The sequence below is a fragment of the Streptomyces sp. RPT161 genome (assembly GCF_027533845.1).
Taxonomy (GTDB): Bacteria; Actinomycetota; Actinomycetes; order Streptomycetales; family Streptomycetaceae; genus Streptantibioticus_A; species Streptantibioticus_A silvisoli_A.
This window is the reverse complement of the sequence record NZ_JAPZVN010000005.1, coordinates 1-56,519: the sequence shown is the minus strand read 5'-3', so window position 1 is coordinate 56,519 and position 56,519 is coordinate 1. Positions and strand designations below refer to the sequence as shown.

General features: G+C 72.3%; 49 protein-coding genes (1 of these 49 running past the window's edge). 24 read left to right on the top strand and 25 right to left on the bottom strand.

The genetic code is table 11. The features are described from left to right. On the bottom strand, positions 1–338 hold the 5' portion of the coding sequence (locus tag O5O46_RS13480; protein WP_269855625.1) for an O-acetyl-ADP-ribose deacetylase. 172 nt of this gene lie to the left of the window's left edge; the window shows 338 of its 510 coding nt (coding positions 1–338); its start codon is at positions 336–338; its stop codon lies beyond the left edge, outside the window. 50 nt (positions 339–388) lie between these two features. On the opposite strand from O5O46_RS13480, the gene O5O46_RS13475 reads away from it, so the two are divergent. Continuing rightward, on the top strand, positions 389–940 hold the full coding sequence (locus O5O46_RS13475; RefSeq protein WP_269855624.1) for a hypothetical protein: 552 nt from the start codon (positions 389–391) through the stop codon (positions 938–940). Positions 941–952: 12 nt separating this feature from the next. On the opposite strand, the gene O5O46_RS13470 is transcribed toward O5O46_RS13475, so the two are convergent. Continuing rightward, entirely contained in the window at positions 953–1,327 is a 375-nt protein-coding gene (locus O5O46_RS13470; protein ID WP_269855623.1) for an STAS domain-containing protein, read from the bottom strand. 292 nt (positions 1,328–1,619) lie between these two features. Between O5O46_RS13470 and O5O46_RS13465 the strand changes: the two genes are divergently transcribed. Both O5O46_RS13465 and O5O46_RS13460 read left to right on the top strand, forming a co-directional pair. Beyond that, positions 1,620–2,207, top strand: a complete 588-nt coding sequence (locus tag O5O46_RS13465) for a sigma-70 family RNA polymerase sigma factor (RefSeq protein WP_269855622.1) — start codon at positions 1,620–1,622, stop codon at positions 2,205–2,207. Next, positions 2,204–3,430: a maleylpyruvate isomerase family mycothiol-dependent enzyme gene (locus O5O46_RS13460; protein ID WP_269855621.1), complete on the top strand. Its 1,227-nt coding sequence runs from the start codon at positions 2,204–2,206 to the stop codon at positions 3,428–3,430. Before O5O46_RS13465 ends, O5O46_RS13460 begins: the two co-directional genes overlap by 4 nt. A gap of 56 nt (positions 3,431–3,486) precedes the next feature. Here O5O46_RS13460 and purU read toward each other — a convergent pair whose 3' ends face one another. After that, positions 3,487–4,374, bottom strand: coding sequence for a formyltetrahydrofolate deformylase (gene purU / locus O5O46_RS13455; RefSeq protein ID WP_269855620.1), 888 nt, complete (start codon positions 4,372–4,374; stop codon positions 3,487–3,489). A gap of 41 nt (positions 4,375–4,415) precedes the next feature. After that, on the bottom strand, positions 4,416–4,916 hold the full coding sequence (locus O5O46_RS13450; protein WP_443072535.1) for an SCO4402 family protein: 501 nt from the start codon (positions 4,914–4,916) through the stop codon (positions 4,416–4,418). A gap of 154 nt (positions 4,917–5,070) precedes the next feature. Between O5O46_RS13450 and O5O46_RS13445 the strand changes: the two genes are divergently transcribed. After that, entirely contained in the window at positions 5,071–6,321 is a 1,251-nt protein-coding gene (locus O5O46_RS13445; protein ID WP_269855619.1) for an ABC transporter substrate-binding protein, read from the top strand. A gap of 9 nt (positions 6,322–6,330) precedes the next feature. Here the strand turns inward: O5O46_RS13445 and O5O46_RS13440 are convergent, their stop codons facing one another. Together O5O46_RS13440 and O5O46_RS13435 are read right to left on the bottom strand one after the other, a co-directional pair. Beyond that, the gene (locus O5O46_RS13440) at positions 6,331–8,037 is read right to left on the bottom strand and encodes a hypothetical protein (protein WP_269855618.1); all 1,707 of its coding nucleotides are present in this window, start codon (positions 8,035–8,037) and stop codon (positions 6,331–6,333) included. Positions 8,038–8,362: 325 nt separating this feature from the next. Then, positions 8,363–9,745 (bottom strand): transcriptional regulator, encoded by a 1,383-nt coding sequence (locus tag O5O46_RS13435; RefSeq protein ID WP_269855617.1) that lies wholly within the window; start codon positions 9,743–9,745, stop codon positions 8,363–8,365. Positions 9,746–10,020: 275 nt separating this feature from the next. Between O5O46_RS13435 and O5O46_RS13430 the strand changes: the two genes are divergently transcribed. Continuing rightward, positions 10,021–10,677: a bifunctional DNA primase/polymerase gene (locus O5O46_RS13430; protein WP_269855616.1), complete on the top strand. Its 657-nt coding sequence runs from the start codon at positions 10,021–10,023 to the stop codon at positions 10,675–10,677. A gap of 37 nt (positions 10,678–10,714) precedes the next feature. On the opposite strand, the gene O5O46_RS13425 is transcribed toward O5O46_RS13430, so the two are convergent. Together O5O46_RS13425 and O5O46_RS13420 are read right to left on the bottom strand one after the other, a co-directional pair. Next, positions 10,715–11,593, bottom strand: a complete 879-nt coding sequence (locus tag O5O46_RS13425) for an alpha/beta fold hydrolase (protein WP_269855615.1) — start codon at positions 11,591–11,593, stop codon at positions 10,715–10,717. Positions 11,594–12,065: 472 nt separating this feature from the next. Continuing rightward, positions 12,066–12,761: a metal-dependent transcriptional regulator gene (locus O5O46_RS13420; protein WP_269855614.1), complete on the bottom strand. Its 696-nt coding sequence runs from the start codon at positions 12,759–12,761 to the stop codon at positions 12,066–12,068. Between the two features lie 139 nt (positions 12,762–12,900). Between O5O46_RS13420 and O5O46_RS13415 the strand changes: the two genes are divergently transcribed. After that, positions 12,901–13,656 (top strand): SIS domain-containing protein, encoded by a 756-nt coding sequence (locus O5O46_RS13415; RefSeq protein WP_269855613.1) that lies wholly within the window; start codon positions 12,901–12,903, stop codon positions 13,654–13,656. 5 nt (positions 13,657–13,661) lie between these two features. On the opposite strand, the gene O5O46_RS13410 is transcribed toward O5O46_RS13415, so the two are convergent. Beyond that, the gene (locus O5O46_RS13410; RefSeq protein ID WP_443072534.1) at positions 13,662–14,954 is read right to left on the bottom strand and encodes a PAS domain-containing protein; all 1,293 of its coding nucleotides are present in this window, start codon (positions 14,952–14,954) and stop codon (positions 13,662–13,664) included. A gap of 342 nt (positions 14,955–15,296) precedes the next feature. After that, complete coding sequence (gene pdxH / locus O5O46_RS13405) at positions 15,297–15,920, bottom strand: pyridoxamine 5'-phosphate oxidase (protein ID WP_269855826.1); 624 nt, start codon at positions 15,918–15,920, stop codon at positions 15,297–15,299. A 338-nt stretch (positions 15,921–16,258) separates the two neighbouring features. Between pdxH and O5O46_RS13400 the strand changes: the two genes are divergently transcribed. Continuing rightward, a complete protein-coding gene (locus O5O46_RS13400) occupies positions 16,259–17,359 on the top strand; it encodes a citrate synthase 2 (protein WP_269855611.1) in 1,101 nt (366 codons plus the stop codon). 71 nt (positions 17,360–17,430) lie between these two features. Here O5O46_RS13400 and O5O46_RS13395 read toward each other — a convergent pair whose 3' ends face one another. Beyond that, a complete protein-coding gene (locus O5O46_RS13395) occupies positions 17,431–20,244 on the bottom strand; it encodes an FAD-binding and (Fe-S)-binding domain-containing protein (RefSeq protein ID WP_269855610.1) in 2,814 nt (937 codons plus the stop codon). A gap of 138 nt (positions 20,245–20,382) precedes the next feature. On the opposite strand from O5O46_RS13395, the gene serC reads away from it, so the two are divergent. Together serC and O5O46_RS13385 are read left to right on the top strand one after the other, a co-directional pair. Further along, entirely contained in the window at positions 20,383–21,501 is a 1,119-nt protein-coding gene (gene serC / locus O5O46_RS13390; protein ID WP_269855609.1) for a phosphoserine transaminase, read from the top strand. An 87-nt stretch (positions 21,502–21,588) separates the two neighbouring features. Beyond that, positions 21,589–22,572 carry an aldo/keto reductase gene (locus tag O5O46_RS13385; protein ID WP_269855608.1) on the top strand — a complete coding sequence of 328 codons (984 nt, stop codon included), beginning with the start codon at positions 21,589–21,591 and terminating at the stop codon, positions 22,570–22,572. Positions 22,573–22,774: 202 nt separating this feature from the next. Here the strand turns inward: O5O46_RS13385 and thpR are convergent, their stop codons facing one another. From thpR to O5O46_RS13370, 3 genes are all read right to left on the bottom strand, one after another. Then, positions 22,775–23,341, bottom strand: a complete 567-nt coding sequence (gene thpR / locus O5O46_RS13380) for an RNA 2',3'-cyclic phosphodiesterase (protein WP_269855607.1) — start codon at positions 23,339–23,341, stop codon at positions 22,775–22,777. Positions 23,342–23,485: 144 nt separating this feature from the next. Then, on the bottom strand, positions 23,486–24,799 hold the full coding sequence (locus tag O5O46_RS13375; protein WP_269855606.1) for an MFS transporter: 1,314 nt from the start codon (positions 24,797–24,799) through the stop codon (positions 23,486–23,488). 46 nt (positions 24,800–24,845) lie between these two features. After that, positions 24,846–25,223, bottom strand: a complete 378-nt coding sequence (locus tag O5O46_RS13370; RefSeq protein WP_255932890.1) for a MarR family winged helix-turn-helix transcriptional regulator — start codon at positions 25,221–25,223, stop codon at positions 24,846–24,848. Between the two features lie 200 nt (positions 25,224–25,423). Between O5O46_RS13370 and O5O46_RS13365 the strand changes: the two genes are divergently transcribed. After that, complete coding sequence (locus tag O5O46_RS13365) at positions 25,424–25,612, top strand: ribbon-helix-helix protein, CopG family (protein ID WP_269855605.1); 189 nt, start codon at positions 25,424–25,426, stop codon at positions 25,610–25,612. 7 nt (positions 25,613–25,619) lie between these two features. Here the strand turns inward: O5O46_RS13365 and O5O46_RS13360 are convergent, their stop codons facing one another. Continuing rightward, positions 25,620–27,077, bottom strand: a complete 1,458-nt coding sequence (locus O5O46_RS13360) for an NCS2 family permease (RefSeq protein WP_269855604.1) — start codon at positions 27,075–27,077, stop codon at positions 25,620–25,622. Between the two features lie 204 nt (positions 27,078–27,281). Here O5O46_RS13360 and O5O46_RS13355 point away from each other — a divergent pair, with 204 nt between their 5' ends. Beyond that, positions 27,282–27,545, top strand: a complete 264-nt coding sequence (locus O5O46_RS13355; RefSeq protein WP_269855603.1) for a DUF2530 domain-containing protein — start codon at positions 27,282–27,284, stop codon at positions 27,543–27,545. 159 nt (positions 27,546–27,704) lie between these two features. Then, entirely contained in the window at positions 27,705–30,077 is a 2,373-nt protein-coding gene (locus tag O5O46_RS13350) for a cation-translocating P-type ATPase (RefSeq protein ID WP_269855602.1), read from the top strand. A 171-nt stretch (positions 30,078–30,248) separates the two neighbouring features. Here O5O46_RS13350 and O5O46_RS13345 read toward each other — a convergent pair whose 3' ends face one another. Both O5O46_RS13345 and O5O46_RS13340 read right to left on the bottom strand, forming a co-directional pair. Further along, the gene (locus tag O5O46_RS13345; RefSeq protein ID WP_269855601.1) at positions 30,249–33,374 is read right to left on the bottom strand and encodes a sacsin N-terminal ATP-binding-like domain-containing protein; all 3,126 of its coding nucleotides are present in this window, start codon (positions 33,372–33,374) and stop codon (positions 30,249–30,251) included. Positions 33,375–33,668: 294 nt separating this feature from the next. Continuing rightward, complete coding sequence (locus O5O46_RS13340) at positions 33,669–34,583, bottom strand: DUF3027 domain-containing protein (protein WP_269855600.1); 915 nt, start codon at positions 34,581–34,583, stop codon at positions 33,669–33,671. 367 nt (positions 34,584–34,950) lie between these two features. On the opposite strand from O5O46_RS13340, the gene O5O46_RS13335 reads away from it, so the two are divergent. The 4 genes from O5O46_RS13335 to O5O46_RS13320 are packed head-to-tail and all read left to right on the top strand — an operon-like array spanning position 34,951 to position 38,432. Continuing rightward, on the top strand, positions 34,951–36,321 hold the full coding sequence (locus O5O46_RS13335) for an MFS transporter (protein WP_269855599.1): 1,371 nt from the start codon (positions 34,951–34,953) through the stop codon (positions 36,319–36,321). A 27-nt stretch (positions 36,322–36,348) separates the two neighbouring features. Further along, on the top strand, positions 36,349–36,810 hold the full coding sequence (locus O5O46_RS13330) for a hypothetical protein (protein WP_269855598.1): 462 nt from the start codon (positions 36,349–36,351) through the stop codon (positions 36,808–36,810). 4 nt (positions 36,811–36,814) lie between these two features. Then, the gene (locus O5O46_RS13325) at positions 36,815–37,585 is read left to right on the top strand and encodes a futalosine hydrolase (RefSeq protein WP_269855597.1); all 771 of its coding nucleotides are present in this window, start codon (positions 36,815–36,817) and stop codon (positions 37,583–37,585) included. Beyond that, the gene (locus O5O46_RS13320) at positions 37,578–38,432 is read left to right on the top strand and encodes a 1,4-dihydroxy-6-naphthoate synthase (RefSeq protein WP_269855596.1); all 855 of its coding nucleotides are present in this window, start codon (positions 37,578–37,580) and stop codon (positions 38,430–38,432) included. Before O5O46_RS13325 ends, O5O46_RS13320 begins: the two co-directional genes overlap by 8 nt. Before the next feature lie 62 nt (positions 38,433–38,494). Here the strand turns inward: O5O46_RS13320 and O5O46_RS13315 are convergent, their stop codons facing one another. After that, complete coding sequence (locus O5O46_RS13315) at positions 38,495–38,878, bottom strand: cold-shock protein (RefSeq protein WP_269855595.1); 384 nt, start codon at positions 38,876–38,878, stop codon at positions 38,495–38,497. Between the two features lie 225 nt (positions 38,879–39,103). Between O5O46_RS13315 and O5O46_RS13310 the strand changes: the two genes are divergently transcribed. Next, positions 39,104–39,337 carry a hypothetical protein gene (locus O5O46_RS13310; RefSeq protein ID WP_269855825.1) on the top strand — a complete coding sequence of 78 codons (234 nt, stop codon included), beginning with the start codon at positions 39,104–39,106 and terminating at the stop codon, positions 39,335–39,337. A gap of 19 nt (positions 39,338–39,356) precedes the next feature. Here O5O46_RS13310 and O5O46_RS13305 read toward each other — a convergent pair whose 3' ends face one another. Both O5O46_RS13305 and O5O46_RS13300 read right to left on the bottom strand, forming a co-directional pair. Then, positions 39,357–39,992 carry an HAD family hydrolase gene (locus O5O46_RS13305; protein ID WP_391858359.1) on the bottom strand — a complete coding sequence of 212 codons (636 nt, stop codon included), beginning with the start codon at positions 39,990–39,992 and terminating at the stop codon, positions 39,357–39,359. Between the two features lie 141 nt (positions 39,993–40,133). Then, on the bottom strand, positions 40,134–41,051 hold the full coding sequence (locus O5O46_RS13300; protein WP_269855593.1) for a hypothetical protein: 918 nt from the start codon (positions 41,049–41,051) through the stop codon (positions 40,134–40,136). A 199-nt stretch (positions 41,052–41,250) separates the two neighbouring features. Between O5O46_RS13300 and O5O46_RS13295 the strand changes: the two genes are divergently transcribed. Both O5O46_RS13295 and O5O46_RS13290 read left to right on the top strand, forming a co-directional pair. Continuing rightward, positions 41,251–43,737 (top strand): helicase C-terminal domain-containing protein, encoded by a 2,487-nt coding sequence (locus O5O46_RS13295; protein ID WP_269855824.1) that lies wholly within the window; start codon positions 41,251–41,253, stop codon positions 43,735–43,737. A 78-nt stretch (positions 43,738–43,815) separates the two neighbouring features. Beyond that, entirely contained in the window at positions 43,816–45,465 is a 1,650-nt protein-coding gene (locus tag O5O46_RS13290; RefSeq protein ID WP_269855592.1) for a DNA repair helicase XPB, read from the top strand. Here the strand turns inward: O5O46_RS13290 and O5O46_RS13285 are convergent. Together O5O46_RS13285 and O5O46_RS13280 are read right to left on the bottom strand one after the other, a co-directional pair. After that, positions 45,462–46,691 carry a glycosyltransferase 87 family protein gene (locus tag O5O46_RS13285; RefSeq protein ID WP_443072503.1) on the bottom strand — a complete coding sequence of 410 codons (1,230 nt, stop codon included), beginning with the start codon at positions 46,689–46,691 and terminating at the stop codon, positions 45,462–45,464. The genes O5O46_RS13290 and O5O46_RS13285 overlap by 4 nt on opposite strands. A gap of 93 nt (positions 46,692–46,784) precedes the next feature. Beyond that, a complete protein-coding gene (locus O5O46_RS13280; RefSeq protein ID WP_269855591.1) occupies positions 46,785–47,015 on the bottom strand; it encodes a hypothetical protein in 231 nt (76 codons plus the stop codon). A 320-nt stretch (positions 47,016–47,335) separates the two neighbouring features. Here O5O46_RS13280 and O5O46_RS13275 point away from each other — a divergent pair, with 320 nt between their 5' ends. Beyond that, entirely contained in the window at positions 47,336–49,387 is a 2,052-nt protein-coding gene (locus tag O5O46_RS13275; RefSeq protein WP_269855590.1) for a HelD family protein, read from the top strand. Between the two features lie 136 nt (positions 49,388–49,523). Here O5O46_RS13275 and O5O46_RS13270 read toward each other — a convergent pair whose 3' ends face one another. Then, the gene (locus O5O46_RS13270) at positions 49,524–50,240 is read right to left on the bottom strand and encodes a copper homeostasis protein CutC (protein WP_269855589.1); all 717 of its coding nucleotides are present in this window, start codon (positions 50,238–50,240) and stop codon (positions 49,524–49,526) included. Between the two features lie 59 nt (positions 50,241–50,299). Between O5O46_RS13270 and O5O46_RS13265 the strand changes: the two genes are divergently transcribed. After that, positions 50,300–50,968: an HD domain-containing protein gene (locus O5O46_RS13265; protein WP_269855588.1), complete on the top strand. Its 669-nt coding sequence runs from the start codon at positions 50,300–50,302 to the stop codon at positions 50,966–50,968. Positions 50,969–51,092: 124 nt separating this feature from the next. Further along, positions 51,093–52,232 (top strand): Cmx/CmrA family chloramphenicol efflux MFS transporter, encoded by a 1,140-nt coding sequence (locus tag O5O46_RS13260; RefSeq protein ID WP_269855822.1) that lies wholly within the window; start codon positions 51,093–51,095, stop codon positions 52,230–52,232. Between the two features lie 30 nt (positions 52,233–52,262). Here O5O46_RS13260 and O5O46_RS13255 read toward each other — a convergent pair whose 3' ends face one another. Continuing rightward, on the bottom strand, positions 52,263–52,613 hold the full coding sequence (locus tag O5O46_RS13255) for a hypothetical protein (protein ID WP_269855587.1): 351 nt from the start codon (positions 52,611–52,613) through the stop codon (positions 52,263–52,265). Between the two features lie 81 nt (positions 52,614–52,694). Here O5O46_RS13255 and O5O46_RS13250 point away from each other — a divergent pair, with 81 nt between their 5' ends. Beyond that, the gene (locus O5O46_RS13250; protein WP_269855586.1) at positions 52,695–53,615 is read left to right on the top strand and encodes a MurR/RpiR family transcriptional regulator; all 921 of its coding nucleotides are present in this window, start codon (positions 52,695–52,697) and stop codon (positions 53,613–53,615) included. Between the two features lie 13 nt (positions 53,616–53,628). Beyond that, the gene (gene murQ, locus O5O46_RS13245) at positions 53,629–54,564 is read left to right on the top strand and encodes an N-acetylmuramic acid 6-phosphate etherase (protein ID WP_269855585.1); all 936 of its coding nucleotides are present in this window, start codon (positions 53,629–53,631) and stop codon (positions 54,562–54,564) included. An 85-nt stretch (positions 54,565–54,649) separates the two neighbouring features. Here the strand turns inward: murQ and groL are convergent, their stop codons facing one another. Continuing rightward, on the bottom strand, positions 54,650–56,278 hold the full coding sequence (gene groL, locus O5O46_RS13240; RefSeq protein WP_269855584.1) for a chaperonin GroEL: 1,629 nt from the start codon (positions 56,276–56,278) through the stop codon (positions 54,650–54,652). Positions 56,279–56,519: the final 241 nt, after the last annotated feature.

Here is a 56,519-nt window from a genome sequence, read left to right as displayed (position 1 = left end):
GCCCCCAACTCGTCCGCCGCGCGCAGGGATTCGCGGTAGCAGGAGGCCAGCGCGGCGGAGCGGTCCTCGCTCGCCGACCAGACCGGCCCCACCGTGTGGATCACCCAGCGCGCGGGCAGCCGGCCGGCGGTGGTCGCCACAGCCTGGCCGGTGGGCAGCCCCTTGCCGTACCTCGAAGCCCGCAGCGCACGGCACGCCGCGAGGATCTGCGGGCCGCCCCCGCGGTGGATCGCCCCGTCCACACCGCCCCCGCCCAGCAGCGAGGAGTTGGCGGCGTTCACGATGGCGTCGACATGTTGGGTGGTGATGTCGCCCTTTGCGAACGTGATGTGTGTCATGCCGCGATCGTGCCATCGCGCAGGGCGCGAGCGTGTGGTCGACTGCGGTCATGGGTGCGGTTCTGCCGAGCGTCATCGCCGTGTTGGGCACACTGCTGGGGTCCACCGTCACGCACGCCTTCCAGCGCCGTACGGCGGAGCGCGCCGCGCGGCTCACCCGGGACGAGAAGCTGCGCCAGGAGCGGATCGACGCCTACTGCGGCTACGCCGGGGCGCTCCTTGAGTACCGTCGGGTGCTGGTGCAGCGCTGGTTCGTAGTCAACAGGCCGTCGCGCACCGTCGCGGAACGTGCCCCCGGGGAGTCGGCGCTCGCCGCACTTCGCCGCAGGTACCTGGCCGACTGCGAGGCGCACGCCGCGCTGCTCGGCCGCGTCGGGCCCGGCTTCGCGCGATTGGCCGTGGAGAGCCCGGCGCTACGGGCACGGCTGCGGGAGATCTACGACCAGCAGGAGCAGGCGCTGGCGCGGGTGTTGTTCCACGAGGCGCGACGGCGCTCCGAGGCCGGGCAGGACGAGGAGGAGTTCTTCGCCGGGCTCGCCGACGCGGCCCGGGAGGCGTTCGGGTTGCTGGAGCCCGCGTTGCGGGACTACGCCGTCAGGTGAGCCCTCGGCGGCTCAGGCCGACAGCGGGCGGGCCGTCTCGTCTACGGCGGCGTCCAGGTCCTGGAAGACCTCGAACAGGCGGCGTACCCCCAGCGCGGCCAGCACCCGGTTGACGTGGGAGCCGTCCACCGCGCCCTTGGCGGGCAGTATCAGCCGCAGACGGCCGGTGCACGAGCGCATCAGGCGGCGCGCCGCGATCAGCACGCCCACCCCGCTGGAGTCGCAGAAGCGCACGTCGGACAGGTCGAGCACCACCCTGCGCCGCCCGTCGGCGACCGCGTCGTGGACGTGCTGCCGCACCGCGGGGGAGGTCACCAGGTCCATCTCGCCCGACACCCGCAGCACGGTCCAGCCGTCCCGCTGCTCCGCCTTGACTCTCAACGCCACCGCTCGCTGCCCCTTCGTCGGCAGGTCGTTCCGTTCCGGTCATCCCGACCCTATGCCCAGCGGCGATGCCTTCCCCCTTCAGCCGTGGTCACACCCCCATAACAGCTCGTCTTCACCAGGCCTCTACTTGTGGCGGGTTGGGTACCCGTTCCGTACTCACCGGTTACCCATCGGGTGTTCGTTGTGGCAAAACGGGGCGCGTTGTCAGACCCTGCGGATACATTCGTTGGTGACGGATGAGTGATGAGCGATGGACGTTGAGCGATGAGGTGAGCCGAGAGGGGGCGGCCGGATGGCGACACCCGCACCACCGCGCTGGGACCGCAAGATGCAGCAGCGGCTGGCCCGAGGGGAGGAGGCGGCACTGTGCGAGCTGTACGACCGCTTCGCCTCGCTGGTGCACGGTCTCGCGTACCGGGTGATGGGCGAGGAGGACGCCGCCGACCAGATCACCCGCGAGGTCTTCGGGTACATCTGGGAGAACCCGGACGCGTACGACCCCAAGGAAGGCAACTTGCGCTCCTGGATAGCCACGCTCACCCAGCGGCAGGCGGTGCACCGGCTGCGGCGGTGTGAGGCGGAGCGGATCAGGGAGGGCGGTGAGCGCACCGCCGAGCAGTTCGAACGGAAGGTCTGCGAGGCGAACACCGCCGCCCGCGCCGACTTCATCAAAAGCTCGATGCCCGCCTCGATACGCGCCACCTTGGACCTGGCGTATCTGCACCGCCGCGACTACCGGCAGACGGCCGCCGAGCTGGGCCTCACCGAGGACGAGGCACGGCGGCGGCTCCGGCTCGGCCTGCAGATGCTCTCCACCGCCATGCAGGCCGGTCCACCGGCGGACTCCGCCTCCCCGTCGGGACGGGGCAGTTCGCGATGACAGGGCCCATCGGAGATGGTCCGCGAGGCATCGGCCCCGAGCAGAACGGCGGCCCGCCACTGCCGCGGGTGCCGCTGCCCCGGGGCGCGGCGGAGGACGGGCCACCGCTTCCGTCGCCGCTCCCCGCGACGGCACCCACGCTGGACCATCTGACGCTGAAGTCGCTGCTCGGCGCGTGGGCGTTGTCCGCCTGTTCCGCCGAGGAGACGGCGGCGGTGGAGACGCACCTGACCGACTGCGCCACCTGCGCGGAGGAGGCCGTACGGCTGCGGGACGCGGTCGGGCTGCTGCGATCGGAGGACTCGCTCGACCTCGATCCGCTGCTGCGCGCCCGGGTGCTGGAGAACTGCCTGGGCCGTCGACCGGCCCGGATACCCGTGCCCGAGTGGGCGGGACCCTACGACGCGGAGACCGCGCGGCTCGACGCGCTGCTGCGGGACCTCGGGCCTGGCGACTGGGCCGCACCGGTCGTCCTGGAGTGGCACTCCGGTGCGCGGCGTGCCTCCGTCGCCGACGTCATCGGTCATCTGACCGCGGTCGACGGGCTGATAGGGGCCGCGCTCGGGGAGAACGCGGCACTTGACGCGGACGCGCCGCGGGATCCGACCGAGCGGACGATCGAGTACTGGCGGCGGACCGGCAGCCGAAGCGGCGGCGAGGTGCGTGAGGAGTGGCGGGAGCAGGGCCACACCCTGCTGCGCACGGTGTCCTTCGCCGGGCGGAGCGCGGGTGGACTCGACGTCAGCTACGGGGACTTCAAGCTGCCGTTGCGGGACGCGTTCGTGGACCGGGCGTTCGAGTGCTGGATCCATGCCGGAGACATCGCGGAGGCGGTCGACTACCCGTACGAGCCGCCCGCGCCGCGGCACCTGAACGCGATGCTCGACCTGACGGCACGGCTGTTGCCGATCGCCCTGGCCGGGCGGCGCAGAGCCGGGCTCGCCACCTCGCCGGCACGGTGGGTGGAGGCGGGCACGCCGGGACGTTCCGTCCATCTGGAGTTGGAGGGCGACGGCGGCGGCAACTGGTTCATCCCGTTGGACTCACCGGCGGCGGTGGGCTCGAAGGCGGGGAGCGTCGCGCAGGTCGCCCTGGAGGCGACGGAGTTCTGCCAGTTGGCGGCCGGGCACCGGGAGCCGGAGGAACTGGCGGTCGGGCAGGCGGGGGATCGCCAGGCGATTCGGGATGTCCTCGCGGCGACGGCCAGCCTGTCCCGAATGTAGCCCCACCCGCCCTTCCGGGGGCCGGAGCCCTTGGGGTGGGCGGGTGGGAAAGAGGCCTACGCGAAGACGACCGTGCGGTGGCCGTTAAGCAGGACGCGGTGTTCGCTGTGCCACTTGACCGCTCGGGCCAGGGCCTGGCACTCGACGTCACGGCCCACGGCGACCAGCTGGTCGGGGTTGGCCTCGTGGCTGACGCGCTCGACCTCCTGCTCGATGATCGGGCCCTCGTCGAGGTCCGCGGTGACGTAGTGCGCCGTCGCGCCGATCAGCTTCACACCGCGAGCGTGCGCCTGGTGGTACGGCTTGGCGCCCTTGAAGCTGGGGAGGAAGGAGTGGTGGATGTTGATGATCCGCCCGGACAGCCGCTTGCACAGGTCGTCGGAGAGCACCTGCATGTAGCGCGCGAGCACCACCAGCTCGATGTCCTCGTCCTCGACCAGCTTCAGCAGCTCGGCCTCGGCCCGCTCCTTGGTCTCCTTCGTCACCGGGACGTGATGGAAGGGAATCCCGTACGAGCCGACCAGTTCCTCGAAGTCCCGGTGGTTGGAGACCACCGCCGCGATCTCCACCGGCAGCGCGCCGATGCGTGAGCGGAACAGCAGGTCGTTCAGGCAGTGCCCGAACTTGCTGACCATGATCACGATCCGCATCTTCTCCTCGGCGGGGTAGATCCGCCAGTCCATGCGGAAGGAGTCGGCGACGGCCGCGAAGCTGGCCCGCAGCTTGTCGGCGGTGACCGAGGGCTCGGCCGAGAAGTGCACCCGCATGAAGAACAGACCGGTGTCCTGATCACCGAACTGCTGGCTGTCCACGATGTTGCAACCAGTCATGAACAGGTAACTGGAGACGGCGTGCACGATGCCCTGCTTGTCGGGGCAGGACAGCGTCAGGACGTACTGCGGGGCGGTGCGCTGTGCTTCGGTCACCGCAATAGCCTCGCACATCCCGGCGGACCGCAGGTCAGCGGTCCGGTTGGCGAGACCGGTCAGCGGGACCGGGTGTAGATCGCCAGCACGTCCAGCGACCGCGGCGGCGCGTCCACGTCGTCACCGTCGTTGGTCGCCAGCCGTACGTGCGCCTCCCGGGCCGCCCGTACCGCCTCCGGCCAGCCGGGGTGGCCCAGGTAGACGGCGGCCGGGGCGTCCGCGCCGACCTCGTGCAGGATCCGCAGCACCCGCAGCACGGCGGCGTCCACCAGCGCCGCCTCGTGCGCGTCGCGGAAGATCGTCCCGACGTACTTCTCGGCGGACCAGTTGTCCAACCAGGTGTCCTCGACCAGGCGGTAGACGGCGTCCGTCACATCCCCGTAGCCGGGACGGCCGGCGACCCAGCACTCCTGCTGGAAGACCGGATCGCTGAGCATGTGCAGCGCGGAACGCACATTGCTGCGCCAGCGCCACCAGGGCATGTCGTTGAGCGGCATACGCCCCATCGTGGAGGAGCGGGCGCCCCGCCGGGAAGACTTCTCCGAACCTTGCACGGTTATCGATCGTACGTTCAGCGAACGGCACGGATATCACCAGGTACGGTCCGAAGCGAACACCGCGCACACCGCGCGTACGGGCAATTCACCTATCCGACACCCCCGGTTGCGGTGCGGTCACTCCGTCGTTGACGGCGGCCGGGGAACGTACGGAGCCATGACCGCTATACGACGGTTCGGTGCTCTGGCAGCGACGGTGGCGACCCTGGTCGGCGGTGGCGTCAGCGGTTGCGGTGTGGTGCCGGGAACCGGGTCGGCGGCGGGCGCCAAGGCACCGATCGTGGTCATGACCTGGGCGCCGCAAGGCACGAACTCCACCAACATGCCCGGTATGCCGGCGATGGCGCAGGCCTACGCCCGGATGGTCAACGCCGAAGGCGGCATCAACGGCCACCCGTTGAAGGTCCTCACGTGTGACGAGCACAACGACACGGTCCGCGCGGAACGCTGCGCACAGCAGGCCGTGGACGCCAACGCGGTCGCCGTCGTCGGCTCGTACAGCCAGTACGGCCAGAGCTTCATGGCCTCGCTGGAGAACGCGGGCATTCCGTACCTCGGCGGGTACGGGGTGGCGCCAGAGGAGTTCACCAGCCCGCTGTCCTATCCGGTCAACGGCGGCGCGCCCGCGCTGCTGGCCGGCAACGGCCGCCAGCTGTCCAGCATCTGCGACCACACCGCGCTGGTCCGCCCGGACACCGCCGCGGGCGACCAGTACCCCGAGTTCCTCGACGCGGGACTGGCGTTCCGGCACCGCGCCCCCGCCGACGACATCCGCGCACCCGACGACGCCACCGACTACACCGGTGCCGCCCAGCGGGCGATCGGCTCGGGCGAACCGGGACGTTGTGTGACGGCGGTGCTCGGCGACCGTACGGCCACGTTCTTCGACTCCTTCCGGCGGCTCGGCCCCGGGCAGCAGGTGCGCACCGCCTCCGTGCTCGGCAGCGTCAAGCAGTCGCTGCTGGACAGCACCGGGGGCGCCGACAGCCCGTTGGAGGGCGCGTACGCGACGAGCTGGTACCCGTCCGCCAGCGACCCCGCCTGGAACCCGATGCGCAACGCGGTCTCCACTTATGCCTTCGGCGACAACCGGATCGACGTCGCCGACCCGGGCGCGGAGACGACCTGGATCGCGTACACGGTCTTCACCAAGATCGTCAGCTCGCTCGGCCAGGGCCCGGTCACCGCGCAGACCGTCCGTGACGCACTCGACCACGCCCATGATGTCTCCACCGGCGGCCTCACCCCGCCGCTGGGCTGGCGGTACGCGGACACGCTGGCGGTGCGCGGCTATCCGCGCATGGTCAACGCGACGGTCACCTACCAGGTCGTCAGGGACGGCCGGTTGACCGCGGTCGGCAAGGGCGGCTTCGTGGACCTACGCGACACGCTGGAGAGCACCGGCTGACCGGAGCCGCTACAGATCGGTGAACTGCCGCTGGGTCAGGCCGTACTGGCCGGCGATCGGGTTCCACAGGTCGGCGGCCTTCTTCTTGGCGAAGGTGGCCCGGCCACTCGCCGCGTTGCCCTTCTGCGCGGCCGGAGTGCCCTTGGCGTGGCCCTTGTCGCAGCCCTTCTTGTCCTTCGACACCTGGTCGCCCCAGTCCGCGTAGTCGTTGTCCGCCTCGGCGGACGCCTTCCAGGCGGCGGTGAGCTGCTTGACCAGCTCGTCGTGGTTGGGCAGCTTGTCCAGGGTCAACTGGTCGAGCCTGGTGATCAGTTGGGCGCGCTGGCTCGCGGCGGTACGAAGGTCCGCGGACGACTGGCCCATGTTGGAGCAGGACTTGATGGAGGCCACCGCGCTGATCACAGTGGCACGGCTGCTGTTGCTGTCCTTGAGCAGCGAGTCGAGCTGCTTGGCCTGCGCCTGCGCCGCGTCCGCCGCGCCGTTGGCGCCGCCGCCCGCCGCGGGCGAGGCGACGCCCGCCTTCTGCTGGTCGCCGCTGTTGTCGCTGCCACCGCTGAGCGCGGCGCCGACCGCGACCCCTATGACGGCGAGACCGGCGACCCCGATGCCGATCATGGCCATCGGCGAGAGCTTCCCGAACTTCGCGCGGCGCTCGGGCGCGTCCTGCCCGAAGTCGCGTGCGGGCTGCTGGGTGTACGGCGGCTGCGGCGGCATGCCGTTGCCGTACGAGGGGGAGTGCGGCGGTCGCGCGGCGCCGGGGTCGCCGTCCTTGCGGTACAGGAAGTCGTAGTCGTCCCTGGCCTGCGGCGGTGCCTGCTCGGCGTGGTGCGCCGTCGCGCCCTGCGGCTGGGACTGCCACGCCTCGTTGAAGCGCGGGAGTTGCTCGGTGGCGGGCGCGCCCGGCTGCTGCGGCGTCAGCAGCTGGGTGCGCTCCTCCGGCGGCTGGTCGCCCGGGGCGCCCGGCCGGATGGAGTACGGCGCGGCGCTGGGCATCGGCGGCGTCTGCACACCAGCGGCGGGCGGCTGCGCCGGCGGCGGCGGTACCGGCGTCTGGAACTGCTGCTCCGGCGGCAGTGGTTGGCGCAACTCGGCGGCCTGCCGCGGAAGTTCGACGGGCTGCTGCCGCATCGGCGCGATCAGCTGCGTCTTCTCCGACTCGCCGTCGGGCGCGGGCGGTTCGGCACCCGGTGCGGCCTGGGCCTGCTGACCGTACGGGGTGAGCAGCTGCGTCGCCTCTGACTCCTGGGGGTACGGAGTGAGCAACTGAGTGGCCTCGGACTGCTGACCGTAGGGCGGCAGGAACTGGGTGGCCTCGGACTGCTCACCGTAGGGCGGCAGGAACTGGGTGGCCTCGGACTCCTGGCCGTGCGGCGGTACGGCGTGGGGCGCCTCGGACTGCTGGCCGTAGGGCGGAAGCAGCTGGGTGGCCTCACCTCCGCCCGGGTGCTGGGGCACGCCGTGCGGCGGCTGGAAGCCCTGGGGGGACTGCGGCTGGGACGGCTGCTGCGGAGCGTGCTGCGGGGCGCCCCACGGCTGGCCGGGGGCGGGCTGCACCACCTGGTTCGGCTGCGGCCACTGCTCGCCGTGCTGTTCGCCGTGCGCGGGCAGCACGACGCCCTCGCGGGCCTCGGGCACCGCCGACGCCTGCGGCTCGTGTGGAATCGGCATCGGCCGGTACGCGCCGTCCGCCGCCTCTTCTCCCCGCCCGCTCTGCATCACCGGAACTCCTGCCTGCTGCGTAACTGTGGCCGTTAGGGACACGCCCCGGGTGGAGCTGAGTCCCTGACCCCCGACCGGCCCTTCGGAACGTCGGCTCACGCTACCGGGTCAATTCCAGTCCCCACTACGCACCCGTGTGAGTGACCGCACAGTAATGTGCTGACGGTCACTCGCGGGCCCGGCACACGCTCCAGGAAATCGCAGCATGCAGCGCCTTCCGTAACGGCGGAAGGCGTCGGTATAGCGGTCCCGTAACAATTGGAGCGTCCCGGCGGGGGACGGGGGCGCGCCCCGAGACATTCCTCACCCCGCCGGGACCGCGTCACGCCGCCAGCTCACTCTCCTCAAGTCGCGCCCCGAACTCCCTTACCACCGGCTCGTCCGAGAACGGTTCGATACGGCGGCGGAAGTCGTCCAGGTACTCCGCGCCCCGGTTGGAGCGCAGCCCGCCCAGCAACTCGACCGCCTGCGCGGCGGTATGGCAGGACTGCTCCACCTCCCGGGCCTGCACCTGCGCGGAGGCCAGCACCAGCAGCCCTATCGCCCGCCGCCGGGCACGGGTCGGCGGATGCCCGGCGAGCGACTCCTCGGCCCGGCGCATCGCGGGCCCCGGCTGGTCCAGATCACGGTGGCAGTGCGCCAACTCGTCGGCCAGATAGGCCTCGTCGAAGTGCGCGATCCAGTCCGGATCGTCCTCCGGAACGCTGCGGCCCAGGGCCTCCACCGCCCGTCCCGCCACCGTCTCGCACGCCCTGGCGTCACCGAGCAGGGCGTGGCCACGCGCCTCCGCCGCGTAGAACATCGCCTGCGCCGTGGGGGTGACATGGCCGCGCGCGCCCTCCTGAGCGGCCCTGGCGAGTTGCGCGATCTCCCGGGGGTTGCCGAGCGAGGCGGCGAGATGGCTCATTCCGGCCGCCAGCACGTAACCGCCGTAACCGCGGTCACCCGCGGCCTGCGCCAGTCGCAGCGCCTGGATGTAGTACCGCTGGGCGAGGCCGGGTTGACCGGTGTCCACCGCCATGTACCCGGCCAGTTCGGTCAACCTGGCCACTGCGGCGAAGAGTTGGCGGCCGGTCGCCTCCCGGTACGAACCCGCCAGCAGTCCGGAGACGACGCTGTTGAGGTAGTGCACCACGATCGGGCGGACATGGCCGCTGCCGAAGCGGTGGTCGAGGTCGACCAGCGCCTGCGTCGTCGCCCGTACCGCCGCCACGTCCGCGGCGCCGACCCGCGGTCCGCCGCTGCGCGAGACCAAGGTGTCCGGACCGGTGATCAGCCAGTCACGGCTCGGCTCGACCAGCGCCGAGGCCGCCACCGTGGACCCGGTCAGGAAGTCGCGGCGCCCCACGTCGCTGCGCCACAACTCGCAGGCCTGCTCCACCGCGCCGAGCACGGTGGGCGCGAAGTGCAGACCCACGCCGGAGGCCAGGTTCTTGCCGTTGGCCATGCCGATCTCGTCGATCGTCACGGTGCGGCCGAGCTTGCGGCCCAGCGCCTCGGCGATGATCGCCGGCGCCCGGCCGCGCGGCTGCTGACCTCGCAGCCAGCGCGCCACGGAGGTCTTGTCGTAGCGCAGATCGAGGCCGTGCTCGGCGCCGCACATATTGACGCGGCGAGCCAGGCCGGCGTTGGAACATCCGGCTTCCTGGATCAGCGCTTGCAGCCGTTCGTTCGGCTGTCGCGCCACCAGTGGTCGGGCGGCCATCGTCGTCCCCCCTCTGTACCTAACGGTGTCGCAGCCGGGTCGCTCCCCGTGCTGCATGATCTCTGCCCACCGGAGGCGGGCAGTTATGCCGCTTTACGGCTCTTTATCGGTACTTTGCGCAATGAGACGTGCCACCGTGCCGTCAAGGAACTACCCACCCCCGGAGCCGGTCCCCCGTGCGCGCCCCCAACCGTGCACCTGTGCGCCCCGCGTGTCCCACCCAAGAGGGAACGGGGCCTCCGTAACCCTTGCTGACAAGGGAAGTTGTGCATCGCGTGGAAGACACCATCGGAGCCCCGCAGCCGCTCGCCGTAACCGAACACCTGCTGGAGGCGGCGGTGCGATACGCGGACGAGCGGCACTGGGACGTGTTCCCCGGCAGCTGGCTTGAGGACAACGGCGGCGTCCTGCGCTGCTCCTGCGGCTTCAGCGGCTGCCCCGCGCCCGGCGCCCACCCCACCCGCACCGACTGGCCGGGCCAGGCGACCGGTAGCGGTGTGGCGGTACGCCGGATGTGGTCCAGAGAGCCACGCGCCTCCGTACTGCTGCCCACCGGCCGGAGTTTCGACGTCATCGACGTGCCGGAGGTGGCGGGCTGCCTGGCCCTGGCCCGGATGGAACGGATGGAGCTACCGCTCGGCCCGGTCCTGTCCACGCCCAACCGCAGGCTGGTGTTCTTCGTCCTGCCCGGCGCCAGCGCCAAGGTCCCGGACCTGGTACGGCGGTTGGGGTGGCCGCCGTCCGCGCTGGACATGGTGGTCCGCGGGGACGGGGACTACGTACCGGCGCCGCCGAGCCGGATGGGCCGGGGGTCCGTGCAGTGGGCGCGGCAGCCCACCGCGTTGAACCGCTGGCTGCCGGACGCCGAGGAGTTGATCAGCCCGCTCGCCTATGCCTGCGGCCGGGAGGCCGCCGCCCAGCGGGACCGCTGAGGCGGTGGCGGCTGCCGTGGCGCCGTCCGCTGAGGCGTCAGCGGACGGTGCCGGCCAGGAACTCCTCCAGGGTGTGCTGCCAGGCGTCCGGCTGGTCCCACGGGACGAGATGGCCGGCGTCCGCTATTTCGGCGTACGAGCCGTGCGGCAGCACGCGGACCATCTCCTGGGCCTCGGCCCGGCCCAGTTCGCCGTCCCAGCCGCGTACGACAAGGGTGGGACAGCACACTTGGGCGAGTTCGTCCCAGTGCGCGTCACGCATCCACGGCTCGCGGGAGTCAAGCATGTGCCGGAAGGAGAACTGCGGCCACCAGCCGCCGGAGCGCTCCTCCATCACCTCGGTGTAGAACGCCCCGCGGGCGGGCCGCGGCCGCTCCAGCGTGGGGTCGTCGGCGCCGAACCACCTCCGCACGTCCGCCAGTGCGGTGAAGGGCAGCGGCCACGAGGCGAACCACTGCTCCCACTCCCGCTGGCTCGCCTCGCCGAGCGCCGAGGCCCGCATGTCGCAGATGACCAGGGCGCGCACCAACTCGGGGTGGCGGGCGGCGAGTTGCCAGGCGGTGAGCGCGCCCATGGAGTGGCCCACCAGGACGACCGGCGCCAGGCCGAGTTGCTCGATGGCGGCCAGTACGTCAGCGATGTACGCCTCGCGGGTGTACGGGCCGTCCGGCTTGGCGGAGCGGCCGTGGCCGCGCTGGTCGAGCGCGACCGGGCGGTAGCGGGCGGCCAACGCCCGGGCGGTGGGCGCCCAGTGCGCGGCGCGCCCCGTCAACCCGTGCAGCATCAGCACCGCGGGGCGCGGAACCTCGCGCGCCTCCGGCGGCGCGGATCCGTCATGCGGCTTGTGCTGGTCTGTGAAGTCCCAGGCGGCGAGCCGCACGCCGCCCGCTCCGGACACCTCGACACGACGAACCATCGATCCGGCACCCCCGGGTCAACCGTCCTGTCCGGCCCGGTTGGCCGAACGCACCCACCGTATCGAACTCACCTTCGAAGAAGTGGGTATGGCGCTTAACACCGCCCTTTCGAGTGACAAGGCGAGGGTGTGCTTTGGAGGCCCTGCGGGGAGTACTTCCAGCAGGGAGGGATCGTCCCCCGCCGGGTGAGGGGAAGGACCCGGAGAGCTCGGGGTTCCGGGTACGGCACCCGGGGGACGAGGGGGAGGAGGGCCCCGGCATGCGCCGGGGCCCCATCCCGTTCCGGGACGCTTCGCTCACCGGGGCTGCGAGTACCTTTCCGCACACCCCTTCGGGGTTCGCACTCCCGACCCCACGCACACCCGGCGCCACAGGCAGGCCAAGCCGGACGGCCAACGGGTGGGCGGAGCGATCCACCCACCCGGGCGCAGTGGACGGAAACCGTGTCACCGGAACCGCCGAGCGCGAGTGCTACCGCTTGGCGACGAAGACGTGGCCCGCCACGTCCTGGCTCAGCTCGGCCGCCTCGCCACCGGAGCCGACCAGGACTCCGCCGGGGGACGCGGTGACGCTGACGACCGCCCCCGGCTGGATGCCGGCCCGCCGCAGCGTGTACATCAGCTGCGCGTCCGTCTGGATGGGCTCGCCGATCCGCCGCACCACCACGGTCTTGCCGTCCGTGCCAGGGTCCAGGTCGACCAGGCTGACCGTCCCCTCGTCCAGGAACGGATCGGCCTCCGCCTTCTCCCCCAGTTCCTCCAGGCCGGGAATCGGGTTGCCGTACGGCGACTCGGTGGGGTGCCGCAGGAGTTCGAGCACCCGCCGCTCCACCGCCTCGCTCATCACGTGCTCCCAGCGGCAGGCCTCGGCGTGCACCTGCTCCCACTCCAGGCCGATGACGTCGACCAGGAGGCACTCGGCGAGCCGGTGCTTGCGCATGACGCGGGTGGCGAGCCGCCGCCCCTCCTCCGTCAGCTCCAGGTGCCGGTCACCCGCGACCTGCACCAGGCCGTCCCGCTCCATCCGCGCAACCGTCTGGCTGACCGTCGGACCGCTCTGGTCCAGCCGCTCGGCGATACGGGCGCGCATGGGGACCACACCCTCCTCCTCAAGCTCCAGGATGGTGCGGAGATACATCTCCGTCGTGTCGATGAGGTGTCCCGACATACGTGCCCCTCAATAGCTCGTGCGGTGGCCCTGCTGACAATTCTGACGCATCCCACCGACAACGCGGCCCGCTCGCGGTTGACAGCCCATACCGGAAGGCTCCACCGTGATCGGCGACCTAGGAGCGGAGGACGGCGACATGGCGGCTGACGATCTCGCCGGACAGTACTTCGACGCGGCCATCGCCCTGCTGCGCCGGGTACGCGACGAGGACTCCGAGAGCATCGCCGACGCGGGCCGACTGCTCGCCGAGGCGGTGGAGGGGAACGCCCGGATCTTCGTCTTCGGCGCCGGTCACTCCTCGCTCCCGGCGCAGGACGTGGTGTACCGGGCGGGCGGGCTGGCCCTGATGAACCTGCTCGCGGTGCCCGGCGTGATCGGCGTGGACGTCGTGCCCGCCACCCTCGGCAGCGCGCTGGAGCGGGTCGACGGGCTCGCCGCGGCCGTACTGGACACCAGCCCCGCGGAGCCGGGCGATGTGCTGATCGTCATCTCCCTGTCCGGCCGCAACGCGCTGCCGGTCGAGATGGCGCTCAACGCCCGAGCGCTGGGCCTGAAGGTCATCGGCGTCACCTCGCTGGCGTACCCCGAGCAGACCAGGTCGCGGCACTCCTCGGGGACATATCTGAAGGACCACTGCGACGTGGTGATCGACAGCAAGATTCCGGTCGGCGACGCGGAGCTGACCGCGGAGGGCGTCCCGGCGCCGTTCGGCCCGGCGTCCACCGTCGTCACCAGCGCCCTGCTCCAGGCGGTGGTGGCCACCGCGGTCGGAGAGCTGGCCGAGCGCGGCCACACCCCGCCGCTGCTGCGGTCGGGCAACGTGGACGGCGGCCACGAGTGGAACGGGCGGATCCTGGCCGAGTACGGCGACCGGATCTTCTACCGGCGCTGAGCCGCCTAACGCCGCCGGTTCAGCAGCGCCGCCATGTCCAGCGCCGCGGCGACCCTGGCCGCCACGTCCTCCGCGAACGCCGCGTCCGCACGGTCGAACGGCCGCCGTCCCGCACCCCGCAGGAACGTCACCACGCCCAGCGTCCGCCCCCGGCTGCGCAGCACCGAACACAGCCCGTACACCGTCCCCTCCGGCCAGCGGCGGGACGCGGCCTTCTCCGGTGAGAGGTCCGCCGACCGCACCGAGCCGAGCCGCTCGACGGACTGCAGCGCCGGATGCCCCTCCTCGTACGGCACCGGGATGCCGCCGGAGGCGATCGGCAGGCACGGCCCCGGGCCGCCCGCCGTCCCGGCCGCCCGCACCAGCTTGCCGCCCGAGCCCATCACGTCGATCAGGCCCTCGTCGGCGAAGCCCGCGAGCGCGTAGTCCAGATACCCGGTGGCCGCCTCCATGGGGTCCTCGCACTCGGCGCCCGCGTTCGCCGCACGGCGCAACTGGTTGGTGCGGAACCGGAGTTGGGACGCCTCCTGCTCGGCCAGCTTCGTCTCCGTGATGTCCTCGAACAGCCAGCCGACGCCGAGCGGCACAGGTTCCTCACCGAGCGGTGAGCCGAGCCGCACGAAGCCGCTGCGCCAGCAGTGCCGCTGGGCGCCCGGCGCGTCCGCGCGCAGTGTCACCCACAGGTCGAGCGGCGCGGTCGGCGGCCCCTCGGAGAGCACATGGTGCAGCGCGCTCTCCAGTTCCTCGACGCCCTGGTCCAGCACCTCGCCGAGCGGACGGCCGAGCAGCGCCTCCCGGTCGGTGCGCAGCGCCCGCGCGGCACATCCGTTGACGACGGCGGGCCGCAGGTCGGCGTCTATCAACACCACGCACCAGGGCGCCTCTTGGAACAGCGCGTCACTGAGCGCGATGGACCGCTCCAGGTCGATCTGCGCGTGTACCTCGGAGAAGGCGCAGTACACGCCGGCGGGCTGCCCGTCGGGCGCGGTGACGGCCGCGGTCTGGGCGCGCACGAGGACGCGATGGCCGTCCTTGGTCAGCAGCGCGAACTCATGGACCTGGCGGCCCGGCCCCTTCATCACCCCGAGCAGCCGGGCCATCAGCTCGTCGGCGTCGGCGCTGCGCACCGCCCAGCCCGCCAGTCCGCGGCGGCCGACGGCGTCGTCGGTGGTCCAGCCGAGGATCCGGGCCGCCTCGGTGTTCCAGTGGGTGACCAGGCCGTCCTGGTCGAAGGCGCACAGAGCGGCGTCCATGCTTTCTAGGAGGGCGGCGAGTAGCTGCTCGTCGCCTCCGCTCAGCGGCTTCGCGTGGGCGTCGGAAGGCTGCACATCTCCCCATTCAACCCCCCTGTGACGCAGCCCACAGCGCGTTCGCGAAAATCAGTTGTCTCCCGCCGGTGGCCTTCTTAGGCTGGCGGTACACGGAGAGGAGGTGGTCCGAAGAATGATTGACTATCGGACGCGTGAGGTGACTGCGGGCTGACGCCGCGCACCTCGCCTGCGAGTCGTGCGCCGCAGGCCTAATCCAAAGCAGTCACCCGACCCGCGGGCTACCGGACCTCGTCCGACCGGTCCTGGAGGCGCCTCCAGGCGGCAGCCCGCGGGTCGCCGCTTTTCCGGGCCGCGCCTTCCCGGTGCCGCCTACGGGCACAGCCGCTCGATCCGCCAGCCCTCCGCCTCGCGGACGTACACCAGCCGGTCGTGCAGCCGGTTCTCCCGGCCCTGCCAGAACTCCACCTGCTCCGCGTCGACCCGGTAGCCGCCCCAGAACGGCGGCGCCGGAACCCGCTCGCTCTCCGGATAGCGGTCGGCCAGCTCCGCGTACCGCCTTTCCAGTTCCGCGCGCGACCCGATCGGCGCCGACTGGTCGCTCGCCCACGCGCCCAGTTGCGAACCGTGCGGACGGCTGCGGAAGTACGCGACCGTCTCCTCCCGTGTCACCTTGACCACCGGGCCGCAGATGATCACCTGCCGGGCGATCGGGTGCCAGGGGAAGAGCAGCGAGGCGTAAGGGTTCTCCGCCAGGTCGCGGCCCTTGCGCGAGGTGTAGTTGGTGAAGAAGACGAAGCCGCTGGTGTCGTAGCTCTTGAGCAGTACGGTGCGGGAGCTGGGGCGCCCCGACGCGTCGGCCGTCGAGACGACCATCGCGTTCGGCTCCGGCAGCCCGCTGCTCGCGGCGTCGGCGAACCAACGGGCGAACTGCTCGTACGGGCAGGCGGCGAGTTCGGGCGCGTCCAGTCCGGCGGCCCGGTACTGCTTCCGCATGGTGGCGGGGTCGGGGTGGGGCACCCGCACATCTTGCAGCACGGAACGCGGCCGGTGCGTGGCCGGGGCAATGCTCACCCGGGCGGGTGACACCGCACGTCAGGGCGGTTCGGCACGGGGCCGGCAAGCCGCCACCCCGGCCAAGGTGACGCAGTGTGCCGCACGTCACGCTTCCGGTCACGTAGCGAAACCGACAGAATCGCCCCTGGACCGCTGTGACCTCTCGACATCAACAGATATCTTGCTGCGTTCCCCTCGGCAGGGTGAACCACCACCCGAGCAGGGCATGACCGAGGTGTCACCAGCCACTCGTCGACCACATCAAGAGGAGCCGCCTGATGTCCGACTTCGTACCCGGACTCGAGGGAGTCATCGCGTTCGAAACGGAGATCGCCGAACCCGACAAGGAGGGCGGCTCGCTGCGCTACCGGGGCGTCGACATCGAGGATCTGGTCGGCAGCGTGTCGTTCGGGCAGGTGTGGGGTCTGCTGGTGGACGGCAGCTTCAACCCCGGTCTGCCGCCCGCCGAGCCGTTCCCGATCCCGGTGCACTCCGGTGACATCCGGGTCGACGTGCAGTCCGCGCTGGCGATGCTGGCGCCGGTGTGGGGCCTGAAGCCGCTGCTCGACATCAGCGCCGAGGAGGCGCGCGACGACCTCGCACGGGCGGCGGTCATGGCGCTGTCCTACGTGGCGCAGTCGGCGCGTGGACAGGGGCTGCCGATGGTGCCGCAGCGCGAGATCGACAAGGCGGAGACCGTTGTCGAGCGGTTCATGATCCGCTGGCGCGGCGAGCCGGACCCGCGGCACGTCAAGGCCGTGGACGCCTACTGGACGTCGGCCGCCGAGCACGGCATGAACGCCTCGACGTTCACCGCCCGGGTCATCGCGTCCACCGGTGCCGATGTGGCCGCCGCGCTGTCCGGCGCGGTGGGCGCGATGTCGGGGCCGCTGCACGGTGGTGCGCCGTCCCGGGTGCTCGGGATGATCGAGGAGATCGAGCGCACCGGTGACGCCGTCTCGTATGTGAAGAAGACGCTGGACAAGGGCGAGCGGCTGATGGGCTTCGGCCACCGTGTGTACCGGGCGGAGGACCCGCGTGCCCGGGTGCTGCGGCGTACCGCCAAGGAGCTGGGCGCGCCGCGCTACGAGGTCGCCGAGGCGCTGGAGAAGGCGGCGCTGGAGGAGCTGCACAACCGGCGTCCTGACCGGGTGCTGGCCACGAACGTGGAGTTCTGGGCGGCGATCATGCTGGACTTCGCGGAGGTTCCGGCGCACATGTTCACGTCGATGTTCACCTGCGCGCGCACCGCCGGGTGGAGCGCGCACATCCTGGAGCAGAAGCGGACCGGCCGACTGGTGCGCCCGTCGGCGCGGTATGTGGGACCTGGTCCGCGCAGCCCGCGCGACGTCGAGGGATACGGGGAAGCCGTTCACTGACCCCGCGGGGCGCATTGCGCTCCCCTTCCGCCGCACCCACGCCGCGGGGGGGCGCCCGCCGCTGCGGCGGGTCAGTGGTCGGGGGCAAGCCCCCGAACCGCCAGGGCGTTCGCCAGGACCTCCGCCAGGTGGTGGGCGTTGGCGCCCGCCAGTTGGGCCAGTTGGGTGCGGCAGGAGTAGCCGTCCGCCAGGACCAGGGCGGTGGCGGGGGCGTCGCGTACCGCGGGAAGCAGTTGCTCGGCGGCGCAGGCGCGTGACACCTCGTAGTGGCCGCGTTCGAAGCCGAAGTTGCCGGCCAGACCGCAACAGCCGCCGGACAGCTCGCCGGTGAGCCCCGCCCTGGCGCGCAGCCGGCGTTCGGCGGCGTCCCCGAGCACCGCGTGCTGGTGGCAGTGCGTCTGGCCGACGACCGGGCGGTCGACGCGCGGCGGGGTCCAGTCGGGCGCGTACTCCTCAAGCGTCTGGGCGAAGGTCCGTACCGAGGAGGCCAGACGCCTGGCGTCCTCGGAGCCCAGCAGTTCGGGCAGGTCGGTGCGGAGCGCCGCCGTACAGCTCGGTTCCAGGCCGACGATGGGCAGCCCGGCGGCCAGTGCGGGCCGCAGCGTGTCCAGGGTGCGGCGCATCACGCGGCGGGCGTGGTCGAGTTGGCCGGTGGACACCCACGTCAGCCCGCAGCACACCGGTTCCGGTGGCAGTACGACGCGCAGCCCGGCCGCCTCGAGGACCCGGACGGCGGCCGAACCGGCCTGCGGGCTGAGGTAGTTGGTGAAGGTGTCGGGGAACAGGACGACGGCGCCTCCCGTACCCCCAGCCCCCTGGTGCGTGCGCCACCAGCGGGTGAAGGGCTGAGGGGCCAGCGGCGGAATGTCGCGTTCCGGGGCGATGCCGCCAACTCGCCTGGCCAGCAGGGACAGCGGCGTAGCCGCCGCCGCGTTCAGCAGCGGCGCCATCCGCAGCGCCGCCGCGGCGCGCAGCCACACCGGCAGCCAGCCCATGGAGTAGTGCGCGGCCGGGCGCCGCCGCCGCGCGTAGTGGTGGTGCAGGAACTCCGCCTTGTACGTGGCCATGTCGACCCCGGCCGGGCAGTCCGAGCGGCACCCCCTGCACGACAGGCACAGGTCCAGCGCCTCCCGTACCTCCGGTGAACGCCAGCCGTCGGCCACCACCTCGCCCGCCAGCATCTCGTGCAGCAGCCGGGCCCGCCCCCGGGTGGAGTGCCGCTCCTCACCGGTGACCCGGAACGACGGGCACATCACCCCGGAACCGGCCTGTGGATCCCGGCACTTGGCCACACCCACGCACCGCCGTACCGCGGCCGAGAAGTCACCGCCGTCGTGCGGATAGCCGAACTCGACGTCCACCGGGCGCTTAGGCAGCACCGCGAAGCGCAGCCCCTCGTCGAGTCGGGCGGGACACACCAGTACGCCCGGGTTCATGCCGTCCGCCGGATCCCACAGGTCCTTGAACCGCCGGAAGAGATCCACCAGTTCGGGCCCGTACATCAACGGCAGCAGTTCGGAGCGGGCCCGGCCGTCGCCGTGCTCACCGGAGAGCGATCCGCCGTGCGCCACCACCAGCCGCGCCATGTCCTCGGAGAACCGGCGGAAGCGGGCGACGCCCGCCGCGCTCGACAGGTCGAAGTCGACGCGGACATGGACGCAGCCCTCGCCGAAGTGCCCGTACGGTGCTCCACGCAGACCGTGTTGGGCCAGCAGTTCGCGGAACTCCCGTAGATAGCCGCCGAGTCGGGGCGGCGGCACCGCGCAGTCCTCCCAGCCCGGCCAGGCCTCGCCACCGTCCGGCAACCGGGTCGCCAGGCCCGCGGCGTCCTCCCGCACCCGCCACAGCGCGCGCTGCCCGCCGGGTTCGGTGACGACGACGCTGTCCACGGCCCCGTCCCGCAGCGCCGCCCGGCACAACTCGTCCGCCCTCGCCCGCACTTCGGCGGTCGAGTCGCCGCCGACCTCCAGGAACAGCCATGCCCCGCCGCCCGGCAGCAGCCGTGCGGCGCCACCCGCGACATCGGCGGACATGCCCTCCACCGTCAACGGGCGCAGCGGCAGCAGCCCGGGTGCGGCGTCGGCCGCGGCGCTCTCGTCGGCGTAGCCGATCACCGCCAGCGCTCGTACCGCGGGCGCCGCCACCAGCCGTACGGTGGCCGAGGTGAGCACCCCGAGGGTGCCCTCGCTGCCGGTGAACGCGCGCGCCAGATGGCCGCCCTTCTCCGGCAGGAGCTGGTCGAGCGCGTAACCGGAGATCCGGCGCGGCAGGTCGGGGAAGCCGGTACGGAGTACGGCCAGGTGACCTGACGTCAGTTTCTCGACGCCGTCCCGGAGCGCGCCGGGCAGGCCGTCGGTTCCCCTGGCCAGCCGCAGCCGCTGGCCGCCGTAGGTCAGGACGTCCAGCGTGTGCACGTTGTCGGCGGTGGTGCCCCAGGCCACGGAGTGCGCGCCGCAGGAGTTGTTGCCGATCATGCCGCCGAGCGTGCAGCGGCTGTGCGTGGCCGGGTCGGGACCGAAGGTCAGGCCGTGCGCGGCCGCCTGCCGCCGCAGCTCGTCCAGGACCACGCCCGGCTGTACGACGGCGGTGCGAGCCGCCGGGTCGACGGCCTCGACGCGGTTCATGTACCGGGTGAAGTCCAGCACCACACCGGTGCCGATCGCGTTGCCCGCGACCGACGTACCGCCGCCGCGCGGCACCACGGGCACCCCGTGCTCCCGGCACACCTCAAGCGCCGCCGCGACGTCGTCGGCGTCCCGTGGCGCTACCACGCCGAGCGGCACCCGCCGGTAGTTGGAGGCGTCCATGGTCACCAGCGCCCGACTCGCCGCGTCGAACGCGACCTGCCCACGGACGGCTTCCTCCAGGGCGCGCAGCAGGGTCATGTCCTTAGCGTGCCCCGTGATCAGCGTCTTGATCACCGGCGAGGGAGGATTTCCGGCGACCCGGCCACCGCGGACACCCGTGTCTCATCCGCTGGAACACCGGTCGGCAAGGGGCCGCTTCGGACTACGCTTCGGCTCGTGGCTGAGATCCAGATTCCCGCAGACATCAAGCCCGCCGACGGCCGTTTCGGCGCGGGCCCGTCCAAGGTGCGTACGGAGGCGCTCGACGCCCTGGCGGCCACCGGAACCTCACTGCTCGGCACCTCGCACCGGCAGGCACCGGTCAAGAACCTCGTCGGCGAGGTGCGCGAGGGCATCGCCGAACTGTTCTCGCTGCCCGAGGGCTACCAGGTGGTGCTCGGCAACGGCGGCTCCACCGCCTTCTGGGACATCGCGACCCACGGCCTGATCCGGTCCAAGTCGCAGCACCTGTCCTTCGGCGAGTTCTCCTCGAAGTTCGCCAAGGCCGCCAAAATGGCTCCGTGGCTGGAGGACCCGACGGTCATCTCCTCCGAGCCCGGTACCCACCCGGCTCCGACCGCCGAGGCCGGGGTGGACGTCTACGCGTTCACCCACAACGAGACCTCCACCGGTGTCGCGATGCCGATCAAGCGGGTCGCGGGCGCCGAGGCGGACGCGCTCGTCCTGGTCGACGCCACGTCCGGCGCGGGCGGCCTGCCGGTCGACATCGCGGAGACCGACGTGTACTACTTCGCCCCGCAGAAGTCCTTCGCGGCCGACGGCGGGCTGTGGCTCGCTCTCTTCTCCCCCGCCGCGCTGGAGCGGGCGGAGCGGGTCGCCGGTTCCGGCCGGCACATCCCGGCCTTCTTCGACCTGCCGACCGCCATCGACAACTCGGCGAAGAACCAGACGTACAACACTCCGGCGCTCGGCACGCTGTTCCTGCTGAACGAGCAGCTGAAGTGGATCAACGGGCAGGGCGGGCTGAGCTGGGCGGTGGAGCGCACCGCCGACTCCTCCTCCCGGCTGTACGGCTGGGCCGAGAAGTCCGGGCACGCCACCCCGTTCGTCGCCAACCCGGCACAGCGCTCGCAGGTCATCGGCACGATCGACTTCTCCGACGACATCGACGCCTCGGCGATCGCCAAGACGCTGCGTGCCAACGGGATCGTGGACACCGAGCCGTACCGCAAACTGGGCCGCAACCAGTTGCGCGTCGCGATGTTCCCGGCCATCGACCCGGCCGACGTCGAGGCGCTCACCGCGTGCGTCGACTACGTCATCGAGCGTCTGTAGCACGCCTGTTGAGGGGGCGGGGCAGCTTCGGGCGGCCCCGCGACCTCCCTTGCTTCGAGCGCGCTCCAACGCCTTGGATTGTCGTCCATGGACTACACGCAGCTCGGACGTACCGGCCTCAAGGTGTCCCGACTGGTGCTGGGCACCATGAACTTCGGCCCCGTGACCGACGAGGCCGACAGCCACGCGATCATGGACGCGGCGCACACCGCGGGACTGAACTTCTTCGACACCGCCAACGTCTACGGGTGGGGCGAGAACAAGGGCCGCACCGAGGAGATAATCGGCTCCTGGTTCGCCAAGGGCGGTGGCCGCCGCGAGAAGACCGTACTGGCCACCAAGGTCTACGGGGACATGGCCGAGTGGCCGAACAACAACAGGCTCTCCGCGCTCAACATCCGCCGCGCCGCCGACGCGAGCCTCAAGCGGCTGCGCACCGACCACATCGACCTGTACCAGTTCCACCACGTGGACCGGAACACTCCGTTCGACGAACTCTGGCAGGCCGTCGACGTGTTGGTGCAGCAGGGGAAGATCCTCTACGCGGGTTCCAGCAACTTCGCGGGCTGGCACATCGCCCGGGCCAACGAGACGGCGGCCCGCCGCGGTTCGCTCGGGCTGGTCAGCGAGCAGTGCCTGTACAACCTGATGGAGCGGCGCGCCGAGATGGAGGTGATCCCGGCCGCCCAGGAGTACGGGGTCGGCGTCATCCCGTGGTCACCGCTGCACGGCGGACTGCTCGGCGGCGCACTGCGCAAGGAGCGCGAGGCGGCCGGCAGGCGGTCGGCGTCCGGGCGGGCCGCCGAGGCGCTGAAGAACACCGCTCGGCGGGAGCAGATCCAGGCGTACGAGGACCTCTGCGCCAAGGGTGGCTACGAGCCCGGCGAGGTGGCGCTCGCCTGGCTGCTCACCCGTCCCGGCGTGACCGGTCCCATCGTGGGGCCGCGCACCGCCGAGCAACTGGAGTCCGCGCTGCGGGCGCTTGATCTCTCGCTGTCGGAGGAGTTCCTGGCGGAGCTGGACGGGATCTTCCCGGGTACCGGCCCCTCCCCGGAGGCCTTCGCCTGGTAGCGCGGGGTCGGCTGGGCCGCCGCGCGGTGCTCAGCGCAGCGCGGCGGCTACCACCACGACGGCCAGGAGCAGTACGAGGGCCGCCGTCATCACTCGGGTACGGGTCTTCGGGTCCACGTGTCCGAGCCTAACCGGCCCGGGGGCCTGCCCTGGGCCGGGGGGCGGTGCCCCGGGTACACCGGGTGCCCGGGCGCATGGCGCGTCAGTGGCCCAGCGGCCAGCGGTGCAGCACCTCGTAGCGGGGATGGGCGCCCGGGGTGCCTGCGGCGGGTGGGTGGCTGCGTACCAGGTCGATGTGGTCGGCGGTCCACTCATGGCTGCTGAATTCCGTCAGCAGTTCGGTGAACGGGCGCAGCGCGGTGTGCCGGTGCGGGCGGCCGCGGGCCAGGGTCAGGTGGGCGCGGAACGGGCGGTCCTCCATCTCGACGCCCGCTCTGCGGGCGCCCGCGGCGAGGGAGGCGGCCAGGTGGCCGAGCCCTCGTACGTCTCCCTCCACTCCGACCCACAGCGTGCGGTCGCCGAACCGGCCGCCGCCCGCCAGCCGCAGCGGCAGCGGTTCGTGGCGCCGTGCGGCGCGTTCCAGGCGGGCGGTCAGGTCGGGGAGGGATTCCTCGGGGACCTCGCCCAGGAACGCCAGGGTGAGGTGGTGTCCGCCTTCCCCGGCCCACCGCAGGTTCTGCGCGTCGGGGGCCGCGCGGAGTCGGTTCTCGGCGCGGTCCAGGTCGCGCAGGGCCTCCTGGGAGGGCCAGAGGGCTACGAAGAGTCTCATGTGGCGGTTATTCCCCCCGGGGGCGCCCGCGGTGGCGTCCGGGGATGACGCCCACCCGCCCGCCCGATCGCCTCGGCCCTCGCCTTCCGTTGCGCACGGTGCGTCGTGGGTCGGGAGTCGCTGCGAGAAGGGCGGGCGGACGGGTCAGGGTGTGGGTTTCATGCGCCGTGCCGTCTGCCTGATGGCCAGGCCCACCAGTGCCGCCGCCGCCGCGGAGACCAGGCCGCCGCTCAGGAAGCCCACTCGGGGGCCGTACGTGTCGGTGATCCAGCCGACCAGGGGGCCGCCCAGCGGCGTGCCGCCGACGAAGACCATCATGAACAGGCTCATCACCCGCCCCCGCATCGCGGGATCCGTGGCGAGCTGGACCGTCGAGTTCGCGGTCGTGTTGATGGTGATCCCGAACGTACCGATCACCACGAGCAGCGCGACGAACAGGTACAGCGACGGCGACACCGCCGCCACGACCTCCAGTGCGCCGAACACCACCGCGGCGCCGACCAGCATCCGCAGCCGGGTCGCCGCCCGGCGGGCTGCCAGCAGCGCACCGGCCACCGAGCCGATCGCCATCGCGGTGTTGAACAGGCCGTACGTACCCGCACCGGCGTGGAAGACCCCGTGCGCGAACGCCGACAGCCAGATCGGGAAGTTGAAGCCGAAGGTGCCGATGAAGCCGACCAGCACGATCGGCCAGATCAGCTCGGGCCGTGAGGCCACGTAGCGCAGCCCCTCGCGCAGCTGGCCCTTTCCGCGGGGGGTGAGCTCCACCTCGTGCAGCTCCTCCTTGCGCATCAGCAGCAGACCGATCAGCGGAGCGCCGAAGGACAGGCCGTTGATCAGGAAGGCCCAGCCGCTGCCGACCGCGTTGATCAGCACACCGGCGATGGCCGGGCCGATCAGCCGCGCCGTCTGGAAGTTGGCGGAGTTGAGGCTGACGGCGTTGCGCACGTCCTTCGGTCCGACCATCTCCACGACGAAGGACTGCCGGGTCGGGTTGTCCACCACCGTCACCACGCCGAGCAGGAACGCGATGGCGTAGACATGCCAGACCTGGACATGGCCGCTGAGCGTCAGCACCGCGAGGGCGAGGCCGAGCAGACCCATGGCCGACTGGGTGGCCAGCAGCAGCCTGCGCTTGGAGCAACGGTCGGCGATGACGCCGCCGTAGAGCCCGAACAGCAGCATGGGCAGGAACTGGAGGGCGGTGGTGACACCCACCGCGGTGGAGGAACCGGTGAGGCTGAGCACCAGCCAGTCCTGGGCTATTCGGGACATCCAGGTGCCGGTGTTCGATATCACGGCACCGGTGGCGAACAGCCGGTAGTTGCGGTTCCGCAACGAGCTGAACATGTGCCGCTTCGCCGACGCCGTGGGGTCGGTCGACTCGGTCGGCCGGGTGGTCGTCGTGATGGTGGGGTTCGATCCGGGTGCGGCGTCTGCTCCGGGGGCCGAACTCAAGGGGGTGTCTCCTCTGCTGGTAGCGACTGAAAGACGTTCCCGCTGTCTACAGGTGCGCCAGCTTCTCCAGTACCGGCGCGGCTTCGCGCAGCGTCGCCCACTCCTCGTCGGTGAGCCCTTCGGCAAGCTGCGCGAGCCAGACGTTCCGCTTGCGCCGGCTCTCGGCCAGCATGGCCTCGGCCTGTTCGGTCTGGCTGACCACGACCTGGCGGCGGTCCTCCGGGTGCGGGTCCCGGCGGACCAGGCCCTTGCCCTCCAACATGGCCACGATCCGGGTCATGGACGGAGGCTGCACATGCTCCTTGCGCGCCAGCTCGCCAGGGGTGGCGGAGCCGCAGCGGGCCAGGGTGCCCAGCACCGACATCTCGGTCGGGCTGAGCGACTCGTCCACTCGTTGGTGTCGCAGCCTGCGCGACAGCCGCATCACGGCCGCTCGCAGGGAGCTCACCGCGGCGAGGTCGTCCTCGGACAGTTTGGTCACGGTTCTTTAGACTATCTCATTACCTACGCTAACGAAAGCCGGATACAGGTCACCAAACGCGACTGTGTGCGAACTCACCCGTACGAGTGAGTTGCCCCCGGAAAGAGCGGCACCGTGTGACAGCGGAGGGCGACGGTAGATGTATGGGACCGCGTGGATCGAAAGTGCTCAGTGTGCGCATAGACACGGAACTGCTGGACCGGATCGGCGATCATGCCGCCAAACGCGGAATGAGCGTCCAGGACTATGTCGTCCGGACGCTCATGCGCGATGACTTCGACGAGAGGTTCAAGGCCTCGGTGGACAGAACCCAGCGGTTCTACGCGGGTTAGCCCACCGCTACGTCAGGTGCAGCGGAGGCATCAGGTAGTAGAACGCGAAGATCGCCGACACCGCGTAGAGCGCGACCGGCACCTCTCGGCCCCGTCCGACCACCAGCCGCAGCAGGCAGAAGGTCATGAAGCCCATGCCGATGCCGTTGGTGATCGAGTAGGTGAACGGCATGATCAGCATGGTCAGGAACGCCGGAACGGCGATCGTGAAGTCGTTCCAGTCGATGTCCCCGATGCTGTGCGCCAGGATCAGGAAGCCCACCGCGATCAGCGCGGGGGTGGCCGCCTGCGCCGGGACCATCGTGGCCACCGGAGTCAGAAACAGCGCCAGGACGAACAGCAGTCCGGTGACGATGCTGGCCAGACCGGTCCGCGCGCCCTCGCCCACACCGGTCGTCGACTCCACGAAGCAGGTGTTGGCCGAGCTGGAGGTGGCGCCGCCGAGCGCAGTGGCGATGCCGTCCACCATCAACACCCGGCTCATACCGGGCAGATCACCCTTCTCGTCCAGCAGATGCGCCTCGTCGCTCACGCCGAGGATGGTTCCCATCGCATCGAAGAAGCCGGACAGCAGGACGGTGAAGACGAACAGCACACCGGTGACGATCCCCACCTGGTGGAAGCCGCCGAAGAGGCTGACCTTGCCGATCAGCCCGAAGTCGGGGCTGGAGACCGGGTTGCCCGGCCACTTGGGGACGGTGAGGCCCCAGGCGGTGGCCGGGAGCTTGGCGACCGAGTCGATGACCAGCGCGAGCACGGTCATCGCCACGATGCTGATCAGGATCGCCCCCGGCACCTTGCGCACGATCAGCGCGAGGGTGAGCAGCACCCCGAGGACGAAGACCAGCACCGGCCAGCCGTTGAGGTGGCCGTTGGCGCCGAGCTGAAGAGGAACCGTGGTGTGCGCGGCATCCGGGATGCGCGAGACGAAGCCGGAGTCGACCAGTCCGATGAGGAAGATGAACAGGCCGATGCCGATGGCGATCGCCTTGCGGAGCCCGAGCGGCACCGCGCTCATCACCCGCTCCCGCAGCCCGGTGGCGACCAGCAGCATGATCGCGATGCCGGCGAGCACCACCATGCCCATCGCGTCCGGCCAGCTCATCTTGGGCGCGAGTTGCAGCGCCACCACGCTGTTGATGCCGAGCCCGGCGGCGAGCGCGATCGGCACGTTGCCGATGACGCCCATCAGCAAGGTGGTGAGGCCGGCGGTCAGCGCGGTCGCGGTGACCAACTGGCCACCGGAGAGGTGGTGGCCGAACTTGTCGACGCCGCTACCGAGGATGATCGGGTTCAGCACGATGATGTACGCCATCGCAAAGAACGTCGCGATACCGCCGCGAATCTCTCGATAAACGCTGGAACCCCGCTCGGAGATCTTGAAGTAACGATCCAGACCGTTCTTGGGTGGGTGCGGAGAGTCGGGCTTCGCGAAGCCGACCGGAGCGGTCGCCGAGCTGGGCATGGAAATCCTCGGGTCAATCGCGGCCGGGGCCGCTGGGCGGGGTCCTCTCGAAGCCGACCGGATTTGGACGTTCAGACGAAAGAATCCAGTCAGGCGTAGGCCGTTTCAGTATGAACCTATGAGCGAGTGATCGCTATCTCCGCGCGTAGACACCGGGCGACGGGGTGCGCGGGTGTCACGGGGGTGGGCCGTAGGCTGTGCGCTATGACGAGGAAGTGGACACCGCGGCACGAAACCCCTGAGCCGCTGGAAGCGAACGAGGTCGCGATCGTTACCGGCGGCACGATCGTCTGGTTCGCCCTCTTCCTGGTCCAGCTCCCCTTCTACGGGTGGTTCGCCGCCCGCGGGCACTCCTGGTGGATCTGGAGCTGTCTCGCCGGCGCCGGCCTCGGGGTGGTCGGCATCTGGTACGTACGCAGGCGGCGCGAGGCGCTGCGGCGGGCCGGCCGCCCCCAGCAGGACGGCTGAGGCCCCACCGGCCCGCAGGCCGCGGCCGGTTCGGCACCGCCGTGGCACCGCCACGGCGGCCGCGCACCGCTGTGGCGGATTTCCCCCGGGGTGAGCCCCCAACCCCTCGGCGCGCGGCTGGCCGGGGAATTTCCCCTTACGCCACGTAATGTCTGACCCATGAGTGATCATGCCCGCCCCGGCCCGCCGCAGGCGAACCCGCGCGGTCTGACCTCCGCCGAGGTCGCCGAACGTGTGGCGCGCGGGGAGGTCAACGACGTACCCGTGCGCAGCTCCCGCTCCACCGCGGACATCGTGCGGGGCAACGTCTTCACCCGCTTCAACGCGATCCTGGGCGTGCTGTTCCTGATCATCGTGGCGGTGGGGCCGATCCAGGACGGTCTGTTCGGCTTCGTGATCCTCGCAAACACCGCGATCGGCATCATCCAGGAACTGCGCGCCAAGCAGACCCTCGACAGCCTCGCGCTGATCGGCGAGGCGAAGCCCACCGTGCGCCGGGACGGCCGCGGCGTGCCGCTGTCCACCTCCGAGATCGTTCTGGACGACGTGGTCGAGCTGGGCCCCGGCGACAAGTGCGTGGTGGACGGCACCGTGGTGGAGGCCGACGGCCTGGAGATCGACGAGTCGCTGCTCACCGGTGAGGCCGACCCGGTGGCCAAGCGACCCGGTGACCCGGTGATGTCCGGCAGCTTCGTGGTGGCCGGAGGCGGGGCGTTCACCGCCACCAAGGTCGGCCGCCAGGCCTACGCCGCCCAACTCGCCGAGGAGGCGAGCCGGTTCACCCTGGTCCACTCCGAACTGCGCACCGGCATCAGCCAGATCCTCAAGTACGTGACCTGGATGATGGTCCCGGTCGCCCTCGGCCTGATCGTCAGCCAGCTCTATGTGGAGAAGCACGACTGGCGGGAGGCCGTGCGCCGGATGGTCGGCGGGATCGTCCCGATGGTTCCCGAGGGGCTGGTGCTGCTGACCTCGATCGCCTTCGCGATCGGCGTGATCCGGCTGGGGCGCAAGCAGTGCCTGGTGCAGGAGCTGCCCGCGATCGAGGGGCTGGCCCGGGTGGACACCGTGTGCCTGGACAAGACGGGCACGCTGACCGAGGGCGGGATGGACGTCACCGAACTGCGGGTGCTGGACGGCGACGAGTCGTACGCGGCGAAGGTGCTGGCCGCGTTCGGCGCCTGCGACCCGCGGCCGAACGCCAGCCTCCAGGCGATCATCGACGCCTACCCGGACGGCTCGGACAGCTGGCACTGCACCGGCACGCTGCCGTTCTCCTCGGCCCGCAAGTACAGCGGTGCGACTCTGCGGGAGGCGCACGGCGAGAGCCGCACCTGGCTGCTGGGCGCGCCCGACGTGCTGCTGCCGCCCGGCCACCCGGCGCTGGCCGGGGTGGACGAGCAGGGCGCGCGGGGTCTGCGGGTGCTGCTGCTGGCCCGTGCGACCAGGCCGCTGGACGATCCGGCGGTGGTGGACGGGCTCGCGCCGACCGCCCTGGTCGTACTGGAGCAGCGGCTGCGCGCCGACGCCGGGGAGACGCTGCGCTACTTCGCCGAGCAGAGCGTCGCCGCCAAGGTCATCTCGGGGGACAACGCGGTGTCGGTCGGCGCGGTCGCCGCCAAGCTGGCGTTGCCGGGGGCGCACAGCCCCGTCGACGCACGGCGACTGCCCGGTGGGCGGGACGAGATGGCGCGGGCGCTGGAGGGCGGTTCGGTGTTCGGCCGGGTCACCCCGCAGCAGAAGCGGGACATGGTCGGCGCGTTGCAGTCCCGCGGCCACAACGTGGCGATGACCGGGGACGGCGTCAACGACGTGCTGGCGCTGAAGGACGCCGACATCGGGGTGTCGATGGGGTCGGGCAGCGAGGCGACCAAGGCGGTGGCGCAGATCGTGCTGCTGAACAACAGCTTCGCCACGCTGCCTTCGGTGGTCGCCGAGGGGCGTCGGGTGATCGGGAACATCACCCGGGTGTCGAACCTGTTCCTGACCAAGACCGTGTACTCGGTGCTGCTGGCGCTGCTGGTGGTCATCTGGCGGGTGCCGTACCCGTTCCTGCCCCGGCATCTGACGCTGCTGAGCACGCTGACGATCGGGGTGCCCGCGTTCTTCCTGGCGCTGGCGCCCAACAGGGAGCGTGCCCGCCCCCACTTCGTGCGCCGGGTGATGCGGTTCGCGCTGCCGATGGGAGTGATCGCCGGCATCGCGACGTTCGCCACGTACCTGATGGCGCGTCACCACTACCACGGTGCCGGTGGGCTGGACGCGGAGACCAGCGCGGCGACGCTGACGCTGTTCCTGATCTCCATGTGGGTATTGGCGATCATCGCCCGCCCGTACACCTGGTGGCGGATCTGCCTGGTGCTGGCGATGGCCGGATGCTTCCTGGTCGTGCTGGTCACACCGTGGCTGCAGACCTTCTTCAAGCTGCGCCTGGTCGGCACCGAGGCGCCGTGGACCGCGGTCGGCATCGCGGCGGTCGCCTCGGTGGCGCTGGAGCTCGTATGGCGCCGGATCAGCCGCCGGGTCGACTGACCGTATGGTCGCCGACCATGCCGTTCCACTCGTTCGCGCGAGGCCGCGGTGGCTCACATGGCGGCACTCGTACTTCGCACGCCCGTTGCCGCTCGTCGCGAGCGTGACCGGGGTCGCCTGGTGCGTCGGGGCGAGGGCCAGGAACGCCTGACCCCCGCCCCGGCGTTCGGATCAGTCGAACCAGCGGGCCTCGGCCAACTCCGCGGCCCGAGACGGGTCCTCAAGGAGTGCCGCCACCTCGAAGCGGCGTTGCCACTCGCCCGCCGCCCAGGCCAGGCCCGCCGCGACGCCTTCCAGGGTGGCCGCGTGCAGCACGCCGTCCACGTAGCGCCAGTCCAGTTCGACGCCCGGTTCGACGAGCAGTTCGTCGTGTTCGAGGTACGACTCCGGTGCGTCGGGCAGCAGTTCGCGCACCTCGTCGGGCACCTCGTGCGGCTGGCCCTCGCTGGTGACGGGGGCCGGGAACTCCTCGCTGAGGCGGCGGGCCTGGAAGAGTTCGGCGAGGTCGTCCGCGAACCGGGGTCCGGCGGGCAGCAGGGCGCGGCCAGTGGCCAGCGGCAGCAGGTCGGGGGCGTCGGCGACCAGGGCCTGGGCCGCGTCCACGACCGTCACCACGCCGTCCCGTACCGCCCGCAGCTCGTCGGGCAGGGTGACCGCCTCCGGGTCGAGCGCCGACAACCGCGCGTACAGCCAGCGCAGTTGGGCGGCGGTGACCGGACGGGCCGGGTCGCCCAGCCGGGCCAGGAGTTCGGCGGCGCCACCCGGCTCGTCCAGCAGCGCGTCCACCGAGGTGCGCACCCCGAGCGCCCGTAGCACCTGCTCGTCCACGGACGAGGTCTGCGCCTCGTCGTAGAGCCCGGCGAGCAGCGGGTCTCCCCCGGCCGCGCGCAGGCCCACCGGACGGCGGCCGTCCAGCACCGGGTGGTCGCGCAGCCACCAGGCGGTGTACGGGCGCACGCTGCGCGTGGTGCCGTCCGGCAGCAGCACCCGCACCGGTGTGGTGATCGCGTCGCGCAGCGGCGGCTGGGCGAGCAGCGCGAGGGCCTGCGGCCAGGCCTCGTCATCGACCAGGTCCAGGTCGCGCACCGCGATGATCTCGGTGGCGACCGGCGGTACGTCGGTGTCCGGCAGTTGGTCGAGTACGTCCTCGCACCACACGTCGACCGCGTCGAGCAGGCCCGGGTCGTCGGGTTCGGCCCACTGGCCGTCGCGCGGTTCGAGGTCGTCCGGGTCGAGGACCACGTCGCCGGCGCGCACCAGCGTGAAGGTGGCGAGCACGCCGACGGCGGTCAGCGGCTGCTCACCCCAGCGTTCCGCCAACTCCGGGTCGCACGGCGCCATTTCGTCCGCACGGATGACCTGCTCGAAGGGGCTTCCCGGGTAGACGAGTTCACTCGCCGGGGTGAGTTCGCCCTCGTCGTCGGGGAGCGCGAGGGCACCGAGCCATGGCTCGTCGCCGGGGGCGAGCTCGGCGTCGCGCACCAGGGCCAGCACGAGTTCGGCCAGTTCGTCGGCGTCGAGCGTGCCGGCCTCCTCGTCCCAGATCTCGTCCGCGTCAAGGGAGTTGGCGACGGCCGCCCGTACCTGCGGGGTGGTCAGTACGGCGCGGGGCGTCGCGGACGTGGCGCCCAGTTTCTCCAGCAGCGGATGGGCGGCGTCGGGGTGGGCGACCCGCAGGCCGAGCCGGGTCAGGCCGTCGGGCAGCGGGGCGTCGCCGGTGGGCAGCAGGATCTGGCGCGGACCGACGACGGTGCGGCCGTCGGTGAGCGGTACGGGCAGGCCGCTCAGCCGGTCCGGGTCGGTACCCGCCAGGGCGTCGTAGAGCCGGTGCCACCAGCTCGCCGGGCGCTCGGTGCCGGACAGCCGGTCGATGGCGTCGCCGAGCGGGAGGCGGGCGACGCCCAACGTGCGTAGTTCCACCCGGCGTTCGAGCCCGGCGGGCAGCAGGCTGGGGAAGACCTCCGCCAGTACCGTGACGGTCTGCTCGGACGCGCCTTCGAGCAGCTCGGCGCGGTCGGGGCGCAGCGCGTGCGGCTCCTGTGCCCCCTCCGCCGCTTCACCGGCGGCGGGCCCGGCGGGGGGCAGGAAGGGGACGTGCGGCAGTTGCCGCAGCAGGTGGGCGCGGAGCGTGCCGTCCAACTCGCCCTTGCCCAGCGGTCCGGGCACCAGGTCGATGATGCCGGTGGTGGGCGGGCGCCAGTCGCGCAGCAGTTCCACGTAGGCGTCGGCGGCGCGGGCGGCGACGAACTCGGCCAGCGGGCCCGGCGCGACATGGCGCCGGGTGGGGTCGAGCGGGAACGAGGCGATCAACAGCGCGGGCAGGCCCAGCGGTTCGCCGGTCGGGGTCGGCGCGTGCACCACGGGCGCGGTACGGGGGCGGGCGGGCGCGCCGTCCGGGCCGACCGGCACGGCCCAGGTCACCGACCAGGCGGGGCGCAGCCGTTCCTCCACGGGGCGGCCGTCGAGGAGTTCGGGGGCGAGTGCGCCGCCGGTGGCGGTGACCCGCCAGCGGGTGGTTCCGGATGCGCTGTCCTCGACGACGACGTCCTCGCCGTGCCGGCGCCGGGTCAGGGTGCGCACCTGGCCGTCCGGCGTCTCGATCACGATCTCGGTGAGGCCGGGGAGGGTCAGCAGCAGGGCGTCGTCCACGCCGGAGAGCAGGTGCTCGGCCAGGTCCTGTGCGGCGCCGTCGCGCAGCGGAAGCACGACGACGGTGTCATAGCCCTCGGGGGCGACGCCCTCGGCGGGCAACGGCAGCCGCAGCAGTGGTACCTGGCCGTCGCGGCGCCGCAACTCGTCGGCGAGGCCGGGGCTTTGGGCGGCGGCCTGCGCGGTGAGGTCGCGGGCTTCGGCGAGCGACCAGCGCACGCCGCCGGTGCGGCCCACCACGGCGGGCTCGTCGCTGACCGCCAGGACGGCGCTGAAGCCCACGCCGAAGCGGCCGACGGACGCCTGCGCGTCGTCGCGCTTGGCGGAGGCACGCAGGGTGGACAGCGATTCGACGCCTGCCGCGTCGAGTGGGGCGCCGGTGTTGGCGGCTGCCAGTACCCCCTGGTGGAGGGTGAGCCGCAGACGGCCGGGAGCACCGGCGCGCAGCGCGGCGTCGGCGGCGTTCTGGGCGAGTTCGACGACCAGGCGGTCGCGGTAGCCGCCGAGCGCCAGGTCCTCCTCGGCGTTGGCGTCCTCGCGGAACCGGGCCGGGGACGCCTGCCAGGCGTCCAGCACGGTTCGGCGCAGGCGCTCGGTGCCGAACGGGTCGGCTCCAGCCTGCGGTTCCTGCACGATCGGCTTGCCCACGTTGGTCCTTCCGCTGCCGCGAACCACCTTTCCGGGCATTCTTTCCCACCCGTCCACCCCTCGGGTCTCCGCCCCCGAACCCCTCGACGCTCCGCCCGAACCCCGCCGGGGCTGTGCGTCCGCTTCGGATGCCGGGCTCGGTGCGGTGGGCCGCGCCGGGGTGCGCGGCTGCTTGGCGCCGTCGGGCCGCGCCGTCGAGGTGCGCAGTCGGGCCGCGCCGTCAGGGTGCTCGCCGCCGCGGCGCGGAACCGGCGCGGCGGACACCGGCGGTCGCCGACCGCCGCGGCTGGGGGCTTACGAGTGGCCCAGTTCCTCTGTGGGGCCCTCGGGCTCCACGGAGCCCGAGGGACGGGCGGGGTGGAGTGGCAGGGGCTCGGCGTTCATCTCGTCCAGGACAGGCGGAGCCGGGCGGGGCGGCCGCGGCATGACCGCCGCCTCGGAGTGGCCGCCGCAGCCGTAGGCGAGGGAGACGACATGGCCGTCGGCGGGGCTGAACTCGTTGGCGCAGATGCCGAACGCCTGCCGTAGCGAGCCCGCGATCGGCAGCAGGAAGCCGCAGCTGACGCACGGTGCGGGCGCGGCCTGGGCCATGGGGGTGTTCGGGCCGAACTTCTCGTACCAGCGGGCCGCGGCGGCCTCCAGGCCGTACCGGGAGAGCACCCGCGCGCGCCGCAGGCCCAGTTCCTCGGCGACGGCGGAGATGCTGCCGCGGGCCGGGGCGGTGGGCAGCGCCGCGGGCGCAGTGGCCGTCACATCCGCGTCCTCGGCCTCCGCCAGCTCCGCGAGGTCCTCGGCGACCGGCGAGACCGCGGAGTCGACCGGCGCCTCCTCGTCGGCCAGCCAGCCGGGTTCCAGCCGCGGGTCGTCCGCCTCGGTGGGCAGCAGGTCGCCGGGGCCCATGTCGCCCGGGCGCAGCCGTTCGCTCCACGGCACCCACTCGGGGGCCAGTAGCGCGTCCGCGTCGGGCAGCAGTACCGTCTCGTCGAGCGTGACGGCCTTCGCACGGGAGGCGCGGGTCACGGTGACCGCCCACCGCCAACCGCGGTACGCGGGGTCCTGGCAGGCGAAGGAGTGCGTGACGACGCGGTCCCCCTCGGCCACGGCCCCGAGGTGCTCACCGACGGCCTCCGCCCCGGCGAGTTCCTCGGCCGCCACGCGGGCGAGGTCAACCGCCTCGGCGCACAGGCGGTCCGGTGTCCGGCTTCGCATCGCAGCACTCACAAGAATCGATTCTCTCCTACGCCGTCTCACGGGTGCGCCGACCAGAGGTCGAGCGGGACGGAGCGGACCAGAGGACCGCGTCGACGTCCGCCCATCCGTCCTCGGGCGCACCGACTTGGTTCCCATTCTGCGGGATCGGTCGGCAGCGCGCGGCGAGGAAGTGCCGGTGAAGGCGCGTGGGGCACGCTACCCGTCCGCGGTCCCGGCGGGAAGTCAGGGGTCCGTCCGACCCGTCCCGCACGGCGCCCGGCGGCGCGTCGCCGCCCACCGGCACCGCCCCGCCGTACCGCCGTCAGCGGGGACATCCGGTGGACGGCGGCGAGAACGGCCATGCGGGGCCGGCGTTGGGGGCAGGATGGCACTCGTGGGTGCCCTACGCCGCTTCACGGCCGGGCCGATGCGTCGGGTCGGCCGGGCCGTCGCGCACGGAACGGCGCGGCTGGGAGGCGGTGTGCGGTCGGCGGTGCGCAGGGTGACGCACGCGCAGGGCGCGGGCGAGACCGGGCTGGCGAAGCTGCTGGAGTTGCAGGCGGTCAGCTCCGCGGGCGACATGATGATCACGATCGCGCTGGCCAGCACCGTGTTCTTCTCGGTTCCGGCCGGCGAGGCGCGCGGCCGGGTGGCGCTGTACCTGCTGGTCACCATGGCGCCGTTCACCCTGCTCGCCCCGGTGATCGGGCCGTTGCTGGACTCCATCCCGCACGGCCGCCGCGCGGCGATGGCGGGTTCGATGCTGGCCCGCGCGGTGCTGGCGTGGGCGATGGCCTCCGTGGTGTCGACCGCCGGGCTCGGGCTGTATCCGGCGGCGCTCGGTGTGCTGGTGGCGTCCAAGGCGAACGGCGTGGTGCGCAGCGCCGTCGTACCGCGGCTGCTGCCGCCGCGGATCTCCTTGGTCAAGGCGAACTCCAGGATGACGCTCTCCGGGCTGCTGGCGACCGCGCTCGCCGCGCCGTTCGGCGCGCTGCTGCATCTGATCGGGCCCGCCTGGCCGTTGTACGGGGCGTTCGCGATCTTCTCGGCCGGGGCGTTCTGGTGCTTCTCGCTGCCGCCGCACGTGGACTCGGCCAAGGGCGAGCGCAAGGCCTCGCTGCACCGCGAGGACACACCGACCGGCAAGACGGTCCGGCGCCCGGGGTTGCGTACCGTCGGCGTGTCGGTGCTGTACGCGCTGCAGGCGAACTGCGCGCTGCGCGGGCTGTCCGGGCTGCTCACTTTCTTCCTGGCGTTCGTGCTGCGCGAGCATCCGCCCGGCGGGCTGAGCCCCGCTGTGGCGCTGGGTCTGGTGGCGGTGGCGGCGGGCGGCGGGAACGCCCTGGGCAATGTGCTCGGCGCGTGGTTGCGCACCCGGGCGCCCGAGGTGATCATCACGACCGTGCTGCTGGTGGCGCTCGGCGTGCTGGTGTTCGCCGCGATCGGCTACGGGGTGGTGGCGGTGGCCCTCGCGGCGGCGACCGCCGGACTGACCCAGGCGCTGGGCAAGTTGTCGCTGGACGCGCTGATCCAGCGGGACGTACCGGAGGAGGTGCGCACCTCGGCGTTCGCCCGTTCGGAGACCGTGCTGCAACTGGCCTGGGTGCTCGGCGGCGGCCTCGGTATCGTGCTGCCGCTCAACGGCGTACTGGGTCTGGCGGTGGGCGCCGGGCTGCTCGGGGTGGCCGCCGCGGCGACCGTCCGCGGCCTGCTGGCGGCGGCCAGACGCGGCACGCCGCACCCGCGCGCGGCGTGAACCAGGGCGCCCGGTAGCCTCAGCGTCATGACCATTCGCCGCAGTGCCACCGCCGTGGGGGCGGTTGCCCTTGGGTTGTTCGCCCTCTCCGCCTGCACCAAGCCGACCCCGCTGGCGACCGTCACCGTCGGCTCGACCTCCGCGCACACGGAAGCGTCCTGCTACAACGGCGGTAAGGCGCTGAGCGACCTGTCGTCCTGCCTGAACAAGGCGCCCGAGCAGACCGTCAAGGTGCACGCCACGGACAAGGTGCACATCGGGGTCGACCCGGCCATCGCCGACAAGGGCTGGGTCGTCCTGACCGCCACGGGCCAGAAGAGCGACGTCCTCAAGAACCAGACGTACTACACCTTCGCCAACCCCAGCGTCCTCTTCGTCGACCAGCAGAGCGGCCAGTCCTCCAAGACCGCCAACCTGAGCATCGTGGAGGTCTCCGGCAAGGGCGGCGCCGCCGGGGTGTGGAACGTCAAGCTGGAGCTGGCGGACTGACGCCGTGCGGCTGCTCGTGGTGACCGCGGTGGCGGCGGAGCGCGATGCCGCCGCCCGCGGGCTGCACGCCGCCAACCAGGCGCGGGAGACGGGTGACGCCAACGTCGGGCTGCAACGCCCGCTGCCCGGCGGCTACTCGCTGCTGCGGCTGGCCATGGACCGGTTCGGTGCGCAGGGCGCCGGCCAGGTGGACCTGCTGGACGCCGGGGTGGGCCAGGCCGCCGCCGCGGCCGGGACCGCGACCGCGCTGACCGCGGCGCGGCTCGCCGGGGAGCCGTACCACCTGGTGGTCTCGGCGGGCATCGGCGGCGGGTTCCAGCCCGCCGCGCCCATCGGGTCGACCGTGGTCGCGGACGCGATCGTCGCCGCCGACCTGGGCGCCGAGACGGCCGAAGGGTTCGTCCCCGTCACCGACTTGGGCTTCGGCACCGCACGCCATCTGCCGCCCGCCCGGCTCTCCCGCGCCGTGGCCGACGCGCTCGGCGCCGGATACGGTACCGCGCTGACCGTCTCCACCGTCACCGGCACCGCCGGGACCACAGCGGAGCTGATGGATCGTCACCCCACCGCGCTGGCCGAGGCGATGGAGGGGTTCGGCGTGGCGGAGGCGGCGGCCGGGCACGGGGTACCGGTGCTGGAGATCCGTACGGTGTCGAACGCGGTGGGTCCACGGGACCGCGCCGCCTGGCGGATCGGTGACGCGCTGGCCGCGCTGACCGAGGCCTTCCGCGCACTCGTACCCGTACTGGAATCGGAGGCCGCCAGCGATGGCTGACCCGCTCAAGATCGCCTATTCGCCCTGCCCCAACGACACCTTCGTCTTCCACGCCTGGGCGCACGGCCTGGTGCCCGACGCGCCGCCGCTCGACGTGACGTTCGCCGACATCGACATCACCAACGGGATGGCGGAGCGCGGCGAGTTGGACGTCCTCAAGGTCTCCTACGCCGTACTGCCGTGGGTGCTCGGCGAGTACGCGCTCCTGCCGTGCGGCGGTGCGCTCGGCCGCGGCTGCGGGCCGCTGGTGCTGACCCGGGAGGCGGGCTCGCCCGCGGACCTCGCCGGGCGGACGGTGGCGGTGCCGAGCGAGCGGTCCACCGCGTACCTGCTGTTCCGGCTGTGGGCGGCCAGCGAGGTGCCCGGCGGGGTCGGCAGGATCGAGGTGCTGCCGTTCCACGAGATCATGCCCGCGGTGCGGGACGGCCGGGTGGACGCCGGCCTGGTGATCCACGAGGCCCGCTTCACCTACCAGGACTACGGGCTGAGCTGCCTGGCCGACATGGGCGAGCACTGGGAGAAGACCACCGGGCTGCCGATCCCGCTCGGCGCGATCATCGCCAAGCGGTCACTGGGCGCGCCCACGCTGCGGCGCATCGCCGAAGCCGCCCGTACCTCGGTGCGGATGGCCTGGGACGATCCGGCGGCCTCACGCGGCTATGTGCTCTCGCACGCGCAGGAGATGGACGAGTCGGTCGCGGACCAGCACATCGGGCTGTACGTGAACGACTTCACCGACGACCTGGGCGAGGACGGCTACGCGGCGGTGCGCGGACTGCTCACGCGTGCGGCGGCCGAGGGGCTGGTACCGCCCCTCGGCCCCGACGCGCTCGACTTCCCGGCATAGCGCTTTCGGCCGCCCGCCGGTTCGGCGGGCGGCCGTTCTGGCGTGTTTCCCCGGGCCGGGGCTCAGACGTCCAGCTGGTCGGCGACCGCGCGCAGTACGCCCGCGATCTTGCGGCCGTGGGCCTTCTCCGGGTAGCGGCCGCGCTGCAGCGATCGGGCCACTTCCTCCAACAGGGTGGTGACGTCCTGCACGATCGGCAGCAGCTCGTCCGGCTTGCGGCGTTGCGCGGCGGCCACCGAAGGCGCCGGGTCCAGCACCGTCACCGAGAGCGCCTGGTCTCCGCGCTGGCCCGCGACGACCCCGAACTCCACTCGCTGGCCGGGCTTGAGCGAGTCCACCCCGGCGGGGAGGACGGACGAGTGCACGAAGACGTCACCGCCGTCGTCGCGGGAGAGAAAGCCGAAGCCCTTCTCGCTGTTGAACCACTTGACCTTGCCGGTTGGCACGTCCGACCTCGTCCTCGTCTGGTGAAGAAAATCCGTTTCGAGCACCGCCGCCCGGAACGGAGTCGTCGCCGACTCCGGGTAGCCCGCATAGCAGTGCAGCGGGCCCCCTGAAGACCCGCCTGTCACCAGGCTAATGGTCAGCGGGTGGGTGACAAGACGCCCAGGCCCCGATCCTGTGACACCTCTTGCGCGACCTACCCTGGTGAGGTGACTAGTGAAACCCGTATGCCTGGTGATCTGCTGGTGCGGATCGGCGCGATCGTGTTCATCATTGGCGCGCTCGCGACGCTCGCCACCATTACGCCGCTGTTCATCGGCACTCATCCGCTGCCGACGGCCGCGTATCTGGTGTGCATGCTGATGGGCGTCGGCTTCCTGTTGGCGCTGACCGGGCTGCTGCGTTCGGCACTCGCCCAGCGGCGCCGGACCCGCCTGTCAGCCACCGCCACCCCCAACTGAGGCCTGCGGCTCGCAGCGCCTAACCGGCAGCCTTCGCCGCGTAACCGTCGAACCAGGCGGGGAACTCCGTCAGATCGCCCAGCAGTACGTCGGCACCCGCGGCGCGCAACTCGTCGGCGTCGCACGGGCCGGTGGACACCGCGACGGACAGCGCGCCCGCGGTACGGGCGCCGCGTACATCTCCGGTGTGATCGCCCACGTAGACCGACGCGCCGTGCTCGCGCAGCGCCTCCGCCTTGGCCTCGGCCCACAGCCAGCCGATCAGCGCGTCCGGCTCGATGCCCAGGTGCTTCAGGTGCAGTTCGGCGTTGGGCTGGTGCTTGGCCGTGACGACGATGGCCCGCCCGCCCGCCCGCCGCACCGCGTCGATGGCCGCACGGGCGCCGGGCATGGCCGGGGTGGGCGCGATGGCGTGCTCGACGTAGAGCGCCCGGTACCGCTCGGTGGCGTCGGCCATCTGCTCGGGGGGAAACCAGTGCGCCAGCTCCACGTCGAGCGGCGGGCCGAGCCGGGTGATCGCCAGGTCCGAGTCGATGTACCGGCCCGTCTCACGGGAGAGCTGGTCGTACGCGGCCTTGATGCCCGGCCGGGAGTCGATCAGGGTCATGTCGAGGTCGAATCCGACCGTTATCGCACGCGAGGCCATGCCGACCATTGTGACGGGAGCGGCGGAACTCCAGGTTTCGGGGGCGACAACTCTCCGCCGTGCCGACGAGCGACCGCGACGGCGCGGCCCGGCTGTCACGAGCCCACCGCGACCCGGCACGACCCGAAACGTCCGCTGAAGAGGCACCACTCAGCGCCGCGCGCTGCGCCACAGCAGGAACACTGCCGTGCCCAGCGCCGCGACCTTCACCGTCATCGGAAAGTCGGCGGTGATGGCCTGCCCCAGCTGGTTGGCGGCGAGCGGGCCGCCCCAGCGCCCGTCCGTGCGGCCCCACAGCCAGACCAGCTCCCCCAGCACGACCAGTCCCGGCACACCGAGCGCGGCGAACTTCGCCTGCCTGCGGCCGATGCCGTGCGTGAAGTACGCCAGCAGCCAACCACCGCCCAGCGCCAGCCAGTTGCCCAGCACCACCCCGGCCACCAGTGCCAGCGCGGCCAGCAGCTCCAGGGGCCCCACCGGCAGCCGCCGCCGGGCGCCCGCCTCCCCCGCACCCGCCGCCCCCGCCCGGCGCAGCCGGAACCGGAACCGGCGCGGAGCGGCCTCAACGGCCTCGGCCGCCTCGACCCCGGCCTCCTCGGCCGGCGCGGCGGGCTCGTCGTCGGGCTCGGGCGGCAGCAGGCCGCCGGACCATCCGGCGAGCACCTCGTTGGTGCTCAGCCCGCGTATCCCGCCGCCTTCGGTGCGCTCGTCACCGGCCGGCACCCGCCACCACTCGTCGGGCCCCGCGTCCCCGGCGGGCGCCTTGTCCAGGCTGACCGTGTCGACTGGGCTCGGCGCGGGCGCCGCCGCCGGCTCCTCGGTGCGCGCCCTCGGCACCGTGCCCGAGCTCTGCCGCGCGGCCGCCTGCACCACCTCGTCCGGGGTGCCGAGCTTGCCCAGGATGCGCCGTACCGCGGCCTCGCTGTCGCCACCGCCGCGCTGGCGGTCGATGTCGCCCCGCAGTTGGGCGACGAGTCTCATGCGATCGGCCGAGCCCATGGCGGTCTGGGCGAGATCGCCGACCCGGCTCAGATAGTCGAAGACGAGTTTGTCGCTCTCGATGCCCATCCCGTTCACCGCCCAACGCGCTGTCCTGCCCGGCCCGTTGACCGTACCGCCGACGCCCTGCGGGCCGCAGGGCGCACCGTGGATACGGTGAGCACTACCCGCCCTGTCGCGGACACCACACAAGTTCAGAGGATCAGGCCCTAATGTGGGACGGATGACCGCCCCAGGGTTTGGGGGACCGACCTCCGGCGGCGGATCGATGACCACCGAGCGGAATCGGGAGGTGCGCGTGGCGAGCGGTGTCGAAGGGACAGGCGCGGGTTCGGGCCCGCGCACCCTCGCGGAGGATCTGCGCGCGCGGGGCGACGACGCCGTGGCGGCGCTGCTGCTGGCCCGCCCCGACCTGGTCAACCCGGTGCCCGGCGACCTCACCCAACTGGCCACCAGGGCCGGGACCCGGGCGTCGGTGGTGCGCGCTCTGGAGCACCTCGACCGGTTCGCGCTGCAGACCGTCGAGGCGCTGGCGGTCGCCCCCGACCCCTGTCCGTACGACACCCTGTGCGCGCTGCTGACCGGCGACGAGGGTTCGCAGGAGATCGCGGCGGCGCTGCCCGCGGCGGTGGCCACGCTGCGTACGAACGCGCTGGTGTGGGGCGGGGACGACCGGCTGCGGCTGGTGCGCACCGCCCGTGACCTGCTCGCCCCCTCCCCCGCCGCACCCTCGCCGACCGGCCTGGGCCCGACGGTCGCCGAGGCCGCGGCGGGCATGTCGCCCGGCCGCCTGCAGCAGATCGTGGCCGACGCCGGGCTGCCCGCCACCCACGATCCGGTGAGCGCGGTCGCGGCGCTCACCGCGCTGTTCTCGGACCGGCAGCGGCTTGCCGCGCTGCTCGCCGAGGCTCCCGAGGGGGCGCGGGCGGTGCTGGACAAGCTGATGTGGGGCCCGCCCTACGGCGAGGTGGCACTGGCCGCGGAGCCGGTGCGGGCGGCCACCGCCGAGACCCCCGTGCAGTGGCTGCTGGCCCGCGGCGTACTGCTGCCCGCCGGGCCGCACACCGTGCTGCTGCCGCGCGAGACCGCGCTACGGCTGCGCGGCGGGCGCGCGCACCGCTCGCCGGAGCCGCTGCCGCCCGAGGTGCCGCCGCACGCGCGGTACGACGCGCAGGTGGTCGACGGCACCGCGGCCGGTGAGGCGTTCACCGCGGTGCGCACCGTCGAGGAACTGGTCAAGGGCTGGGACACCGGCGGCCCCTTGGTGCTGCGGGCGGGCGGCATGAGCGTCCGGGACCTCAAGCGCACCGCGGCCGCGCTGGACACCACCGAGGAACTGGCCGCGTTCTGGCTGGAGACCGCGTACGCCGCGGGCCTGGTGGCCTCCGACGGCGAGGTGGACGAGGCGTACGCGCCGACGCCCGGCTACGACGAGTGGCTGCGGCTGCCCACCGAGGACCGCTGGGCGAGGCTGGCCGCCGCGTGGCTGGCGGCGACCCGCGCCCCGGGCCTGGTCGGCAGCCGGGACGCCAAGGGCCGCACGCTGGCCGCACTCGGCCCGGACCTGGACCGCTCGTTGGCGCCCGGGGTGCGGCGCCGGGTGCTGGAACTGCTCGCCGGGGCGCCGGACGGCGCCTCCGCCAGGCCGGAGGACCTGCTGGCCCGGCTGCGCTGGGAGCGCCCGCTGCGCGGTGGCGCGGCGCTGGACGAACTGCGGGCGCGGCTCGTCCAATGGACCGTCCAGGAGGCCGAGTTGCTGGGCGTGACCGGCCGCGGCGCGCTGTCCGGGCACGGCCGCGAGCTGCTCACCGATCCGGACGCGGCCGCCGCGCGGCTGGCTCCGCTGCTGCCCGAGCCGCTGGACCACGTACTGCTCCAGGCCGACCTGACCGCGGTCGCCCCCGGGCCGCTGCGCACCGCGCTGGCCGAGACGCTGGGGGTGCTCGCCGACGTCGAGTCCAAGGGCGGGGCGACGGTGTACCGGTTCACCCCGGAGTCGGTGCGGCGGGCGCTGGACGCCGGGCGCACCGCGGCCGAATTGCACGGTTTTCTGGCGGCGCACTCGCGCACCCCGGTGCCGCAGCCGCTCAGCTATCTGATCGACGACGTGGCCCGCCGCCACGGCCGACTGCGGGTCGGTGCCGCCTCGGCGTACGTGCGCTGCGACGACGACGCGGTGCTCTCCGAGATCCTCGCCGACCGCCGGGCCGCCGGGCTCGGCCTGCGCCGTCTGGCGCCGACCGTGCTGGCCGCCCAGTCCGAGCCGGTGACCCTGCTGGAACGGTTGCGCACCATGGGCTTCGCGCCCGCCGCGGAGTCCGCCGAGGGCGACGTGCTGATCACCCGTGCCGACGCCCGCCGTACCCCGCCGCGCGCCGCTCCCGTCCCGGTGCCGGACGGGCCGCCGCGGCCGGACCAGACGCTGCTGGCGGCCGCGGTCAAGGCGATCCGCGCCGGCGACCGCGCGGCCACCGCCCCCCGCAAGCCGGCCGCGCAGCCCGCCCCCCACGGCTCCGCGCTGCCCCGCACCACCTCGGCCGAGACGCTGGCCACCGTGCAGGCCGCGGTGCTCACCGGTGAACCCCTGTGGATCGGCTATGTCAACGCCGACGGCGCCGCCAGCCAGCGCGTCATCGAACCGGTCAAGGTCGAGGGCGGCTTCGTCACCGCCTACGACCACACCACCGACGAGGTCCGCACCTACGCCCTGCACCGCATCACCGGCGTCTGCGAACTCACCGAGGACGTCCGCTGAGGAACGACCGCCCGGTTTCCCCGCGGGATGCGCGACACTGGAGGCTTGTCCCCGTACCACGAGCGAAGGGCCAGGGCGTTGAACGGACCTCTCATCGTCCAGAGCGACAAGACGCTGCTGCTGGAGGTGGATCACCCGAGCGCGGACGAGTGTCGTCGGGCCATCGCGCCGTTCGCCGAGTTGGAGCGGGCGCCGGAGCACATCCACACCTACCGGGTCACGCCGCTCGGGCTGTGGAACGCACGGGCCGCCGGGCATGACGCCGAACAGGTCGTGGACGCGCTGGTGAAGTACTCGCGGTACCCGGTACCGCACGCGCTGCTGATCGACGTCGCCGAGACCATGGCGCGGTACGGGCGGCTGCGGCTGGTCAAGCACCCCACGCACGGGCTGGTGCTGGAGACCAGCGACCGGCCGGTGCTGCACGAGGTGCTGCGGTCCAAGAAGGTCCATCCGCTGGTCGGCGCCCGGCTCGACGAGGACACCGTGGTGGTGCACCCGTCGGAGCGCGGGCAGATCAAGCAGGTGCTGCTGAAGCTCGGCTGGCCCGCCGAGGACCTCGCCGGGTACGTGGACGGCGAGGCGCACCCCATCGAGCTGCGGGAGGACGGCTGGGCGCTGCGCCCGTACCAGCAGCAGGCCGTGCAGGGCTTCTGGCACGGCGGCTCCGGCGTTGTCGTGCTGCCGTGCGGCGCGGGCAAGACACTGGTGGGCGCGGGCGCGATGGCCGAGGCCAAGGCGACCACGCTGATCCTGGTGACCAACACGGTCTCCGCGCGGCAGTGGAAGCACGAACTGGTGCGCCGCACCTCGCTGACCGAGGACGAGATCGGCGAGTACAGCGGGACCCGCAAGGAGATCCGGCCGGTCACCATCGCCACCTACCAGGTGCTGACGACCAAGCGGAAGGGCGTCTATCCGCACCTTGAGCTGTTCGACTCCCGCGACTGGGGCCTGATCGTCTACGACGAGGTGCACCTGCTGCCCGCGCCGGTCTTCAAGTTCACCGCCGACCTCCAGGCCCGCCGCCGACTGGGGCTGACCGCGACCCTGGTACGGGAGGACGGCCGGGAGTCGGACGTGTTCTCGCTGATCGGGCCGAAGCGGTTCGACGCGCCGTGGAAGGAGATCGAGGCGCAGGGCTACATCGCGCCCGCCGACTGCGTCGAGGTCCGGGTGAACCTGACCGACTCCGAACGGCTGGCGTACGCCACGGCGGAGGCCGACGAGAAGTACCGGTACTGCGCGACGACCGCCACCAAGCGGCATGTGATCGAGGCGCTGGTGGCCAGGCACAAGGGCCAGCAGACGCTGGTCATCGGGCAGTACATCGACCAGCTCGACGAGTTGGGCGAGCACCTGGACGCGCCGGTGATCAAGGGCGAGACGACCAACGCGCAGCGCGAGAAGCTGTTCGACGCGTTCCGGGCGGGCGAGATCAGCGTGCTGGTGGTCTCCAAGGTGGCGAACTTCTCCATCGACCTGCCGGAGGCGACGGTCGCCATCCAGGTGTCCGGCACCTTCGGTTCGCGGCAGGAGGAGGCGCAGCGGCTCGGCCGGGTGCTGCGCCCGAAGGCCGACGGGCACAAGGCGCACTTCTACTCGGTGGTCGCCCGCGACACCATCGACCAGGATTTCGCCGCGCACCGCCAGCGCTTCCTGGCGGAACAGGGCTACGCCTACCGCATCGCCGACGCCGACGACATCCTCACCGGCGACGAGGTCTAGGCCACGGTGCGCCGGGCCCGTACCGCCGTCACCGCCAGGAACACCAGGCCCATCAACGGGTAGGGGGACGCGAGGGGTTGGGCCCACCACGGCAGGTGCAGCACATAGCCGCCCGGGGCGTGCACGATCCACATCGTGCGCGCCGTGAAGCCGACGACCACCGCCGCGAACGCCACCCACCGCCAGCGCACCCGGTGCGCCTCGGCGGCCAGCAGGGCGATCAGCGGTACGCACCACACCCAGTGGTGCGACCAGCTGATCGGCGAGATCAGCAGCGCGGTGACCGCCGCGCACAGCACGCCCCAGGTCTCCAGCCCGCGCCGCGCCGCGCGCACCGCGACCAGCAGCCCCGCGACGGCGGTGAGCGCCGCCGGTACGGTCCACCACATGCCCGGGTCCGGGGTGTGCAGCAGACGGGCGATCAGTCCCTGTAGGGACTGGTTGTCGACGATCCAGACCTTGCCGACCCGCTCGGTCTCGAACATCCGCCGGGTCCAGAAGTCAACGGTGGCGCCCGGCAGCACCAGCCAGCCGATCAGCACCGTCCCGGCGAACGACACCGCCGACATGGCCGCCGCCCGCACCCGACCGGTCAGCAGCAGGTAGACGGCGAACAGCGCCGGGGTGAGCTTGATCCCGGCCGCGACGCCGATCGCCAGCCCCTTGCCGCGGGCGCCGTCCGGACGCGAGAGGTCCCACAGGACCAGGCAGGCCAGCGCGATGTTGATCTGGCCGAAGACGAAGGTCTGGAAGACCGGCTCGATCCACACCCCGAGCGCGACCGCCACGATGATCGCGACCGGCCGCAGCTCCACCCGGCGCGGCCAGCCCACGAACCTGCAGGACAGGTGGGCCAGTAGTGCCAGCAGTGCGACGTTGACCTCGGTGACGCCGAGCCGCAGCACATCGAGCGGTAGCCATGACGTCGGCACGAACAGGATCGCGGCGAAGGGCGGATAGGTGGCGGGCAGGTTCCACTCGGTGACCCGCAGGTCGTACAGGCCGTGGCCGGTGGCGACGGCCATGCCCTCGGCCCGGTAGACGATGGCGTCGGCCATCTCGAAGCGCATCGCCAGGCACAGTCCGGCGTAGGCGGTGAGGGAGACGGCGAGCAGCGCGGTGGCGAGCATCAGCGGGCGCCGGGGAGTGGCGGCCAGCGCCACCCGTAGCGGCTGCGCGTCCCACCGCGTACGGTTCGCGCCGCGCGCAGCCGTTGTCGTACTCACCAAGCCACACCCTTCGATCGCCGTCCGCCCCGGCGGCGACCCTACCCGGCGGTGGTTGGCATACGCTCAGCGGCACATGCCGCTTACCGGGGGTTATTCCTGCTTGTCACCGGAACGCTGCGGTTCGTGGGGGGCGTGGTCGGGCTGCCTGGTGCCGTCGCCGCCCAGGATGACGACGCGGAAGGCGGTGTCGGCGAACACGCCGATCGCGCGCATCGTGCTGCCGAGGATGTGGCGCGGATGAGTGCGCCGAGCTGATTCGGGGGCGTCCGCCGCCCCCATCGCGGTGCTGCCCCGGATCGGGGTGAACGTCGTGGTAGCCATAGCTCAACGGTAGGTTTTCACCCCCTTGTCGTACATCGGTCCGCAGGATGATCGAGCGGTCCCCGTCCTGCAGCCCATCGGCCCAGGCCGTCAGTCCCGAGGGCTACACCGGCCCCTAGGGGGTGGGCCCAGGGATGTACACCCGACGGAAATCCATTCGCGTCACCAGGGCCGACGGCGTAACATCGCGCGTCTTGCCCCCTCCGCGCCGTCCGCGCGCCGGAGCGCGCCGACCGGACGGCAACCGGTCGGCAGCCACGCACCACACGTCACGTCCACCCACGGACGTCTGCCCTGCGTACCGCCGGAGGCACAGCACCGTGTCCATCGACACAACAGAACCGCTCGACCGTGAGCGCGCCCATCTCACCGCGTCCCGAGCCGCGCTCCGTGCCATGCGCGCTGACGCCGAGTCACTCGACATCCGCGATGTGAGCGCCAACTGGGTCAACGCCGAGGTGCTTCAGCAGCAGATCGCGCGGCGCATCGAGGCGCTCGCCGACCTCGCGCACACCCCGCTGTTCTTCGGCCGCCTCGACTATCTGCACGCCCCCGGCGCCGACCGGGCGGAGGGCGCGGAAGGGGAGCGGTTCTACATCGGCCGCCGCCATGTGCACGACGCGGACGGCGACCCGATGGTCATCGACTGGCGCGCCCCCGTCTCCCAGCCGTTCTACCGGGCCTCGCGCAAGGACCCGATGGACATCGGGATGCGGCGTCGATTCGGTTACACCGGGGGCCGGTTGACGGCCTACGAGGACGAGCACCTCAGCGACCCCGCGGAGGCCGACACCGGCAGCAAGCTGCTCCAGGCCGAGATCGAGCGGCCGCGCGTCGGCCCGATGCGGGACATCGTCGCCACCATCCAGCCCGAGCAGGACGAGATCGTCCGGGCGGGGATCGGCGGCACGGTGTGCGTCCAGGGAGCGCCCGGCACCGGGAAGACCGCGGTCGGCCTGCACCGGGTGGCGTACCTGCTCTACGCGCACCGGGAGCGGCTGGCCCGCACCGGCACGCTGGTGGTCGGCCCCAACCGCTCCTTCCTGCACTACATCGAGCAGGTCCTGCCGGCGCTGGGCGAGTTGCACGTCAAACAGGCCACCGTGGACGACCTGGTGGCCCATGTCGAGGTGCGGTCCGCCGACACCGCGCGGGCCGCCCGGCTCAAGGGCGACGTGCGGATGGCGGAGGTGCTGCGCCGGGCGGTGCGCGACGGGATCAGCACGCCGACCGAACCGGTGGTCGTGGTCCGCGGCTCCCGCCGCTGGCGCGTCCCGGCCCATGAACTGGAGGAGATCCTCGATGAGTTGAGGGACCGGGACATCCGCTACGGCGCGGCGGCCGACGCGCTGCCGCAGCGCATCGCGCACGCGGTGCTGACCCGGATGGAGGCGGCCGGTGAGGCCCCGGACGACCGGGTGCAGGACGCGGTGGCGCGCTCCCAGCCGGTCAGGGCGGCGGCCAAGGCGATGTGGCCACCGGTCGACGCGGCCAGGACCGTGCTGCGGCTGCTGTCCGAACCGGAGTTCCTGGCCCGGTGCGCGGACGGGCTGCTGGGCGAGGACGAGCAGAAGGAGATCCTTTGGCCCAGACCCGGCCGCGGGGTGAAGTCGGCGCCGTGGTCGGCGGCGGACGCGGTGCTGGTGGACGAGGCGATGGACCTGGTGCGGCGCACGCCCTCGCTCGGCCATGTCGTGCTGGACGAGGCGCAGGACCTGTCGCCCATGCAGTACCGCGCGGTGGGCCGCCGCTGCACCACCGGTTCCGCGACCGTGCTCGGTGACATCGCGCAGGGCACCACGCCCTGGGCGACGGCGAGTTGGCGGGAGGCGCTGACCCATCTCGGCAAGCCGGAGGCCACCGTCGAGGAGCTGACCCGGGGGTTCCGGGTGCCCCGCGAGGTGATCGCGTACGCCTCCCGGCTGCTGCCCGCCATCGCGCCGGACCTGGCCCCGGCCACCTCCGTCCGGGAGTCGCCGGGCGACCTGCGGGTACGGCGGGTGGCGGCGGAGGAGCTGACCGCGGCGGTGCTCTCGGCGGGCCGGGAGTCGCTGGAGCGGGAGGGATCTGTCGGGCTGATCGCCGCCGACGCCCGGGTACCGGTGCTGGCCGCGGCGCTGGACGCGGCGGGGGTGCGGTACCTCTCGCCCGGTGAGGAGACCACCGAGGAGGCCCGGCTCACGCTGGTACCGGCTTCGCTGGCGAAGGGCCTTGAGTACGACTACGTGGTGCTGGACGAGCCGTCCGCCGTCGTCGACGGCGAGCCGGACGCGCGCACCGGGCTGCGGCGCTTGTACGTGGCCCTCACCCGGGCGGTTTCCGGGTTGATCGTTGTGCATGCGGCCCCGTTGCCGGAGCAACTGGCCGCATAGGTTCCGGGCGGGTGGCTGCGGCCTGCCGCGCCCGCAGGGCGGCTGCCCGCGGCGCTCGGCGCGGGGCGGTGCGGCTGGACGGGTGCGCGCGGCGCCGCCGTGGGCTTCCACCCGCCCGCCTTTTGCGCCTGCCCGCTCAGGGGACCGGCACCGGAGTGTCGAGGGTTTCGCGCCACTCGCGGACCGCCTCCGGTGCGACCGTGGTCGACCAACCGCCGGGGCGGACGGCGGCCCCGACGTGGAAGGCGTCCACACCCGCGGCGCGCAGGTACGGCAGGTGGGCTGCCCGCAGGCCGCCGCCCACCAGCAGGCGGGGCTCGTAGCCGGGCTCGGCGGCCCGGGTCCTGGCCGCCTCCTCCCGCAGGACCGGCAGGCCGTCCGGCACACCGAGCGCGGAGCCCGCGGTGAGATAGGTGTCCAGGCCGGGCAGCCCGGCGAGCGCCTTGCGCAGCGCGTCGCGGTCGGCCGCGCGGTCGATGGCCCGGTGGAAGGTCCAACGGGAACCCTCGATGGCGTCGACCAGCGCCCGTACCGCCGCCATGTCGGGGCCGCCGTCCCGGTCGAGGAAGCCCAGCACGAACTCATCGGCGCCCTCGGCCCGCAGCGCCCGCGCCCGTGCGCACAGCGCGTCCACGTCGCGCGGACCGCCCGCGCCGAAGCCGTCCGTCATCCGCAGCATCACCCGCACCGGGATGCCGACCGCGGCCCGCACCGCCGCGAAGGTCTCCAGGCTCGGCGTGAGGCCGTCGGCGGCCATGTCCGTGACAAGTTCGAGGCGATCCGCCCCACCGGCCTGTGCGGCGACCGCGTCGTCGGCGCCCAGAGCGATCACTTCGAAGATTGGTCTAGACATGTAGCACAGCCTGCCACACGGCCGTTCGCACTGCCAGACGACCCTCCACAATGGCGAGAATGGGCACCATGGCCACGCCCCCGACGCCCCGCCACCCCTCGTACGACACTCTGCTCACCCGCTGGACGGCACTGCTGCGGCACGCCGGGTGCACCGCGGACCCGGTCCCGTACGGCGAGAACCTGCTCGGCCGCTGGGCCGAGCCGCAGCGCCGCTACCACACCACCGACCACCTGATCGCGACCCTCGACCACGCCGAGGCGCTCGCCTCGTACGCCTCCGATCCGGACGCCGTACTGCTCGCCGTGTGGTTCCACGACGCCGTCTACCGGCCCGACCGTTCCGAGAACGAGGAGCGCAGCGCCGACCTCGCGCAACGCGCGCTCACCGAAGCGGGGCTGCCGCATCCGCTGGTCGCCGAGGTCGCCCGCCTGGTACGGCTGACCGTCGGCCATGATCCGGCCGACGGCGACCGCGACGGCGAGGTGCTGTGCGACGCGGACCTCGCGGTGCTCGCCGGCGCGCCACGCGAGTACGCCGCCTACGCGGCGGCGGTGCGCGAGGAGTACGGGTTCGTCCCGGACGAGGTCTTCCGTGCCGGACGGGCCGACGCGCTGCGCCAACTCCTCGCCCTGCCAAGGCTGTTCCACACCCCGTACGGAGAGCGGCACTGGGAGCGCACCGCCCGCCACAACCTGGAGACAGAACTGCAATTGATCAGCGCCTGACCCCGGGAATGCCCAACACTTCTGGACACTTGTACGAAACATGTCGAACGACCAGGGCAACCACACGACCGCCACAGCCACCGACCAGCTCCCGAACACCTCAGTGGACCACACCAGAGTCCGCATGCCGGTGGCGGTCTACGTCCTCGGGCTGTCCGTGTTCGCCCTGGGAACTTCCGAGTTCATGCTCTCCGGACTGCTGCCACCGCTCGCCGCCGATCTCGGCGTCTCCATCCCACGGGCCGGACTGCTGATCTCCGCCTTCGCCATCGGCATGGTGGTCGGCGCGCCGCTGCTGGCCGCGTCAACGCTGCGGCTGCCGCGCCGCACCACCCTGCTGGCGCTGCTCTGCGCGTTCGGCCTCGGCCAGGTGGCGGGCGCGCTCGCGCCCTCGTACGGCGTGCTGTTCGCCTCACGCGTCGTCAGCGCACTGGCCTGCGCCGGGTTCTGGGCGGTCGGTGCGGCGGTGGCGGTGGCGATGGTGCCGTACGAGGCGCGGGCCCGCGCGATGGCCGTCATGGTGGGCGGCCTGAGCATCGCCAACATCGCGGGCGTCCCGGCCGGTACGTTCCTCGGCCAGCACGCCGGTTGGCGGGCCGCGTTCTGGGCCGTCGCCGGGCTGACGGTGCTCGGCATGGCCGGGGTCGCCGTGCTGGTACCCCGGGTACCGCGGCCGCGGACCGCGCCGCGGCTCCGCACCGAACTGCGGATCTACCGCGACCGCAGCGTCTGGCTGGCGCTCGCCACCACCGCCTTCGTACAGGCCGCCGTCTTCTGCACCTTCAGCTATCTCGCTCCGCTGCTCACCGAGACCGCGGGACTGGACGAGGGCTGGGTGCCGACGGTCCTCGCGCTGTTCGGCATCGGGGCGCTGATCGGCACGGCGCTCGGCGGACGGATAGCGGACGCCCGGCTGTTCGGCACGTTGAAGGGCGGTATCGCCGCGACGACACTGGTACTCGCGGCGCTCGCGCTGACCGCGCGGCAACCGGCGGCCGCGGTGACGCTGTCGCTGCTGCTGGGCGTGACGGCGTTCACCGCCGCACCCGCGCTCAACGCGCGGATGTTCAACGTCGCCAACGCCGCGCCGACGCTGGCCGGGGCGACCACCACGGCCGCGTTCAACATCGGCAACACGGCGGGACCTTGGCTGGGCGGAGCGGCCATCGACGCGGGCGCGGGATACACGGGCGTGGCCTGGGTCAGCGTGGCGCTCGCCGCGGTGGCGTTCGTGTTGACGTACGCACAGGTCCGTTTCCGGTGAGGGGCGGGTGCGCGGGCAGGATCGCGAACCTCAGCCGGAACGGACCGGCAGCCGGCCGACGGCCGCGATGACAACGCCGTCCTTCCCGCACACCCAGTGCGGATCGGGGCCTAGCTCCGGCTCGACGTCCAGGGCGTGCGGCTCCTCGCAGGCGGGGCACAGGGGCCAGCGCCCGTAGCGGTCGAGGAGGGCGTCCTGTACGTCCTGGGCGATCAGCCCGGTGACGTACTCCACGCCGTCCGGCCACTGCTCCACCCACCACCGGCGGTTCGCCACCGCGTCCTCGACCAGCGACACGACCGCCGCGTCGTCGATGTCGCAGGCCGCCAGATCGGCCAGTACCAACGCGCGGGCCGCATGCAGCGCGGGTTCGAGTTCCATACGCCGATTGTCCCCCTCCCGCCGGAGTGACCCGGCATCGGATGATTGACCAACCCGTGCGATGAAAATATCTTTCAAAGCGTGACGCAGAACGCGAAGGAAACTTTCCGCCAGTGCGACACCGGCCCCGCCCTGGCCGCCAGGGTCAGAACCCTCTCCCCCACCATGCCCCGCTCCATGCAGCGCGTCGCCGAAGCGGTCGCCGCCGACCCGGCCGCCTGCGCCCAGCTCACCGTCACCGCACTGGCCCAGCGCACCGGCACCAGCGAGGCCACCGTCGTGCGCACCGCCCGGGTCCTGGGCTACCCCGGCTACCGTGACCTGCGGCTGGCGCTCGCCGCGTTCGCCGCCCAGCAGCAGTCGGGCGCACCGGCCTCGGTCACCGCGGACATCGCGGTGGACGACCCACTGGCCGACGTGGTCGCCAAGCTCGCCCACGACGAGCGGCAGACCCTGGCCGACACCGCCGCCGGACTCGACGTCTCCCAACTGGAAGCCGTGGTGGGGGCGTTGACCGCCGCCCGCCGCATCGACGTCTACGGCATCGGGGCGTCCGCCCTGGTCGGTCAGGACCTGGTGCAGAAGCTGCTACGCATCGGGCTCATCGCACACGCCCACAGCGATCCGCACCTGGCGGTGACCAACGCCGTCCAACTGCGCCAGGGCGACGTGGCGTTGGCCATCACCCACTCCGGCAACACCGTCGACGTCATAGAACCGCTGCGCGCCGCCTTCGACCGGGGCGCCACCACGGTCGCCATCACCGGGCGGCCGGACGGCGCGGTGGCCAGGTACGCCGATCTCGTCCTCACCACCGCGGTGCGCCGGGAGAGCGAGCTGCGACCGGCCGCCATGTCCAGCCGCACCAGCCAACTGCTGGTCGTCGACTGCCTGTTCGTCGGCGTGGCGCAGCGCACCTACGAGCGGGCGGCGCCCGCCCTGTCCGCCTCGTACGAGGCGCTCGCCCACCGCCACAGCCCCGAAGCGCCCACCGCACGTTAGGAAGCCAGCCGCCATGTCCCGCGACACCCCCTACGGCGAGCTGCGCCGTGAGTTGGCGACCCTCACCACCGAGGCGTTCCAGCCGGAACTCTCGGACATCGACCAACTGCCGACCCTCGACATCGCCCGGATCATGAACGGCCAGGACGCCACCGTCGCGGCCGCCGTCGCCGACCGACTGCCGTACATCGCCGCCGCCATCGACGCCACCGCCGAGCGGATGGCCCGCGGCGGACGCCTGGTCTACGCGGGTGCGGGCACCGCGGGACGGCTCGGCGTGCTCGACGCCAGCGAGTGCCCGCCCACCTTCAACACCCGGCCGGGCCAGGTCGTCGGCCTGATCGCGGGCGGTCCCGACGCGATGCTGAGCGCCGTCGAGGGCGCGGAGGACAGCGCGGAACTCGCCGCCGAGGACCTGGACGCGCTGGGTGTCGGCGCCGCCGACACCGTCGTCGGGATCTCGGCCTCCGGCCGCACCCCGTACGCCGTCGGGGCGGTCGGACACGCCCGAGCGCGGGGCGCGTTGACCATCGGGTTGTCCTGCAACGCGGACTCCGCACTGGCCGCCGCGGCCGAGCACGGCATCGAGGTGGTGGTCGGCCCCGAACTGCTCACCGGTTCCACCCGGTTGAAGGCGGGCACCGCACAGAAGCTGGTGCTCAACATGATCTCGACCATCACGATGATCCGGCTCGGCAAGACCTACGGGAACCTGATGGTCGACGTGCGCTCCTCCAACGAGAAGCTGCGCGCTCGCGCCCGGCGCATCGTCGCACTGGCCACCGGCGCGGCCGACCAGGAGATCGAGGCGGCGCTGGCGGCGACCGACGGCGAGGTGAAGAACGCCATCCTCACCATCCTGGGCGAGGTGGACGCCGCCACGGCCGAGCGCCTGCTGACCCGGCACGGCGGACGGCTGCGGGCCGCGCTGCGCGCGGCGCTCAACTAAGCGGGGAGACAATCGCAAACGCCCGAGGGCGGTACCCCGCGTGGGGTACCGCCCTCGGGTTGGACGGAGTCTGATCCTCGGCGGATCAGAAGTCCATGCCACCGCCCATGCCGGCAGCGGCGGCGTCGGCGCCAGCGGCGGCCTTCTCCGGCTTGTCGGCGATGACGGCCTCGGTGGTGAGGAACAGCGCCGCGATGGAGGCGGCGTTCTGCAGCGCGGAGCGGGTGACCTTGGCCGGGTCGATGATGCCCTCGGCGATCATGTCCACGTACTCACCGGTCGCGGCGTTCAGGCCGTGGCCGACGGCCAGGTTGCGCACCTTCTCCACGACGACGCCGCCCTCGAGACCACCGTTGACGGCGATCTGCTTCAGCGGGGCCTCCAGCGCAAGCTTGACGGCGTTGGCACCGGTGGCCTCGTCGCCGTCCAGCTCCAGCTTCTCGAAGACCGAGGAGGCCTGCAGCAGGGCCACGCCACCACCGGCGACGATGCCCTCCTCGACGGCGGCCTTGGCGTTGCGCACCGCGTCCTCGATGCGGTGCTTGCGCTCCTTGAGCTCCACCTCGGTGGCGGCACCGGCCTTGATCACGGCCACGCCGCCGGCCAGCTTGGCGAGGCGCTCCTGGAGCTTCTCGCGGTCGTAGTCGGAGTCCGACTGCTCGATCTCGGCGCGGATCTGGTTGACGCGGCCCTGGACCTGGTCGCTGTCACCGGCACCGTCGACGATGGTGGTCTCGTCCTTGGTGATGACGACCTTGCGGGCGCGGCCGAGCAGGTCGAGACCGGCGTTCTCCAGCTTGAGGCCGACCTCCTCGGAGATGACGGTGCCACCGGTGAGGATGGCGATGTCGCCGAGCATGGCCTTGCGGCGGTCACCGAAGCCCGGGGCCTTGACGGCGACGGACTTGAAGGTGCCACGGATCTTGTTGACCACCAGGGTGGACAGGGCCTCGCCCTCGACGTCCTCGGCGATGATCAGCAGCGGCTTGCCCGACTGCATGACCTTCTCCAGCAGCGGGAGCAGGTCCTTGACCGAGGAGATCTTGGAGTTGACGATCAGGATGTACGGGTCCTCGAGGGAGGCCTCCATACGCTCCATGTCGGTGGCGAAGTACGCCGAGATGTAGCCCTTGTCGAAGCGCATGCCCTCGGTGAGCTCAAGCTCCAGGCCGAAGGTCTGCGACTCCTCGACGGTGATGACGCCTTCCTTGCCGACCTTGTCCATGGCCTCGGCGATCAGCTCACCGATCTGGGTGTCGGCGGCCGAGATGGAGGCGGTGGAGGCGATCTGCTCCTTGGTCTCCACCTCCTTGGCCTGGTCGAGCAGCGCACCGGAGACGGCCTCGACGGCCTTCTCGATGCCGCGCTTGAGAGCCATCGGGTTGGCACCGGCGGCGACGTTGCGCAGACCCTCGCGGACCAGCGCCTGGGCGAGGACGGTCGCGGTCGTCGTACCGTCACCGGCGACGTCGTCCGTCTTCTTGGCGACCTCCTTGACCAGCTCGGCGCCGATCTTCTCGTACGGGTCCTCGAGCTCGATCTCCTTGGCGATGGACACACCATCGTTGGTGATCGTGGGCGCGCCCCACTTCTTCTCAAGGACGACGTTGCGGCCCTTGGGGCCGAGGGTCACCTTTACGGCGTCGGCGAGCTGGTTCATACCGCGCTCAAGGCCGCGCCGTGCCTCCTCGTCGAACGCGATGATCTTGGCCATGTGAAGTGGTCCTCCCGGACGGGGGTTTGGCGTCGGACCGCGCTGGCGCCCGCGACGGACGGCCGGTCGGCCACCGGTTCCTTCCCGACAGCCGATCGGGCCTCACCGACCCGGTCCATCTGTCACTCTCAACGTCAGAGTGCTAACGCCAATGATTAGCACTCTGCCCCCTAGAGTGCAAGCGGCCCGCAGGGCCTCGATGAGGGGCGGTGGCCGGGCGACGGGTGGGCGCAAGCGGCCC

Excerpts from the sequence above, each read along its gene's own strand:
- O5O46_RS13475 (WP_269855624.1), top strand. The coding sequence starts at position 389 with ATGGGTGCGGTTCTGCCGAGCGTCATCGCCGTGTTGGGCACACTGCTG.
- O5O46_RS13465 (WP_269855622.1), top strand. The coding sequence starts at position 1,620 with ATGGCGACACCCGCACCACCGCGCTGGGACCGCAAGATGCAGCAGCGG.
- O5O46_RS13460 (WP_269855621.1), top strand. The coding sequence starts at position 2,204 with ATGACAGGGCCCATCGGAGATGGTCCGCGAGGCATCGGCCCCGAGCAG.
- purU (WP_269855620.1), bottom strand. The coding sequence starts at position 4,374 with ATGTGCGAGGCTATTGCGGTGACCGAAGCACAGCGCACCGCCCCGCAG.
- O5O46_RS13445 (WP_269855619.1), top strand. The coding sequence starts at position 5,071 with ATGACCGCTATACGACGGTTCGGTGCTCTGGCAGCGACGGTGGCGACC.
- O5O46_RS13440 (WP_269855618.1), bottom strand. The coding sequence starts at position 8,037 with ATGCAGAGCGGGCGGGGAGAAGAGGCGGCGGACGGCGCGTACCGGCCG.
- O5O46_RS13435 (WP_269855617.1), bottom strand. The coding sequence starts at position 9,745 with ATGGCCGCCCGACCACTGGTGGCGCGACAGCCGAACGAACGGCTGCAA.
- O5O46_RS13425 (WP_269855615.1), bottom strand. The coding sequence starts at position 11,593 with ATGGTTCGTCGTGTCGAGGTGTCCGGAGCGGGCGGCGTGCGGCTCGCC.
- O5O46_RS13420 (WP_269855614.1), bottom strand. The coding sequence starts at position 12,761 with ATGTCGGGACACCTCATCGACACGACGGAGATGTATCTCCGCACCATC.
- O5O46_RS13415 (WP_269855613.1), top strand. The coding sequence starts at position 12,901 with ATGGCGGCTGACGATCTCGCCGGACAGTACTTCGACGCGGCCATCGCC.
- pdxH (WP_269855826.1), bottom strand. The coding sequence starts at position 15,920 with ATGCGGAAGCAGTACCGGGCCGCCGGACTGGACGCGCCCGAACTCGCC.
- O5O46_RS13400 (WP_269855611.1), top strand. The coding sequence starts at position 16,259 with ATGTCCGACTTCGTACCCGGACTCGAGGGAGTCATCGCGTTCGAAACG.
- O5O46_RS13395 (WP_269855610.1), bottom strand. The coding sequence starts at position 20,244 with ATGACCCTGCTGCGCGCCCTGGAGGAAGCCGTCCGTGGGCAGGTCGCG.
- O5O46_RS13385 (WP_269855608.1), top strand. The coding sequence starts at position 21,589 with ATGGACTACACGCAGCTCGGACGTACCGGCCTCAAGGTGTCCCGACTG.
- thpR (WP_269855607.1), bottom strand. The coding sequence starts at position 23,341 with ATGAGACTCTTCGTAGCCCTCTGGCCCTCCCAGGAGGCCCTGCGCGAC.
- O5O46_RS13370 (WP_255932890.1), bottom strand. The coding sequence starts at position 25,223 with ATGCGGCTGTCGCGCAGGCTGCGACACCAACGAGTGGACGAGTCGCTC.
- O5O46_RS13365 (WP_269855605.1), top strand. The coding sequence starts at position 25,424 with ATGGGACCGCGTGGATCGAAAGTGCTCAGTGTGCGCATAGACACGGAA.
- O5O46_RS13360 (WP_269855604.1), bottom strand. The coding sequence starts at position 27,077 with ATGCCCAGCTCGGCGACCGCTCCGGTCGGCTTCGCGAAGCCCGACTCT.
- O5O46_RS13355 (WP_269855603.1), top strand. The coding sequence starts at position 27,282 with ATGACGAGGAAGTGGACACCGCGGCACGAAACCCCTGAGCCGCTGGAA.
- O5O46_RS13350 (WP_269855602.1), top strand. The coding sequence starts at position 27,705 with ATGAGTGATCATGCCCGCCCCGGCCCGCCGCAGGCGAACCCGCGCGGT.
- O5O46_RS13340 (WP_269855600.1), bottom strand. The coding sequence starts at position 34,583 with ATGCGAAGCCGGACACCGGACCGCCTGTGCGCCGAGGCGGTTGACCTC.
- O5O46_RS13335 (WP_269855599.1), top strand. The coding sequence starts at position 34,951 with ATGGCACTCGTGGGTGCCCTACGCCGCTTCACGGCCGGGCCGATGCGT.
- O5O46_RS13330 (WP_269855598.1), top strand. The coding sequence starts at position 36,349 with ATGACCATTCGCCGCAGTGCCACCGCCGTGGGGGCGGTTGCCCTTGGG.
- O5O46_RS13320 (WP_269855596.1), top strand. The coding sequence starts at position 37,578 with ATGGCTGACCCGCTCAAGATCGCCTATTCGCCCTGCCCCAACGACACC.
- O5O46_RS13310 (WP_269855825.1), top strand. The coding sequence starts at position 39,104 with ATGCCTGGTGATCTGCTGGTGCGGATCGGCGCGATCGTGTTCATCATT.
- O5O46_RS13305 (WP_391858359.1), bottom strand. The coding sequence starts at position 39,992 with ATGGTCGGCATGGCCTCGCGTGCGATAACGGTCGGATTCGACCTCGAC.
- O5O46_RS13300 (WP_269855593.1), bottom strand. The coding sequence starts at position 41,051 with ATGGGCATCGAGAGCGACAAACTCGTCTTCGACTATCTGAGCCGGGTC.
- O5O46_RS13295 (WP_269855824.1), top strand. The coding sequence starts at position 41,251 with ATGACCACCGAGCGGAATCGGGAGGTGCGCGTGGCGAGCGGTGTCGAA.
- O5O46_RS13280 (WP_269855591.1), bottom strand. The coding sequence starts at position 47,015 with ATGGCTACCACGACGTTCACCCCGATCCGGGGCAGCACCGCGATGGGG.
- O5O46_RS13270 (WP_269855589.1), bottom strand. The coding sequence starts at position 50,240 with ATGTCTAGACCAATCTTCGAAGTGATCGCTCTGGGCGCCGACGACGCG.
- O5O46_RS13265 (WP_269855588.1), top strand. The coding sequence starts at position 50,300 with ATGGGCACCATGGCCACGCCCCCGACGCCCCGCCACCCCTCGTACGAC.
- O5O46_RS13260 (WP_269855822.1), top strand. The coding sequence starts at position 51,093 with ATGCCGGTGGCGGTCTACGTCCTCGGGCTGTCCGTGTTCGCCCTGGGA.
- O5O46_RS13255 (WP_269855587.1), bottom strand. The coding sequence starts at position 52,613 with ATGGAACTCGAACCCGCGCTGCATGCGGCCCGCGCGTTGGTACTGGCC.
- murQ (WP_269855585.1), top strand. The coding sequence starts at position 53,629 with ATGTCCCGCGACACCCCCTACGGCGAGCTGCGCCGTGAGTTGGCGACC.
- groL (WP_269855584.1), bottom strand. The coding sequence starts at position 56,278 with ATGGCCAAGATCATCGCGTTCGACGAGGAGGCACGGCGCGGCCTTGAG.